This is a genomic window from Hydrogenophaga sp. (genome assembly GCF_036675665.1).
Taxonomy (GTDB): domain Bacteria; phylum Pseudomonadota; class Gammaproteobacteria; order Burkholderiales; family Burkholderiaceae_C; genus Hydrogenophaga.
In genome coordinates this window covers 1-44,863 of sequence record NZ_JAKFEO010000115.1, presented here as the reverse complement: position 1 = coordinate 44,863, position 44,863 = coordinate 1, and the positions used below count along the sequence as shown (strand labels likewise).

General features: G+C 65.7%; 47 protein-coding genes. 22 read left to right on the top strand and 25 right to left on the bottom strand.

All coding sequences use genetic code 11. From position 1 onward, the window contains the following. The 3 genes from V6M63_RS24145 to V6M63_RS24135 form a co-directional block, all read right to left on the bottom strand. A partial coding sequence (locus V6M63_RS24145) for an ESPR-type extended signal peptide-containing protein (RefSeq protein ID WP_332746079.1) occupies positions 1–256 on the bottom strand: 256 nt, incomplete at its 3' end. A gap of 246 nt (positions 257–502) precedes the next feature. Continuing rightward, positions 503–727: an arsenate reductase/protein-tyrosine-phosphatase family protein gene (locus V6M63_RS24140; protein ID WP_332746078.1), complete on the bottom strand. Its 225-nt coding sequence runs from the start codon at positions 725–727 to the stop codon at positions 503–505. Continuing rightward, the gene (locus V6M63_RS24135; protein WP_442909647.1) at positions 727–1,068 is read right to left on the bottom strand and encodes an FAD-binding domain-containing protein; all 342 of its coding nucleotides are present in this window, start codon (positions 1,066–1,068) and stop codon (positions 727–729) included. The genes V6M63_RS24140 and V6M63_RS24135 overlap by 1 nt, the downstream gene beginning before the upstream one ends. A 125-nt stretch (positions 1,069–1,193) precedes the next feature. Between V6M63_RS24135 and V6M63_RS24130 the strand changes: the two genes are divergently transcribed. Next, entirely contained in the window at positions 1,194–1,319 is a 126-nt protein-coding gene (locus V6M63_RS24130) for an allophanate hydrolase-related protein (RefSeq protein WP_332746084.1), read from the top strand. A gap of 92 nt (positions 1,320–1,411) precedes the next feature. On the opposite strand, the gene V6M63_RS24125 is transcribed toward V6M63_RS24130, so the two are convergent. The 3 genes from V6M63_RS24125 to orn form a co-directional block, all read right to left on the bottom strand. Beyond that, the gene (locus V6M63_RS24125; protein ID WP_332746076.1) at positions 1,412–3,370 is read right to left on the bottom strand and encodes a DEAD/DEAH box helicase; all 1,959 of its coding nucleotides are present in this window, start codon (positions 3,368–3,370) and stop codon (positions 1,412–1,414) included. Positions 3,371–3,734: 364 nt separating this feature from the next. Continuing rightward, positions 3,735–5,330, bottom strand: a complete 1,596-nt coding sequence (locus tag V6M63_RS24120) for an inorganic phosphate transporter (RefSeq protein WP_332746074.1) — start codon at positions 5,328–5,330, stop codon at positions 3,735–3,737. A 107-nt stretch (positions 5,331–5,437) separates the two neighbouring features. Further along, a complete protein-coding gene (gene orn / locus V6M63_RS24115) occupies positions 5,438–6,043 on the bottom strand; it encodes an oligoribonuclease (protein WP_332746072.1) in 606 nt (201 codons plus the stop codon). A gap of 101 nt (positions 6,044–6,144) precedes the next feature. On the opposite strand from orn, the gene V6M63_RS24110 reads away from it, so the two are divergent. The 3 genes from V6M63_RS24110 to rsgA are packed head-to-tail and all read left to right on the top strand — an operon-like array spanning position 6,145 to position 8,685. After that, positions 6,145–7,410 carry a M48 family metallopeptidase gene (locus V6M63_RS24110; protein WP_332746070.1) on the top strand — a complete coding sequence of 422 codons (1,266 nt, stop codon included), beginning with the start codon at positions 6,145–6,147 and terminating at the stop codon, positions 7,408–7,410. A gap of 7 nt (positions 7,411–7,417) precedes the next feature. After that, complete coding sequence (locus V6M63_RS24105) at positions 7,418–7,738, top strand: 4a-hydroxytetrahydrobiopterin dehydratase (RefSeq protein ID WP_332746069.1); 321 nt, start codon at positions 7,418–7,420, stop codon at positions 7,736–7,738. Beyond that, complete coding sequence (rsgA, locus tag V6M63_RS24100; RefSeq protein ID WP_332746068.1) at positions 7,738–8,685, top strand: ribosome small subunit-dependent GTPase A; 948 nt, start codon at positions 7,738–7,740, stop codon at positions 8,683–8,685. Before V6M63_RS24105 ends, rsgA begins: the two co-directional genes overlap by 1 nt. A 6-nt stretch (positions 8,686–8,691) precedes the next feature. Here the strand turns inward: rsgA and V6M63_RS24095 are convergent, their stop codons facing one another. From V6M63_RS24095 to rpsP, 6 genes are all read right to left on the bottom strand, one after another. Then, positions 8,692–9,621, bottom strand: a complete 930-nt coding sequence (locus tag V6M63_RS24095; protein ID WP_332746066.1) for a CobD/CbiB family protein — start codon at positions 9,619–9,621, stop codon at positions 8,692–8,694. Between the two features lie 45 nt (positions 9,622–9,666). After that, the gene (locus V6M63_RS24090) at positions 9,667–10,344 is read right to left on the bottom strand and encodes a CoA pyrophosphatase (protein ID WP_332746064.1); all 678 of its coding nucleotides are present in this window, start codon (positions 10,342–10,344) and stop codon (positions 9,667–9,669) included. Between the two features lie 74 nt (positions 10,345–10,418). After that, positions 10,419–10,784, bottom strand: a complete 366-nt coding sequence (gene rplS / locus V6M63_RS24085; protein WP_056276479.1) for a 50S ribosomal protein L19 — start codon at positions 10,782–10,784, stop codon at positions 10,419–10,421. Between the two features lie 145 nt (positions 10,785–10,929). Further along, positions 10,930–11,706: a tRNA (guanosine(37)-N1)-methyltransferase TrmD gene (gene trmD / locus V6M63_RS24080; protein ID WP_332746062.1), complete on the bottom strand. Its 777-nt coding sequence runs from the start codon at positions 11,704–11,706 to the stop codon at positions 10,930–10,932. Positions 11,707–11,918: 212 nt separating this feature from the next. Continuing rightward, positions 11,919–12,518, bottom strand: coding sequence for a ribosome maturation factor RimM (gene rimM / locus V6M63_RS24075; protein WP_332746060.1), 600 nt, complete (start codon positions 12,516–12,518; stop codon positions 11,919–11,921). Between the two features lie 16 nt (positions 12,519–12,534). After that, positions 12,535–12,789 carry a 30S ribosomal protein S16 gene (rpsP, locus tag V6M63_RS24070; RefSeq protein ID WP_291087994.1) on the bottom strand — a complete coding sequence of 85 codons (255 nt, stop codon included), beginning with the start codon at positions 12,787–12,789 and terminating at the stop codon, positions 12,535–12,537. 185 nt (positions 12,790–12,974) lie between these two features. On the opposite strand from rpsP, the gene V6M63_RS24065 reads away from it, so the two are divergent. Next, positions 12,975–13,505: a GNAT family N-acetyltransferase gene (locus V6M63_RS24065; RefSeq protein ID WP_332746056.1), complete on the top strand. Its 531-nt coding sequence runs from the start codon at positions 12,975–12,977 to the stop codon at positions 13,503–13,505. Continuing rightward, positions 13,505–13,960, top strand: coding sequence for an NINE protein (locus V6M63_RS24060; RefSeq protein ID WP_056276482.1), 456 nt, complete (start codon positions 13,505–13,507; stop codon positions 13,958–13,960). Before V6M63_RS24065 ends, V6M63_RS24060 begins: the two co-directional genes overlap by 1 nt. Positions 13,961–14,088: 128 nt before the next feature. Here the strand turns inward: V6M63_RS24060 and V6M63_RS24055 are convergent, their stop codons facing one another. Genes V6M63_RS24055 through V6M63_RS24030 form a run of 6 tightly spaced genes read right to left on the bottom strand, consistent with a single transcriptional unit; the run spans position 14,089 to position 18,259 of the window. After that, the gene (locus tag V6M63_RS24055) at positions 14,089–15,045 is read right to left on the bottom strand and encodes an AEC family transporter (protein WP_332746054.1); all 957 of its coding nucleotides are present in this window, start codon (positions 15,043–15,045) and stop codon (positions 14,089–14,091) included. A gap of 18 nt (positions 15,046–15,063) precedes the next feature. After that, entirely contained in the window at positions 15,064–15,609 is a 546-nt protein-coding gene (locus tag V6M63_RS24050) for a DUF3299 domain-containing protein (protein ID WP_332746052.1), read from the bottom strand. A gap of 32 nt (positions 15,610–15,641) precedes the next feature. After that, positions 15,642–15,914, bottom strand: a complete 273-nt coding sequence (locus tag V6M63_RS24045) for a hypothetical protein (RefSeq protein WP_332746050.1) — start codon at positions 15,912–15,914, stop codon at positions 15,642–15,644. Further along, a complete protein-coding gene (locus V6M63_RS24040; RefSeq protein ID WP_332746048.1) occupies positions 15,886–17,109 on the bottom strand; it encodes an ABC transporter permease in 1,224 nt (407 codons plus the stop codon). The genes V6M63_RS24045 and V6M63_RS24040 overlap by 29 nt, the downstream gene beginning before the upstream one ends. Beyond that, positions 17,106–17,756, bottom strand: coding sequence for an ABC transporter ATP-binding protein (locus tag V6M63_RS24035; RefSeq protein WP_332746046.1), 651 nt, complete (start codon positions 17,754–17,756; stop codon positions 17,106–17,108). Before V6M63_RS24035 ends, V6M63_RS24040 begins: the two co-directional genes overlap by 4 nt. Beyond that, on the bottom strand, positions 17,753–18,259 hold the full coding sequence (locus tag V6M63_RS24030) for a Fur family transcriptional regulator (RefSeq protein WP_332746044.1): 507 nt from the start codon (positions 18,257–18,259) through the stop codon (positions 17,753–17,755). The genes V6M63_RS24035 and V6M63_RS24030 overlap by 4 nt, the downstream gene beginning before the upstream one ends. Before the next feature lie 80 nt (positions 18,260–18,339). Between V6M63_RS24030 and aztA the strand changes: the two genes are divergently transcribed. The 4 genes from aztA (at position 18,340) to V6M63_RS24010 (ending at position 21,935) form a co-directional block, all read left to right on the top strand. Next, positions 18,340–19,131, top strand: a complete 792-nt coding sequence (gene aztA, locus V6M63_RS24025) for a zinc ABC transporter ATP-binding protein AztA (RefSeq protein ID WP_332746042.1) — start codon at positions 18,340–18,342, stop codon at positions 19,129–19,131. Continuing rightward, positions 19,128–20,033, top strand: a complete 906-nt coding sequence (locus V6M63_RS24020) for a metal ABC transporter permease (RefSeq protein ID WP_332746040.1) — start codon at positions 19,128–19,130, stop codon at positions 20,031–20,033. The genes aztA and V6M63_RS24020 overlap by 4 nt, the downstream gene beginning before the upstream one ends. A gap of 14 nt (positions 20,034–20,047) precedes the next feature. Then, positions 20,048–20,971 (top strand): metal ABC transporter substrate-binding protein, encoded by a 924-nt coding sequence (locus V6M63_RS24015; RefSeq protein ID WP_332746038.1) that lies wholly within the window; start codon positions 20,048–20,050, stop codon positions 20,969–20,971. 94 nt (positions 20,972–21,065) lie between these two features. Beyond that, entirely contained in the window at positions 21,066–21,935 is an 870-nt protein-coding gene (locus V6M63_RS24010) for an EamA family transporter (protein WP_332746036.1), read from the top strand. A 188-nt stretch (positions 21,936–22,123) separates the two neighbouring features. On the opposite strand, the gene msrA is transcribed toward V6M63_RS24010, so the two are convergent. Further along, positions 22,124–22,660: a peptide-methionine (S)-S-oxide reductase MsrA gene (msrA, locus tag V6M63_RS24005; protein WP_332746034.1), complete on the bottom strand. Its 537-nt coding sequence runs from the start codon at positions 22,658–22,660 to the stop codon at positions 22,124–22,126. A gap of 63 nt (positions 22,661–22,723) precedes the next feature. Then, positions 22,724–23,614 carry a LysR family transcriptional regulator gene (locus tag V6M63_RS24000; RefSeq protein ID WP_332746032.1) on the bottom strand — a complete coding sequence of 297 codons (891 nt, stop codon included), beginning with the start codon at positions 23,612–23,614 and terminating at the stop codon, positions 22,724–22,726. 104 nt (positions 23,615–23,718) lie between these two features. Between V6M63_RS24000 and V6M63_RS23995 the strand changes: the two genes are divergently transcribed. The 9 genes from V6M63_RS23995 to V6M63_RS23955 all read left to right on the top strand — a co-directional run bounded on the left by V6M63_RS23995 (position 23,719) and on the right by V6M63_RS23955 (position 35,037). Next, positions 23,719–24,912 carry an acyl-CoA dehydrogenase gene (locus tag V6M63_RS23995; RefSeq protein ID WP_332746031.1) on the top strand — a complete coding sequence of 398 codons (1,194 nt, stop codon included), beginning with the start codon at positions 23,719–23,721 and terminating at the stop codon, positions 24,910–24,912. Positions 24,913–25,017: 105 nt separating this feature from the next. After that, entirely contained in the window at positions 25,018–25,704 is a 687-nt protein-coding gene (locus V6M63_RS23990; protein WP_332746029.1) for a TetR/AcrR family transcriptional regulator, read from the top strand. Positions 25,705–25,726: 22 nt separating this feature from the next. Next, complete coding sequence (locus V6M63_RS23985) at positions 25,727–26,887, top strand: efflux RND transporter periplasmic adaptor subunit (RefSeq protein ID WP_332746027.1); 1,161 nt, start codon at positions 25,727–25,729, stop codon at positions 26,885–26,887. Between the two features lie 10 nt (positions 26,888–26,897). After that, complete coding sequence (locus V6M63_RS23980) at positions 26,898–30,077, top strand: efflux RND transporter permease subunit (protein WP_332746025.1); 3,180 nt, start codon at positions 26,898–26,900, stop codon at positions 30,075–30,077. A 47-nt stretch (positions 30,078–30,124) separates the two neighbouring features. Continuing rightward, the gene (locus tag V6M63_RS23975) at positions 30,125–30,832 is read left to right on the top strand and encodes a protein-L-isoaspartate O-methyltransferase family protein (RefSeq protein ID WP_332746023.1); all 708 of its coding nucleotides are present in this window, start codon (positions 30,125–30,127) and stop codon (positions 30,830–30,832) included. 21 nt (positions 30,833–30,853) lie between these two features. Then, complete coding sequence (locus V6M63_RS23970) at positions 30,854–31,204, top strand: rhodanese-like domain-containing protein (RefSeq protein ID WP_332746022.1); 351 nt, start codon at positions 30,854–30,856, stop codon at positions 31,202–31,204. 41 nt (positions 31,205–31,245) lie between these two features. Continuing rightward, entirely contained in the window at positions 31,246–32,604 is a 1,359-nt protein-coding gene (locus tag V6M63_RS23965) for a TolC family outer membrane protein (protein ID WP_442909646.1), read from the top strand. Positions 32,605–32,619: 15 nt separating this feature from the next. Continuing rightward, a complete protein-coding gene (locus V6M63_RS23960) occupies positions 32,620–33,723 on the top strand; it encodes a rhamnan synthesis F family protein (protein WP_332746020.1) in 1,104 nt (367 codons plus the stop codon). Between the two features lie 54 nt (positions 33,724–33,777). Beyond that, positions 33,778–35,037 (top strand): O-antigen ligase family protein, encoded by a 1,260-nt coding sequence (locus V6M63_RS23955; RefSeq protein WP_332746018.1) that lies wholly within the window; start codon positions 33,778–33,780, stop codon positions 35,035–35,037. Positions 35,038–35,316: 279 nt separating this feature from the next. Here V6M63_RS23955 and neuC read toward each other — a convergent pair whose 3' ends face one another. Genes neuC through V6M63_RS23935 form a run of 4 tightly spaced genes read right to left on the bottom strand, consistent with a single transcriptional unit; the run spans position 35,317 to position 39,102 of the window. Further along, positions 35,317–36,438 carry a UDP-N-acetylglucosamine 2-epimerase gene (neuC, locus tag V6M63_RS23950; RefSeq protein ID WP_332746016.1) on the bottom strand — a complete coding sequence of 374 codons (1,122 nt, stop codon included), beginning with the start codon at positions 36,436–36,438 and terminating at the stop codon, positions 35,317–35,319. Further along, complete coding sequence (locus tag V6M63_RS23945) at positions 36,438–37,490, bottom strand: N-acetylneuraminate synthase family protein (RefSeq protein ID WP_332746014.1); 1,053 nt, start codon at positions 37,488–37,490, stop codon at positions 36,438–36,440. Before V6M63_RS23945 ends, neuC begins: the two co-directional genes overlap by 1 nt. Before the next feature lie 27 nt (positions 37,491–37,517). Then, entirely contained in the window at positions 37,518–38,411 is an 894-nt protein-coding gene (locus V6M63_RS23940) for a hypothetical protein (RefSeq protein ID WP_332746012.1), read from the bottom strand. Between the two features lies 1 nt (position 38,412). Continuing rightward, the gene (locus V6M63_RS23935) at positions 38,413–39,102 is read right to left on the bottom strand and encodes an acylneuraminate cytidylyltransferase family protein (RefSeq protein WP_332746011.1); all 690 of its coding nucleotides are present in this window, start codon (positions 39,100–39,102) and stop codon (positions 38,413–38,415) included. A gap of 135 nt (positions 39,103–39,237) precedes the next feature. Between V6M63_RS23935 and V6M63_RS23930 the strand changes: the two genes are divergently transcribed. Both V6M63_RS23930 and V6M63_RS23925 read left to right on the top strand, forming a co-directional pair. Continuing rightward, positions 39,238–40,635: a 3-deoxy-D-manno-octulosonic acid transferase gene (locus V6M63_RS23930; protein WP_332746009.1), complete on the top strand. Its 1,398-nt coding sequence runs from the start codon at positions 39,238–39,240 to the stop codon at positions 40,633–40,635. Beyond that, the gene (locus V6M63_RS23925) at positions 40,632–41,903 is read left to right on the top strand and encodes a 3-deoxy-D-manno-octulosonic acid transferase (RefSeq protein WP_332746007.1); all 1,272 of its coding nucleotides are present in this window, start codon (positions 40,632–40,634) and stop codon (positions 41,901–41,903) included. Before V6M63_RS23930 ends, V6M63_RS23925 begins: the two co-directional genes overlap by 4 nt. A gap of 6 nt (positions 41,904–41,909) precedes the next feature. On the opposite strand, the gene V6M63_RS23920 is transcribed toward V6M63_RS23925, so the two are convergent. Next, a complete protein-coding gene (locus V6M63_RS23920) occupies positions 41,910–43,292 on the bottom strand; it encodes a phosphomannomutase/phosphoglucomutase (RefSeq protein WP_332746005.1) in 1,383 nt (460 codons plus the stop codon). Positions 43,293–43,431: 139 nt separating this feature from the next. Here V6M63_RS23920 and V6M63_RS23915 point away from each other — a divergent pair. Next, positions 43,432–44,863: Ada metal-binding domain-containing protein (locus V6M63_RS23915; RefSeq protein WP_332746003.1), on the top strand; the 1,432-nt coding region annotated here is incomplete at its 3' end.

Here is a 44,863-nt window from a genome sequence, read left to right as displayed (position 1 = left end):
CACCGGCCGCACTCGGGCTCTGGATGTTGACCAGGGGCACGCCGTTGGGCGCGGTGAGCACCGTGGGGCGCAGGTTGCCCGCGGCGCCGGGGTCGGCCGTGATCTGCGATTGGGCGGGCTGGCCGATCAACAGGGACGCTGCCGCAGTCGTTGCCGTACCGGCAGAAGCCTTGCCCAGGGTGCGTGCGCATTCGGCCAAGGCCACCAACACGCCGCGCGCTGCGCTCATCACCACCCGGTGGCGGTTGCGGTTCATTCGGAAACTCCCTGTGCTCTTTGTTGGATCGTTTGCTCACCGTGCAGCGGCGGCAAAGGCGATCACAACAAAGGAGCTGCTCGCTCGAAATACCGCACGGGTACTAAATGCGCGGAATATGAGTGAACTGCGTCACGAATGCATGCGTTGATCAGCGCGCGAGTCTTCGCACCAGGTGGTTGACCACCCAACCTTCGCACGCGTCCTGGATGACCGCGAGGGTGGCGGCGGGGTCGGGGACGTTGGTTATCTTGTCGCGCCGCGCGAAGTGGGCCAGTTGGCCGATCTTGTGGCGCTGCCCGGCCGGGGCCATGACCTCGGCCAACGCGTGGCTGCCGAATCGACCTGCAGGTGGCTCCAACCGGCGGAGTCGAGCTCGGCGTGCAGAAAGCGCTGCGCGAGCGGGCTGCGCATGCGGTTGCCGATGCACACCCGCAGGATGCGGCGCGGGGTGGTCGCGGGCTCGTTCATCAGAAGTCCAGTGTGGCTTGCGCGGGTGATTCCACCGGGCGCGGTTTCGAGAAACTTTCCGCGCTGCGGTTGCGCGAGCCGTGGCGCTTGACGATGCTGGCCTGCACGGCGACCTCAGCGGGGTCGTCGCGCAGGGCATACACGCGCTCCTTGGTGGCGCGCGTGGCCACCTCCACCAGCGGCACCGCACTGTCCACACCCGACTTCACCCTGCATCGCGCCTGCTGCTCCGGCGGCAAGAGCCAAGGCGGGAACAGCCAGGTGTCGGGCATACGCTGCATGGCCGGCAGCCAGCGGCGCACAAAGTGGCGGTGGGGATCGTGCTCCTGCGCCCGCTTGATGAGGTTGTAGACGCGTGGTGTTGAGGTCGGTGGTGCCGCTCTGCATTTGCAGCTGGCTCCAGTGGATGCCGGGCTCGTAGTCGATGACCTGACGCGCCAGGTCGGCGCCGCTGGGCATCGGCAAGGTGAAGCTGGCCGATGGCAGCGAGGTGCCCGGCTTCATCTGCGAAGGCCAAGGCATCGCGGGCGCGACCGACATCACACATTTCGGCGGCTGGCGAGCGTGGTTGGCGGCGGGTGCGCCGCGCTGACGCGAGCGATCAGACATCGAGGCGGCGCGCAGACGAAAAAAAACCAGACTCGAAAGTCTGGTTCTTGTCAGGCCGTTGAGGCCTGAGCTGGCTTAACGCGGGCTGCGGCGTGCCATCGGGCGCGACGGTGCGCCTTCAGGACGGCGCGGTGCGAATTCGCCACCGCGCATGGCACCGCGCTCGGCGTTGCCACGGTCGCTGAAGCCACCACGTTCCGCACCACGATCACCACCCCGGTCACCCATGGGCTTGTCGCTGCGGCCGAAGCTGGAGAAACCGCCGGGCTTGGGGCCGAAGCCGGGGCGCGCGGGCGCGCGGTCGGCGAAGTTGCGGCCGGCAGCGGGGCGCGTGTCGGGGCGGTAGCCACCGGCTTCGCCACGGTTCTCGCCACGGTCGCCGAAGCGGTTCTCGCCGCGGTTGTCGAAGCGGCCTTCAGGACGCTGCGGCTCGGCACGGCCTTCGAAACGCGGGTCAAAGCGCGTGCCGGGACGGCTGTGGTCGACGCGGGGTGCCTCGGCGCGGGCTTCGAAGCGCGGTGCAGGGCCACCACGGCGGTCGTTGCCACCGAAGCGATCGTTGCCGCCAAAGCGGTCGTTCGAACGGCCTGCCGGGCGGCCACGGCCGAAGGTCTCGGCCTGCGGCGCGCGCTGGCGTGGCTCCAGGCCGGTCACGGTTTCAACGTTGATGCGCTGGCGCGTGTAAGCCTCGATGTCGAAGATCTTGCGGCGGTCGCGCACTTCGGCAAAGGTGATGGCCAGGCCATCGCGGCCGGCACGGCCGGTGCGGCCGATGCGGTGCGTGTAGTCCTCGGCCTTCATCGGCAGGCCGAAGTTGAAGACGTGGGTGATGGTGGGCACGTCGATGCCGCGGGCGGCAACGTCGGTGGCGACCAGGATCTGCACCTGGCCGGCGCGCAGCGCCATCAGGCGGCGGTTGCGGATGCCCTGGCTCAGGGCACCGTGCAACGCGACGGCCGAGAAGCCTTCTTGCTGCAGGTCGTTGGCCAGGCCGTCGCACTCGATCTGGGTGCTGGCGAACACGATGGCCTGGTTGATGCCGGTGTCGCGCAGCCAGTGGTCGAGCAGCTTGCGCTTGTGATCGGCGTTGTCAGCCCAGAACAGCACCTGCTTGATGTTGGCGTGTTGCTCTTGTGGGTTGTCGATCTGCACCTTTTGAACGTGCTTGCCGTTCTCGTGCATCACGCGCATGGCGAGCTGCTGGATGCGCGGCGCGAACGTGGCGCTGAACATCATGGTCTGGCGGCGCTGGCTGGTGAGGTCGTTGACTTCGGCCAGGTCGTCGGAGAAGCCCAGGTCGAGCATGCGGTCGGCTTCGTCAACCACCAGGAACTGCACCTGGTCGAGCTTGAGCTGCTGCGAGCGCTGCAGGTCGAGCAGGCGGCCGGGGGTGGCCACCACGAGGTCGGCGTTCTGCAGCTTGGCGATCTGCAACTGGTAAGGCATGCCGCCCACCACGTTGGCCACGCGCAGGCCACGGCAATGGCGCACCAGGTCGATGGCGTCGTTGGCCACCTGCTGGGCGAGTTCGCGCGTGGGGCACAGGATCAGGGCGCCGGGGGTGGCGGCCTTGAAATTGCGCGAGCTGGTGGGGTCCTTGCGCTTGGGCGCCTTGGGCGGCGCTTCACCACGGGCCAGGGCTTCGGCGGTCAGGCGTTCGCGCTCGGCGCGTTCCTTGGCGTCGGCATCGGCACGCTGTTGCAGCAGGGTGTGCAGCACGGGCAGCAGGAAGGCCGCGGTCTTGCCGCTGCCGGTCTGGCTGGAGACCATCAGGTCGGCAAAACGCGCTTCGCCTTCGGCCAGCATGGCCTTGGGGATCACGTTGTTCTGCACCTGGGTGGGCTGCACATAGCCGAGGTCGGCACAGGCCTGCACCAGTTCGGGTGCCAGACCCAGCAGCTGGAAGCCGTTGGGTGCTGCAGGCACTTCAGGCTGGGTGGCCTCAGTGGTGTCGGTGGAAGAAATCTCTGCGTCGATGTCGGCAGAGAGGATTTCAGGCGTGAAGTCGCCCATCGTTTCAAAAGAGTCGCTCATGTTCGTCCATGCGCCAAAAAATGCGCAATTGATCGAATGAAGACGCTGGGAAGGTCAGCCGACCCGCAAGGGGTGGCCGCTCCATGGCGCTAGATCCGTTCGTGGTTACAAAACATCAACCATCAAACGGTCTACGCGCCTGGGGTCACGCTGGAAGAATCCGGTGACGCTGGGGAGCGAATGGTCCCCATCCGTTGGCCAGGCTCTGAAGAGTCTGGCGGGTGTTGCGGTCTTTTGAAGGACTGCGCCACCGTTGCAATCGGGGGGCCTGTGTGTGAGGCAGATGCACAAATCATCGCAGTTGCCCGCGAAGCCGCTGATTATAGCCCGAAGTTCAGGGAAAACCCTGAACTGATTTTCGAACTCAGTTCAGAACGGCTCTGACGATGTAGAAAAGAATGGCCGCCAGCACTGCCGTGGCGGGCACGGTGATGATCCAAGCGGCCACGATGCGCATGACCGCCGAGCGTTTGACGATCTCCTTTTTGATCGCTTTCTTCATCGCCCGCTGTTCTTTTTTGGCCAGCAAGGCACCCTCGGCGGTTTGGGTCGCCTCGCGCTGCTTGGTGCGGCGCTTCATCTCGGCGAGCATGCGCTTCTTCTCCTGCACCTCGGCCGCTTCGAAGCGGTGCAGGTAGGCCTCCACCTCGGCACGGTCGGCGCCCTGGTGGCCGGCAAACACCACCGCTTCCATCTTGGCGTAGTTCACCTTGAGCAGTTCGCGCAGGAACCCCACGCCGAACACCGCGCCGATGGAAATGTGCGTGGTCGACACCGGCATGCCGAGCTGCGAGGCGACGATCACGGTGAGCGTGGCCGACATGGCGATGGAGTAGGCGCGCATGTTGTCCAGTTCGGTGATTTCCTTGCCCACGGTGCGGATCAAACGCGCGCCATACAGCGCCAGACCCACCGACAAGCCCAACGCGCCGAGCACCATGACCCAGAGCGGCGTGCCGGCCTTGGTGGCGATGGCGCCCTCTTTCACCGCTTCGTAGATGGCGGCCAGCGGTCCGATCGCGTTGGCCACGTCGTTGGCGCCGTGCGCAAAACTCAACAGCGCGGCCGAACAGATGAGGGGCCAGGTGAACAGGCGGTTCACGCCGTCCTTGCTGTTGTCCTGGCGGATGGCCATGCGTGCAATCGGCTTGCGGATCAGCCACCACACCACCACGGCCACCACCAGGCCGATGGCCAGGGCGGTCAGGAACCCGATCTTGACCAACTGGCTCACACCCTTGAGCAGCATGTACGTCGTGTAGGCCCAGACCATCAGCGAGATGAGCACCGGCACCACACGACTGGCGGCCTCGGTCTTGTCGCTGCGGTAGGTCACGCTGCGCTTGATCAGGTAAAGAAACGCGGCGGCCAGCGCCCCGCCCATGAGTGGCGAGATCACCCAGCTCAGCACGATGGCCCCGATGGTGTCCCAGTTGACCAGGCCCCAGCCACCAGCGGCAATGCCCGCACCCATGACAGCGCCAATGATGGAATGCGTGGTGGAGACGGGCGCGCCCACCGCCGTGGCCAGGTTGAGCCAGAGCGCACCGGCCAGCAGGGCCGCGAACATCACCCAGGCAAACACGGCGGCGTCGTTGATCTGCGACGGATCGATGATGCCGCCCTTGATCGTGCCAACCACGTCACCACCCGCGACGATGGCGCCCAAGGCCTCGAACACGGCGGCCACCACGATGGCCCAGCCCATGGTCATGGCGCCCGAACCCACGGCAGGACCCATGTTGTTGGCCACGTCGTTGGCACCGATGTTCATGGCCATGTAGGCGCCCACGCTGGCGGCCACGATGAGCAGCCAGACAGCCGACGAGGTCAGGCCGATGGTGGATGCGCCGGTGAGCGAGGCGTACACCCCCACCAGGATGAGGAACAGCACCGCAGCGCCCAGTTGAAGGGCCTCCTGGTGCTTGGAGATGAAGCGGCTACGGGCTTTTTTGGGCATGTGAATCTCGCGTGAATGTCACGATTCTGTCATGTAGATCGGGGGCGCCCATCGGCTCAAGGGCCGATCCGCCTGGGCGCTGCGCTCTCGTCAGAGGGCACCTGCGCTCAGCGCAGAAAGTGTTTGCGGTAGTGCTCCAGCTCGTCGATGGACTCGTGCACATCGGCCAGCGCGGTGTGTTTCTGGTGCTTCTTGAAGGCGTCGTACACCTCGGGCCGCCAACGCTTGGCCAGCTCCTTGAGCGTGCTGACATCAAGACACCGGTAATGCAAGTACGCATCGAGCTTGGGCATGTACTTCACGAGGAATCGGCGGTCCTGGCTGATGGTGTTGCCGCACATGGGCGAGCCGCTGCGGGGCACATACTTGCCAATGAACGCCAGCAGCTCGGCCTGCGCCTGCTCCTCGGTTACCGTGCTGGCCTTGACCTTGTCGATCAGGCCGCTCTTGCCGTGCGTGCCCTTGTTCCAGTTGTCCATGGCGCCCAGCACCGCGTCGCTCTGGTGGATCACGAACACCGGGCCCTCGATGCGCGGCGTGAGCTGCGGGCCGGTGATGATCACCGCGATCTCCAGCAAACGTTCCTTTTCGGGGTCCAGGCCACTCATCTCGCAGTCGATCCAGACCAGGTTCTGGTCACTTTTGGCGAGGGAGGGGGTGTCGGTGGTGGCAGGGGCCAGGGCCGTGTCGGCCGGAGTGGGGGCAGAAGTCATGCCGGGATTTTCACCGATCGGCCGTGACGTCCTGAAACACGGCGGTTCGACCAAGCCCCCAAGGGCATGCGACAGCGGCCGTCTTCGATAGACTCCACCCCATGGACACCGCATCTCTTGCCTTCACCGCCCTCTTCTGCGCCCTGCTGGTGCTGGGGCTGGTCATCCGCGCCGTGCTGGCGAGTCGGCAGATCCGCCACGTGGCCCGCAACCGTGGCACCGTGCCGGTGGCGTTCAGCGACACCATTTCAGTGGCAGCCCACCAGAAGGCGGCCGACTACACCATCACCAAGACGCGCTTCGGCATGATGGAGATCGCCATCGACGCCGCATTGCTGATCGGCTGGACCCTGTTGGGCGGCCTCGACTGGCTCAACCAGGCCCTGCTGGCGGCACTGGGCGGTGGCATGGTGCAACAGCTCGCGCTGCTCGGATCGTTCGCCGTCATCGGCGGCTTGATCACGCTGCCACTGGGCTGGTATGCCACTTTCCGCATCGAAGAACGCTTCGGCTTCAACAAGATGACGCTCTCGCTCTGGCTGGGCGACTTGCTCAAGGGTGTGCTGGTCGGCACGCTGATAGGCCTGCCGATCGCTGCGCTCGTGCTGTGGCTCATGGGCGCGGCCGGGCCGGCGTGGTGGCTGTGGGCCTGGGGCGTGTGGATGGTCTTCAACCTGCTCGCGCTGGTGCTCTACCCCACGGTGATCGCGCCACTCTTCAACAAGTTCGAGCCGCTGACTGACGAAACCCTGAAGGCGCGTGTCAACGCCCTGATGCAGCGTTGCGGCTTCGCGGCCAAGGGCTTGTTCGTGATGGACGGGAGCAAACGCAGCGCCCATGCCAACGCCTACTTCACCGGTTTCGGCGCGGCCAAGCGCGTGGTGTTCTTCGACACTCTGCTCAAGCAGCTCAGCCCGGAAGAGATCGACGCCGTGCTGGCGCACGAACTCGGCCACTACAAGCGCCGCCACATCATCAAGCGGATCGGGTTGATGTTCGCGCTCAGCCTCGCCGGTTTCGCGCTGCTGGGCTGGGTGTCCAGCCAGGCCTGGTTTTTCACCGGTCTGGGCGTCATGCCTGCTCTGGACGCGCCCAACAACGCATTGGCGCTCATCCTCTTCATGATGGTCGTCCCACTGCTCACCTTTTTCCTCTCGCCGTTGATGGCGCAGCTCTCGCGCAAGCACGAGTTCGAGGCCGATGCCTACGCCGTGGCCCAGACCAACGGGGCCGATCTCGCCAGCGCACTGCTCAAGCTCTACAAGGACAATGCCAGCACGCTCACGCCCGACCCGGTGTATGCGCGTTTTTACTACTCCCACCCGCCGGCCAGCGAGCGCCTGACGCGCCTGCAAGCCGCTGCTTGAAGAACCCATGAACCCCATCCACCAGAACCGTCGCGCCCTCTCGGCCACCGAAATCGTGAGCCAGCTCACCCAACTCAACGGCGAATCCGTTCAGGGCTGGAAACTGCTCGATGGCGCGCTGGAGAAAACCTTCACCTTCGCCAACTTCCACGAGACCATGGCCTTCGTGAACGCGGTGGCCTGGATCGCCCACCGCGAGGACCACCACCCCGACCTGGCCTTGGGCTACAGCCGCTGCACAGTGCGCTTCAACACGCACGACGTGGGCGGCATCTCGGTGAGCGACTTCCATTGCGCGGGCGCGGTGGACGCACTGCAGAAGGCCTGATGGCCGATCTCCAGACCGGTCTGGTGGTGGCGGCCCACGGCCGGCACTGCATGGTGGAAAGCACAGACGGCGAACGCCGCATCTGCCATCCCCGAGGCAAGAAGAGCCAGGTGGTGGTCGGCGATCAGGTGCAATGGCAGATCACCGGCGACGAAGGCAGCATCGAGCGTGTGGACGAACGGCGCAACCTGTTCTACCGGCAGGACGAGATGCGCACCAAATCGTTCGCCGCCAACCTCGATCAGGTGCTGGTGCTGGTGGCGGCCGACCCCGAGTTCTCCGAAAGCCAGCTCGCGCGCGCCTTGATCGCCGCGCAGGCCGAACGCATCGAGGTGCTGATCGTGCTCAACAAGAGCGATCTGCAGCCCGCCTTCGACCGCGCCTGGGCGCGCCTGGATCCCTACCGCCGCATGGGTTGCACGGTGATGCCGCTTCGACTCAAGGCGCAAGGCCAGGACGCTGGTGGAGACGACGGCCTCGATGCCCTGCAACAGAGCCTGGCCGGCAAACGTACGCTGGTGCTCGGTCCATCGGGTGTGGGCAAGAGCACGCTGGTAAACCGGCTGGTGCCCATGGCCAAGGCGCTCACTGGCGAGATTTCGCGCGCATTGAACTCGGGCAAACACACGACCACCAGCACCACCTGGTATTGGGTGGACGAAGCCCGCAGCACCGCACTGATCGATTCACCGGGCTTCCAGGAATTCGGCCTGAACCACATCGAGCCGATGCAGCTCGCCCACCTGATGCCCGATCTGAACGCGACGCTGGGCAGTTGCCGCTTCTACAACTGCACCCACCTGCACGAGCCAGGCTGTGCGGTGGTGGCGCATGTGCAGACGGGTGGTGCGGAAGTCACCGGAGGCGATCCGCTGGCGATCAGCGAGAACCGTTACCGGCTCTACCGAGAGTTGTTCGCCGAGCTGTCGGACAAACGCAAGTACTGAGCTGGCTCAGAAGCGCGCGAGCGTGACGAGCGCGAGCAGCAGCATCCACAACACCACCGCGCGCCAGACCAGGCCCACCACGCTGCCCAGGTGGGCCAGCTGCGGCTCGGGTCGGCTGCCGGGATCACTTTCGTCGATCAACAGTGTGGGGTCCGGTTGCGGTGTCAGGCGCACGTTGAGTGCGCCTGACGTGGCCGCCAGGACCACACCGTCGCTGCCCGGCGCAAACCGCTCGGCGTCGCCGCGCCAGCTGGCCACGGCTTCCTCGAAATTGCCCACCACGGCAAAGCCCAGCGCGGTCACGCGGGCGGGCACATGGTCAACAAAGGCCCAGGCGCGCGCTGCCGCTTTTTGCAAGGCCAGACTCGGTGTGCCATCGGGGCGTGCGCGCCAGTTGCGCGACAGGTATTCGGCTGACCGGTAGAACACCGCGCCAGCCGGCCCCAGCCCCAGGGCCCAGAACACCACAAAACACACCAGAACGCCAAACACGTGGCGGTGTGCCGAGAGCACCGAGTGTTCGATCACCTGGCGCAGCAGCTCGCTGCGCGGAAGGCTGGAGGCATCCACCCGAAGCCAGGCAGCGAGCTTCTCGCGCGCCAGCGCATCGTTGCCTTCTTCCAGCGCGTGGCGAATTTCACTGAAGTGGTGGCTGAACTGGCGAAAGCCCAGCGTCACATACAGCACCGCCACCATCCACACGAAGGCCAGCACCGAACTGAACCACCACAAGCCCCAGTGCACCAGCGCGACCAGCAACGCGGGCACCCCCACGGCCAGCCCCCAGGCCACCCAGCCGTGCGAGGACTCGCCCGCATCAAGGTTGCGGCGAACCGCGCGGGACCAACCGCGCAGCGCGGCGTGCACCACGTTGTCGTAGGCCAGTGGACGCGCCTGCTCCAGCAGCAAGGCAATGAGGATGGCGAAGAAACCCATGGGTCGATCATAGTGGCCCGCGCGGCGCGGACCTGCGAAGCAAGATCAGGCGCTGAGCAGTCGGTAGAAGTTGCGCAGCATGCCGGCGGTGGCGCCCCAGATGAATCGCTCCTGATCCCCGTCCTGGTAAGGCATGGAGTACCACTCGCGCACCACGCCTTCGAAGTCGAACGCGTGACGGCGGTGGTGCAGCGGATTCATGAGAAATGACAGCGGCACCTCGAACACGTCGTCCACCTCGTCGGGGTTGGGCAACAGCTCGAAGCCCGGCTGCACCAGTCCCACCACCGGCGTGACGATGAACGAGGTGCCCGTGACGTACACCGGCAACGTACCCAGCACCTCGATGCGTTCAGGAGGCAAACCGATCTCTTCAAACGTTTCGCGCAACGCGGCCGCCGTGGCATCCGCGTCGGTGGCATCGAGCTTGCCGCCGGGCAAGGCAATCTGCCCCGAGTGCGTGGAGAGGTGCGCGGTACGCTGGGTCAGCAGCAAGGTGAGTTCCTCGCGCATCACCAGGGGCAGCAGCACGGCCGCATGGGCGGGCGCGCGGTCGGCAAACTTGATTTCGCGCACCAGCTCGGGTGTCCAGTGCGGCGGGTTGGCGAACAGCTCGCGCAGCCCGCTGGCGGTGAGGCGCTCGGGATGGGCAGGGTGCGTGATTTCGTCGGCGTTGACGATGGGCACGAGTCGCGGATCGAACGCGGGCAGGAGTTGGGTCATGTCGAGACAGCATAGGCCAGACGCAAAAAAGCCGCTCCGGAGAGCGGCTTTCCACTGGGAGAGCAAGCGCAGGCTTATGCCGCCTTGCTGCCCAGCTTTTCCTTGATACGTGCCGATTTGCCGCTGCGATCGCGCAGGTAGTACAGCTTGGCGCGGCGCACATCACCACGGCGCTTGACTTCGATCTTGGCGATCAGCGGGCTGTACAGCGGGAAGGTGCGCTCGACACCTTCACCGTTGGAGATCTTGCGCACGATGAAGCTGGAGTTCAGGCCACGGTTGCGGCGGGCAACCACCACACCTTCGTAGGCCTGCAAACGCTTGCGGGTGCCTTCGATCACGTTCACGCTGACGATGACCGTGTCACCGGGAGAAAACGGCGGAATGACTTTGCCGAGGCGAGCAATTTCTTCTTGCTCTAAGGTCTGGATGAGGTTCATGGTTTCCTGTTCGTCGATCATTCCCGCGCTGCACTAAAGGCCACGAATCCGGCAGGGGCCCTGTCCAACCTCTTGCAGACGTTCTGCTCGAGGATTGCGGGCTGACCCGGTCGCGGCGGCCGGTAGAGGATCGAAAAGCCTTGGATTATAGCAATCCCTGGGCGCGCAGGAAAGTCAGGTCTGCGCCATCGAGCAAACCCTGCTCCCTGGCACGAGCCAGGAGGTCAGGCCGCTGGCGGGCGGTGATCGCCAGGCTCTGTTCGCGGCGATGCCGTGCGATGCGTTCGTGGTGACCACCCAGCAACACCTCAGGCACCGGCATCGGGCCCTTCGGCCCCTGCCAGACCTCGGGGCGTGTGTGATGTGGGCTGTCGAGCAGGCCGTCGAGCGCGGGGTTGAAGCTGTCTTGCTGATGGCTTCCCTCATCGCTCAACACACCGGGCTGCAGACGCGCCACCGCATCGAGCAGCGCCATGGCAGCGATTTCACCACCCGAGAGCACAAAGTCGCCCAGGCTGATCTGCAGATCAACGCAGGCGTCGATGAAACGTTGATCAATGCCTTCGTAGCGGCCACACAGCAGAACGGCACCCTGGCTGGCAGACCAGCCTTCAACCCCGGCGTGGTTGAGGGCTTCGCCGATGGGGGAGAACAACACGACTGGCGCGCATGCCTCGTCTGGCTCCGCGCGTTCGGCGCGCACCGCCTGCAGGCACTGCCACAAGGGCTCGGCCATCATGACCATACCGGGACCGCCACCGAACGGGCGGTCATCCACGCGGCGGTAGTTGCCTTCGGCAAAGTCGCGCGGATTCCAGAGATGAACGTCGACCAGCCCGGATTCAAAAGCGCGGCGGTTGATGCCGTGTTGCAGAAACGGCGCAAACAGTTCAGGAAACAGCGTGATGACGTCGAAGCGCATGAATTGATTGTGCCCCCCTGCGACGCTGACACGTCTTCCCCCCAGGGGGACGATGTCTGTGGCCCGGCAAAGCCGGTTCCACGGCATCTCTTGAATCAGACACGGTCGCCGGAGACAAATGCCTTGTCCAGAGGTGCCGCGGGACTGGCTTTGCCAGACCGCAGGCGCCGTCCCCTTGGGGGGAAGACGCGTCAGCGTCGCAGGGGGGCCTTCTAATAGTCTGTTTGCCAGTCGGCGGTGATGCGGCGTGATGCCTTGTCCACGCTGTCGATGTAGGCCGCGACAAACGGGATCATGCGTTCGGCCACCTGCTCTACCCCGTCGACAGTGTCGGTGTACTCCAGCACCAGCACCGAATTGGGTCCGGTGGCCATGAGGTCGCGCACCACGCCCAGATGCACGCCCTCGCGGTTGACCACGTCCAGACCAATCAGATCGACCCAGTAGTACTCGCCCTCGGGCGTTGCGGGAAAGGCGCTGCGTGGCAAATAGAGGCGAACGCCCTTGAGTGCTTCGGCCGAATTGCGGTCGTTCACACCTTCGATCTGTGCGACCAGTCCGTCGGTGTGGGGTTTGACTTCAACAAGCCCAACGCTCACGCAGCCAGAAAACGCCGAAAAGCCGCGCGCGAAGCGGGCTTCGGGCGGCTCAAGGAACCATTGTTGGGAACCGATCAGGGCCGAAGTGTCGGCGCTGTAGGGCAGGATTCGAACCCAACCCTTGATGCCCCACGCGTCCTGTATGCGCCCCAACTCGACCGCATCGGTCGGGAGGGACGACGCCGTGAAGGCGCCAGACGCGGGGCTGCTCACCGTGCGGTCAGCAGGATCAGGCCGCGACCTTGGCGGCGTTCTGCTTGACCAGACGCTCCACCGTGTCGGACGGGGTGGCACCCACGCCGGTCCAGTAGGTCAGGCGATCCAGGGCGATGCGAAGAGGCTCTTCGCCGCCGCGTGCCAGGGGATTGTAGAAACCGATGCGCTCGATGAAGCGGCCATCGCGGCGGTTGCGCTTGTCTGCAACGACGATGTTGTAGAAAGGACGGGCTTTGGAGCCGCCGCGGGAAAGTCGAATGACGACCATGATTTATCCTTCGGGTGGAGAGGTGCCGAAATTGGCACATCACTGGATCTTGCGATCCGCTATCTGCAGCGCTTGAGACACACGACTGACCACCCGGTCAGCGAAACGCCACGAAACCCGCGATTATAGCCCGTCTGGTGGCCTCCCAAGTCACCGACTCCACCCTGTTCGTTCTGAAACGCTCCATGCCCACGATTCGCCCCAGCCGAGACGACGATCTCGACGCCATCACCCGCATCTATGGCCACCACGTGCTGCACGGCACCGGCACCTTCGAAACCACACCGCCCAGCCTGACCGACATGACCACGCGCCGCGCCGACGTGCTGTCCAAGGGTCTGCCCTGGCTGGTGGCCGAAGACGGCGGCCAGGTGCTGGGCTTTGCCTACGGCAACTGGTTCAAGCCGAGGCCGGCCTACCGCTTCTCGGTGGAAGACTCGATCTACATGGACCCGGCAGCACACCGCAAGGGCCTGGGCCGCGCGCTGCTGGCCGAGCTGATGGCCGCGCTGGAGCGCGGCGGCGTGCGCAAGGTCATGGCCGTGATCGGCGACTCCGCCAACGCGGGTTCCATCGGTGTGCACAAGGCGCTGGGGTTCGAAACCGTGGGTGTGGTTCAGTCGTGTGGCTGGAAGTTCGACCGCTGGCTCGACATCGTGCTGATGCAGAAAACATTGGGTGCCGGCGACACCACGCCCCCCGAGAGCGCTGCGTGATCGGCCGCGGCAAGAACAAGACGCTGGCCGCGGTGCTGGCGGTGCTCGGAGGCACGCTCGGGCTGCACCGCTTCTACCTGCGCGGCCTGGGCGACTGGATTGGCTGGCTGCACCCGATCCCCGCGGCCCTGGGCTGGTGGGGTGTGGACCGCGTGCTCACCTACGGGCAGGACGACAAGCTCTCGTGGGTGCTGATCCCGCTGCTGGGCATGACCATTGCCGCGAGCTGCCTCACCGGCATCGTCTACGCGCTGACGGATCGCGAAAAGTGGAACCGCTGGTTCAACCCGACGCTGCCAGTGGATGCCAACGCTGGCGCCACCCACTGGCTCACCATCGGAACGCTGGTGCTCGCGCTGCTCATGGGCACCGTGGCCTTCATGGGCAGCCTGGCTTTCGGCATCCAGCGCTACTTCGAGTACCAGATCGAAGAGGCCCGCAAGATCAGCCAATAGATTGGCTCCCCCCCGCGCCGCGCCTTTGGCGCGTCACCCCCTTGCAGGGGGCAACACCTGCGGCCCGGCGGAGCCGGTTCCGCGGTGTTCTGGTCTGGCGCAGCAGCCGCCGGCAAGACAGTTGCGTTTCAGTTGATCCACGACATGGCCAGCATGAAGAAACTCAACGTGAAGAGCGACACCAGCGTGGTCATGCCCATGCTCGCGGTCGTGAGTTCCTGGGCCACGTCGTAGCGCTGCGCAAACAGAAACACGTTGGCCCCAATGGGCAGCGCACCGGCCACCACGATCACGGTCAGTGGCAGGCCGGTGATGCCCAGGGCCCAGGCGCTCAGCCCCACCATCACGGGCAGCAGCAGGTTTTTGGAGCAGGTGATCCACAGCGCATCGCGCAGGTGGCCTCTCAAGGGCGTGCTGGCCAGCGTCACCCCCATCAGCACCAATGACAGCGGGCCAAACGCATTGCCCAGCAACAGCAGGGGTTTGTCGATCACCGCGGGCAGGCTCCAGCCGGTCTGCGAGAACAGCAGGCCGCTGATGATGGGCAGGGGAATGGGATGGATCAGCGCGCCCTTGATGGCCGAGGTCGCTGTCTGCAGCAGGTGCGGCGCACGCTCCCCGCCCGCGCGCGCCTCGCGCGCCACGGCCAGTTCCAGCACCACCGAGCCGGTGGTCAGCAGGATCAGCGCATGCACCGACACCAGCGTCAGGAGCGTGACCAGGCCGGCCTTGCCGTAGGCCAGCTCGACCAGCGTGATGCCGATCATCACCATGTTGGAGAACACCCCGGCCATGGCCATGACCACGCTGGCGCGGTTGAAACCGCGCCAGGCGATGGACACCGCCAGCAGCAACAGCGCGGCGGGGAAATAGGCCAATACCGGCCGCAGGTCCAGTTCTTCGAACTGCACCGCACTCATGGTGCGAAACAGCAGCGCCGGGATCAGCACGAGGAACACGAGGTTGGAGAGGTCCTTCACCGAGGCGTCGCGGATCCATTGCAGCCGCCCGGCGAGGAAGCCGATGGCCATCAGGAGAAAGACGGGGGTCAGCGACGCAACGGCGGGGTGGGCGGCAAGGTTCACCCACCGATGGTATCCGCGCTAGGGAATGCCCACGGCGTTGGTGATGCGGTAATACAGGCCGTAGGGATCGTTGTGCAGCACGTGAAAGGTGCCCTCGACCACCACCGCTTCGAGCTTGTATTTCACCGGCGTCTTCGTGCGCACCTCGACCATGCTCTCGGGCCCGCCGGGCGTGCAGAAGCCGCAGGTGAGCGGCACCGAGGCGAGCAGGAAGTGGCGCTGGTTCTCACCGGGCTCCAGCGGCATCATGAAGCCCTGCAGGCGCAGCGTCTTCTGGTTGAGCGCGGCCACCGGCGCGGGATACACGGGAACGATGCGCTTTTTCTCCACCTTGGTCGTGATGTCGGTCAGCGTGGACCAGGCCACCACGTCGGTGCGCTTGGGCAGTGGCGCAAACGGGCTCAGCGGGCTGTGCACGCCGGCGCCCTGCCCGTGCGGCAGGGCCGCGCCATCCGCGTTGGCAGGTGGCGGGGTGCCCGGTGGCAGCGGTGAGCTCAGCGTTTGCGCGGACACACCCGCCACCAGGAAACTACTCAGCCACAGGCCATTGAAGAAAGTTCGCATCGGCTCGGGCTCCTGGGTGGTTGCACGGGGTCTCAGTGGGCGTGGCGCATGCCGCAGTATTTGCCCAAGGCCAGACCCTTGCAGGCCACCTGAAGTTCCGCCATGCAGACTTTTTCGCCTTTGCCGGCCTCCAGGCATTTGGCTGCACCTTCGTGCGCAGCGGCCATGCCGCGGTGGCGCTGAATGTCTTCCTTCACCTCTTTGTCGGAGTGTTGGGCCAACGCAGCGCCAGACAGGAGAACGGCGGACAGGAACAGAACGGCTTTTTTCACGGGATCACCTGAAGTTGAGAAGTTGAGAAACATCGACACGGTAGGCACTGACAACGGGCATCAGCGCCGCCACCACCGCCACACCCAAAGCCAGCACAGGCACCCAGGCTTCGCCCGGCGCCCATTGCCAGCCGTTGATGGCCAGCGACTGGCTGTCCATCAGCATGGCGCCGAGCAGCGCCGCCAGACCGTGCGCCGCCAGCAGGCCCAGCCCACAGGCCAGCACCGCCAGCCACAGGGCTTCGCACAACAGCAAGGCGGCCACACGCGCCGGCGGTGCGCCCAGCATGCGCAGCATGGCGAGGTCACCCCGACGCTCGCGCACCGCACTCCACAGCGCAATGAACACCGACAGCCCTGCGACCACCAGCAACACCGCCGCCATGGCGCGCAGCACCTGCGTGCCCACGCCCACCATGGAAAGCAGACGCGTGATTTCCAGTGCCGGCGCAGCAGCCTGCATGGACGTGGTGCTGTTGATGAAGCGCGGGAAACTCACCGCGGCCATCGGGCTCTTGTAGGTGATCAGCGCCAACGTCACCTCGCGTTCGTCGGCCAACGCCTCGGCGAGTTCCAGGCGCTCGGCCTCGTCCATGTGGTCGCCCGCATGCATGTCGTCGTGCACCTGCCACACCGATTCGGTGGCGGTGAGCACCAGCCGGTCGAGCACGCAACCGCAGGGTGCGAGCACGCCACTCACGGTGTAGGGCGTTTCGCCGTGCATGGCGCCGCCCGCGCCCAGGCCGTGCGCGCCCTCGAAGGGCTGCCCCGTTTGCAAACCGGTGATGCTGGCCACCTGGGCACCCAGCACCGCCTGCATGGGCCTGGACCACAAGGCCCCCTGAGCCACCTGCACGCCATAGTGGGCTGCGTAGTCGGGCGTGGTGCCCACGATGCGAAAACCCCGCAGGTTGTCGCCCAGGCTCAACGGGATGAGCCTGGCCACCTGTGGGTGCTGCGCGAGCCGCTGCACCTCGGCCAGCGGGATGTTGCCCGGCGGCACGTCGATGTGGAACACGCCTGCGAGGATCAACTGCATGGGGCTGCCCTTGGCCCCCACCACCACGTCGATGCCAGCCAGGTCACGCTCGAAGGCGCGGTCGATCTGGTCGCTCGCGATCAGCACGAAGGCCATGGACGCCAGGCCGAGCGCGAGCAAGAGCAGGTTGAGCGCGGTGGCGAGCGGGCGCGACCACAGGTACCGCCACGACAGGCCGAACATGTTCATGCGGCCACCCCGGCGTCGAACGCGAGCACCCGGGATTGCGGCAGCGCCTGCAACACCCGCGCGTCGTGGGTGGCGATCACCAGCGTGGCGTTCAGTCCGCTCGCGCACGTGTTCAACAGGTTCAGCGAAGCCGCGCAGGCCTCGTCGTCAAGACTGGCGGTGGGCTCGTCGGCCAGGATCACGCTCGGGCGCAGCAACAGCGCGCGGGCCAGCGCGACGCGCTGGGCCTGGCCGCCCGAGAGCTGCGAAGGTTTGCGCGCAGCCAGGGCCGCGATGTCCAGGGCTTGCAGGGTCCGGGCAACAGCGGCCTTGTCCAGCGGTAGACCAGCCGCAAAGAACACCAGCCCCAGGTTGTCCAGCACCGACAGGGCTTCGCTCAGATGAAGTTTCTGCGGCAGGAAACCGATGTGTCGCGCTCGCCAGCGGTCGCGTGCGGCGGCAGGCAACGCCCCCACCGACTGCCCGCTCACCAGCACCTCGCCCGCCGTGGGCGTGAGCAGACCACTGGCCAGCGCCAGCCAGGTCGACTTGCCGCTGCCCGAGGGCCCGCGCAAGAGCAGCGTGCCTCCCTGCGCCACCGACACATCACCAAACCGCAGCGGCTCGCTGTGCGGGTAGGTGTATTGCAGACCGCTGCAGTCGATCACGCAACAGGCTCCGCGCAGCCCGCACAGGTGCCGTGGATCGAAACCTCCACCCGCTCGCCGTGGTGGCCCAGCCGTGCCAGCGCCGCAAAGAGATCGTGCGTCACGGCGCGGGTGGGCTCACTCGCATCCGTCAGCCGGAACTGCTGGTGGCAGGCATCGCATTCAAAGCGCGGCAGTGCGCCCTCTTCCACCGCAACGGGCTCCGGCGGGGCCAGACTGAAACGCCAGGTGCGCGCGTCGTCGGCATGGCGCTGCAGCACCCCGCAGCCGGCCAGCCGATCGAGCAGGCGATAGAGCGTGACGCGGTTGATGTCCAGGCCGCGCGTGGTGAGGGAGGCCAATGCCTGCGCATGGGTCAGACCACCTGCGGGACGGGCCAGGAACAGGCCGAGCACGGCGCGGGTGGCCAGCGTGCGTCGCAGCCCGGCCTTCTCCAGCCTCGACTGGATCTCGGGCGGAACGCCCAGGAGTTCTTTGGGTTTGCTGGTAGTCAATGAACGCATCTCCGCATTATCGCAACTATGTTGCGTTATGATGCCTGCTATCGCAAGTCAGTTGCATTATCGTCGCCACAAGGAACCCCGTGCAAGCCAATCCCCACGCCTTGGGCAGCCCGCCGGCCATTGCACTGCGCAACCTCACGCTGGGCTATGAGCAGCACCCGGCCGTGCACCACCTCGCCATCACCATCGATTCCGGGTCACTGGTGGCCGTGATCGGACCCAATGGGGCGGGCAAGTCCACCCTGATCAAGGCCCTGGCAGGCCAGCTGCGGCCGATCGAGGGCTGGATCGAAGGCCTTGAACACCAGCACGTGGCCTGGCTGCCGCAGCACAGCGGCATCGACCGCAGCTTTCCCGTTTCGGTGCAGGAACTCGTGATGCTCGGCTTGTGGCGCCAGGTGGGCGCGCTGGGGCGATTCACCCGGACTCACCGCACGGCCTGCCACGAGGCCCTGGATGCCGTGGGACTTCTGGGCTTCGAGCAGCGCGGCATCGACACGCTCTCGGGTGGCCAGATGCAGAGGGCCCTGTTCGCCCGCCTGATCCTGCAGGACGCACCCGTGGTGCTGCTCGACGAGCCCTTCGCCGCGATCGACCAGCGCACCACCGACGACCTGCTGGACCTGCTGCACCGCTGGCACGCGCACGGCAAGACGGTGGTGGCGGTGCTGCACGATCTGGCGCAGGTGCGCGCGCACTTTCCGCTCACCTTGCTGCTGGCGCGCGAGCCCGTGGCCTGGGGCGCCACAGCCGAGGTGCTGACCGAATCGCACTGGCAGCGCGCGCTGCGCATGCAGGAACCGTTTGACGAGAACGCGCCCCTGTGCGCGCCGGCGACCGGTCACGCAAACCTCCAGGGAGCATCGGCATGAACTCGCTGGACGGCGCTGCGACCACGCACCTGCTCTGGACCCATCTGTGGCTCGGGCCTTTCATGGAATTCGGCTTCATGCGCAGCGCCCTGCTCGGCTGCGTGGCCCTGGCGGTGAGCGCAGCGCCCGTGGGCGTGTTCCTGATGCTGCGGCGCATGAGCCTCACCGGCGACGCCATGGCGCACGCCATCCTGCCGGGTGCGGCCATCGGCTACCTGGTGGCGGGCCTGTCGCTGGGCGCCATGACGGTGGGCGGCATCGTGGCGGGCCTGGCGGTGGCGGTGGGCTCGGGCCTGGTCGCACGAAACACCGTGCTGCGCGAAGACACCAGTCTGGCCGCGTTCTATCTGCTGTCGCTGGCGCTGGGCGTGCTCATCGTCTCCATCCGTGGCAACAGCGTCGATCTGCTGCATGTGTTGTTCGGCACCGTGCTGGCGCTGGACAACGCGACGCTCACCCTGCTGGGCGGCATTGCTGCGGTCACCCTGGTGTCGCTGCGGGTGCTCTACCGCCCCCTGGTGCTGGACTGCCTGGATCCCGGCTTCCTGCGCGGCAACAGCCGCTGGAGCGCGGTGGCGCACTACGGTTTTCTGGCACTGCTGGTGATCAACCTGGTGGCCAGCTTTCACGCCCTGGGCACGCTGATGGCGGTCGGGATGATGGTTTTGCCCGCGGCCACGGCACGCTTCTGGGTGCGCCGCCTCGGCCCGCTGCTGGGCTTGGCCGTGCTGCTCGCCCTGCTGGCCTGCGCGGCCGGCCTGCTGCTCTCGTACCACGCCGACTGGCCCACCGGGCCGGTGATCGTGCTCAGCTTGGGCATGGGCTACCTGTTCTCGCTGGTGCTCGGGCCGCACGGCCTGTTGCGCCACCAGCGGCCCGCTTCCCTCCACCTCAAAGCCTGAATCGAAAGATCCCCATGACCTTGTCCACACGCACGTTCGTTCAACGCCGCAGCCTCCTCGCCGTGGTGGCCCTGACCATCGCAACCCTGTCGACACCGGCACAGGCGCAGGCACCCATGCCGGTCGTGGCGAGCTTCAGCATCCTGGGCGATCTGGTGCGCCAGGTCGGTGGCGAACGCGTCAAGGTCGACGTGCTGGTCGGCCCGGGCAGTGACGCCCATGTGTTCCAGCCCACGCCCGCGCAGGCTCGCCTGGTGGGCCAGGCGAAAGTGGTGTTCTCCAACGGCCTGGGTTTCGAGGGCTGGATGAGCCGCCTGCTCAAGTCCGCCGGCTACAAGGGTCAGCAAGTGGTGGTGAGTCAGGGCATCCTGCCGGTCAGGGAAGCCGGGCACGCCCACGACCACGGCGAGACCGACCCGCACGCCTGGCAGAGCGTGGGCAACGCCAGGCTGTTCGCGAAGAACATTGCCCAGGGCCTGTGCCGTGCCGATGCGGCGGGCTGCAATGTCTATGACCGCAACGCCATCGCCTACCTGGCCCGACTCGACGCGCTGGACACCGAGATCCGCGCGGCCTGGGCACCGATCCCGGCCGCGCAGCGCAAGGTGATCACCTCGCACGATGCCTTTGGCTACTACGCGCGGGACTTCGGTGTGACGTTCCTCGCGCCGCAGGGTGTGAGCACGGAAAGCGCGGCATCGGCCAAGGGCGTGGCACGGCTGGTGCGCCAGATCAGGCAGGAGCAGATCAAGGCCTTGTTCGTCGAGAGCATTTCCGATCCGCGGCTGATCGCGCAGATCGGACGCGAGACCGGTGTGAAACCATCGGGCGAACTGTTCTCCGATTCGCTGTCGGCTGCGGACGGCGCGGCGCCCACCTACATCGACATGATGCGGTTCAACACCCGCGCGCTGACCACGGCCGTGCGCGGCGAGTGACGGGTCAACACTGTCGCCGTGCGGACCCAGCGACCGATGGTGGGCAGGGTGGGCGTGGCTACACTTGGCGCCCCACCCTCGCCTCAGGACCACCTTGCCCACCACCCATCTCCTGCTCGCTCTTTCGGTGGTGTTCGTCTGGGGCACCAATTTCGTGGTGATCCGCTGGGGGCTCGACGGGCTGCCGCCCTTCCTGTTCGCCACGCTGCGTTTTGCGCTTTCCGCCCTGCCGTGGCTGCTGTTCATTCCCCGCCCCACGGCGCCCTGGCGCAAGCTCGCGGCCTTCGGCGTGCTGCTGGGTGTGGGACAGTTCGGCCTGCTGTTCCTGGCCATGCGCAGCAGCATCTCGCCCGGTCTGGCTTCGCTGGTGGTGCAGTTGCAGGTGTTCTTCACCATCGGTCTGTCGCTGTGGCTCATGGGCGAGCGCGTGCGAGGTTTCCAGATCGTCGGACTGCTGCTCGCACTCTGCGGCCTGGGCGTGATCGCGGCCAATCTCGACGCCACCGTGACGATGGCGGGCATCGGCATGGTGCTGGGCGCGGCGTTCTTCTGGTCGCTGGCCAACCTGGTGGTGAAGTCGCTCGGGCCGGTGAACATGCTGCACTTCATGGTCTGGAGCAGTCTGTTCGCGGTACCGCCGCTGTTCGCCTTGTCGTGGTTCATTGAAGGGCCACAGCTCATGCGCTCTGCCGTTGAAGATGCTGATGGTCTGGTGTGGGCCAGCGTGCTGTGGCAGGCGGTGGGCAACACCTTGTTTGGCTACGGCGTGTGGAACTGGCTGCTCGCGCGCCACCCAGCTGCCACGGTGACGCCTCTCGCCTTGCTGATCCCGGTGTTCGGCATGGGTGCGTCGGCTCTGTCCCTGGGTGAATCACTTCCCGGCTGGAAGCTCGGTGCTGCGGCGCTTGTGCTTCTGGGTCTGGCGGTGATCGTTTTGTGGCCTCGGTGGCGGCCTGGGCGGTGACGGTCTCTCTGTTCTTCTCCGGCTGCGCGCCAGCATCGCTTCTGGCTCGCGGACGCATGGCGCTCTGCGCAGCGAAATAAAGGGGGAGGCGGCACCAGCCGCCGGAGGATATTCGCGGAGCAGAGCGCCGTGCGTCCGCGAGCCCGCGAGGTGCAGGCAAAAAATGCCCGAAGGAAGCCGGGAAGAAACTACTTCGCCAGCCGAGCAAAGGTCTTGCGAAACTTCGCCACCTTGGGCGCCGCCACCATCATGCAGTAGCCCTGGTTGGGATTGCGTTCAAAGAAATCCTGGTGGTATTCCTCGGCAGCGGAGTAGTTGTCCAGCGGTTTCACCTCGGTCACGATCGGTTTTCCAAACGCCTGGTCCCGCGTGAGTTCGTCGATCAAACCCTGCGCCACTGCCTGCTGCTCCGGCGTGGTGAAGTAGATGCCGCTGCGGTACTGCGTCCCCACGTCGTTGCCCTGGCGGTTCAGCGTGGTCGGGTCGTGAATCACGAAGAAGATCTCCAGGATCTCGCGCGTGCTGATCTGCGAAGGGTCGTACTCCAGCCGCACCACCTCGTTGTGCCCGGTCGTGCCGGTGCACACGGCCTCGTAGCTCGGCTGCTTCACGTGGCCGTTGCTGTAGCCCGACTCCACGTCGGTCACACCCTTGACCCCCACGTACACCGACTCGGTGCACCAGAAGCAGCCGCCGCCCAAAACCAGAACCTGTCTGTCGCTCATCGTGTTCTCCATGTGTGTTCGTTCCTGCGTTGGTCGTTCCAGACACAGACTTCTTTCAGTGCCTCACTTTAGTGGCTGGGCAAATGCGCGCACCGCACCCAGAAATGCCCCCAGCGCCGCCTGGTCTCTGTCGGTCTTCCACAGGCAGTGGGTCTCGTAGGGTGGCGTGTCCACATCCAACGGGACGAACGCCGCGCCGGGCAGGCCGGCCTGCTGCAGCGTCGCCGGCACCAGCGCCGCACCCAGGCCCTGCGACACGATGGACACCACGCTGAGCCAATGGCGCAATTCAAAGCGGATCTCGGGCGAAAACCCGGCATCGGCACACAGGCCGAGGATGCGCTCGTGGTAGTCGGGCGACACGGCGCGCGACACCACGGCGAACGGCTCACCCTGCAGGCGCGCCAATGACAACTTCTTGCGTCGCGCCAGCGCGTGGCCTGCCGGCAGGCAGGCCACGAACGGCTGGCTGGAGACCAGAATCTGCGAGAAGCCGGCCGGCACGCGCGTGGTGTGCACGAAGCCGATGTCCAGACGCTCGTGCATCAGGTCGATCAACTGGTCGCTGGAACTCAGCTCGCGCAACACCAGGCGCAACCTGGGGTGTCCCTGCGCAAAGCCCTTCAGGATCTGTGGCAGCCCGCGGTAGAGCACGGTGCCCGCAAAACCGATCTGCAAGCTGCCCAGCATGCCCTGCGACACCTCGCGCGCCTCGCGCGCGGCCAGACCGGCCTGATCGAGCAGCGAGCGCGCGGCCGGCACGAAGGCCTGCCCCGCCGCGGTGAGCTGCACGCCACGGCTGTTGCGCGTGAACAGCTGTGCACCCACCGAAGCTTCGAGCTGCTGGATGTTGAGCGAGAGCGGCGGCTGCGTCATGGCCAGACGCTGCGCAGCGCGACCAAAATGCAACTCTTCGGCCAGCACCAGGAAATAGCGCAGGTGGCGGAATTCCATGAATAGCTTCCCTGTATTGACGGATACCTATTCGATATTAGACAGGTATTCATGGCCAGCGGACAATGCGCGCATTGCCACCCCAACCCCCGGAGACACCGACCATGCTTTCCCCCACCAAAGCCAAAGCCAGCTTCAGCTGGGAAGACCCGTTCCACCTCGACCAGCAGCTCACCGACGACGAACGCGCGGTGCGCGACGCCGCCCACGCCTATTGCCAGGAAAAGCTGCTGCCGCGCGTGACCGAGGCGTTCCGCCATGAGAAGACCGACCCGGCGATCTTTCGCGAGATGGGTGCACTTGGCCTGCTCGGCCCCACCATCCCCGAGGCCTACGGCGGCTCCGGCCTGAACTACGTGTGTTACGGCCTGGTGGCGCGCGAAGTGGAACGCGTGGACTCGGGCTACCGTTCCATGATGAGCGTGCAGAGCTCGCTGGTGATGGTGCCGATCAACGAGTTCGGCACCGAAGAACAAAAGCAGAAGTACCTGCCCAAGCTCGCCACGGGCGAGTGGATCGGCTGCTTCGGCCTGACCGAACCCAACCATGGCTCCGACCCCGGCAGCATGGTCACGCGGGCCAAAAAAGTGCCTGGTGGCTACAGCCTCTCGGGCGCCAAGATGTGGATCACCAATTCGCCGATCGCCGACGTGTTCGTGGTCTGGGCCAAAGACGACGAAGGCTCGATCCGTGGCTTCATCCTGGACAAGGGCATGAAGGGCCTCTCGGCCCCGGCCATCCACAGCAAGGTCGGTCTGCGCGCGTCCATCACCGGCGAGATCGTGATGGACGGCGTGTTCTGCCCGGAAGAAAACGCCTTCCCCGAGGTGCGCGGCTTGAAAGGCCCGTTCACCTGCCTGAACAGTGCGCGCTACGGCATTGCCTGGGGTGCGCTCGGCGCGGCCGAAGACTGCTTCTTCCGCGCCCGCCAGTACGTGCTGGACCGCCATCAATTCGGCCGCCCGCTGGCCGCCAACCAGCTGATCCAGAAAAAGCTGGCCGACATGCTGACCGAGATCAGCCTGGGCCTGCAGGGCTGCCTGCGCCTGGGCCGCATGAAGGACGAAGGCACGGCCGCGGTGGAGATCACCTCCATCCTCAAGCGCAACAGCTGCGGCAAATCGCTGGACATCGCCCGCATGGCGCGCGACATGATGGGTGGCAACGGCATCAGCGACGAGTTCGGCGTGGCGCGCCACCTGGTGAACCTGGAGGTGGTCAACACCTACGAAGGCACGCACGACGTGCACGCGCTCATCCTGGGCCGTGCGATCACGGGCATCGCGGCGTTTTCCTGAAGGGGCGGGGCACGGCCCCGTTTGCCGCGGCTTTACCCCGGCAACACAGAGGGTGCGAGGGGTGTGGGGTATATTAATAACCGACCGGTCATTAAATCCCAGCGCATGCCTTTGCCCCCAGACACCCGTTCTCCCGCCGAGCCAGACGTTCCGCAACGGCGTTCGCGGCGCAAGGAAGCGCGTCCGGGTGAGTTGCTGGACGCCGCGCTCGCCCTGTTTGTGGAAAAGGGCTTTGCCGCGACCCGGGTGGAAGAAGTGGCGGCCCTGGCGGGTGTGTCCAAGGGCACCCTCTTCCTGTATTTCCCGAGCAAGGAAGAGCTGTTCAAGGCCGTCGTGCGCGAGAACATCGCCGGGCGTTTCACCGAGTGGAACGAAGAGTTCGAGCGCTTCAGCGGCGACAGTGCCGAGCTGGTGCGCCACTGCATGCACTCATGGTGGGAGCGCATCGGCATGACGCCCGCCTCGGGCATCACCAAGCTGGTGATGAGCGAGGCCGGCATGTTTCCGGAGATCGCGGCCTTCTACCAGAAGGAAGTGATCGAACCCGGTCACAACCTGATCCGGCGCATCCTGCAACGCGGCGTCGACCGCGGCGATTTCCGACCGCTGTCCATGGAATACGCGGTCTACAGTCTGATCGCGCCGATGATCTTCCTGCTGATGTGGAAACACTCCATGGCACCGTGCTGCCCACCGACCGCGCGGATCGACCCCATCGGCTTCATCGATGCGCAGGTCGACCTGCTGTTGACCGGCATGCTGGCATCCAAAACCCCACGAACGTCCGTCTGACCGCCCGCCCGCCACTTTCACCATGACCTCACGCCGTCCGCTGTCTTTCTGGATCAAGTGGTTGCTGCTCATCGCGCTGGTGCTGGGTATTGCGCTGGGCGTCACGCGTGCGCTGGGCAAACGCAAGGCCACCAGCGAAGCGGCTCGCAACGCGGCTGAATCACTGCAGAAAACCCCGACCTACACGCTCTCACCCACCGATGTGGTGAGCGTGCAAACCATCGAACTCACCCAGACTGTGGCCTTGTCGGGCTCGGTGGACGCGCTGCAGACCGCCGCCATCAAGGCCCGAACGGCTGGGGAGATCCAGGGCCTGACCAAACGCGAAGGTGACCCGGTGAAAGCCGGTGAAGTGGTGGCCCGCATCGACAGCACCGAAGCCCAGGCGCGCGTGCGCCAGGCCGCGCGACAGGCCGAGTCGGCCCAGGCGCAGGTGGCGATCGCCAAGCGCACTTTCGACAACAACCAGGCCTTGGTGCGCCAGGGCTTCATCTCCAGCACCGCGCTGGAGACCGCCACCGCCAACCTCTCCAGCGCAGAAGCCACCCACCAGGCCGCGCTGGCCGCGCTGGACATCGCGCGCAAGTCGCTGGCCGACACCACGCTGCGCTCGCCGCTGACGGGCCAGGTCTCGGCGCGGCTGGTGCAGAACGGTGAACGCGTGGGCATCGACACGCGCGTGCTTGACGTGGTGGATCTCTCGGGTTTCGAGATGGAAGCCGCGATTGCGCCCGCTGAAGCCGCAGCAGTGAAGGTGGGTCAGACAGCCCGCCTGACCGTGGAAGGCCTGGCCGAGCCGGTGCAGGCCACCGTGGCGCGCATCAACCCCAGCGTGCAAGCGGCCAGCCGCAGCGTGCTGGTGTACCTGCGCGTGCCCGCGCTGCCCGGCATGCGCCAAGGCCTGTTTGCGCAGGGCCACATCGTGATCGGTTCGGTCACGGCGCTGGCCGTGCCTGCCTCCACCGTGCGCAACGACAAGCCGCAGCCCTATGTGCAGGTGGTGCGCGAAGGCGCCGTGGTGCATGTGCCGCTGCAAGCCGGCGCCACCGGCCTGCAGGGCACCGAGCCCATGCGTGCGGTGGAAGGTCTGCCGGCGGGCACACAGCTGCTGCGCGCCCAGGCCGGTTTGATTCGCGAAGGCACCGCCGTGCGCCTGAACGTGCCCGCCACCGCCAGCAACTGAGCAGCCCGCCATGTGGTTCACCCAGGTCTCCCTGCGCAACCCGGTGTTCGCCACCATGGTGATGGTCGCCTTCGTGGTGCTGGGCATCTTCTCGTTCCAGCGCCTGCAGGTGGACCAGTTCCCCAACATCGACTTTCCGGTGGTCGTGGTCACCACCGCCTACCCCGGTGCCTCGCCCGAGATCGTGGAATCGGAAGTCACCAAGAAGGTGGAAGAGGCGGTCAATGCGGTCGCTGGTGTCAACACCTTGACCTCGCGCAGCTACGAAGGCTCGTCGGTCGTCATCATCGAATTCCAGCTCACGGTGGACGGGCGCAAGGCGGCCGAAGACGTGCGCGAGAAGATCGGCATCCTGCGCCCGCTGCTGCGCGACGAGGTGGAAGAGCCGCGCGTGCTGCGCTTCGATCCGGCAGCGCGCTCCATCTGGTCGGTGGCCGTGATTCCGGAAACCGTGAACGGCAAGGCGCCCAGCGCGGTGGAGCTGACCACCTGGGCCGAACAGACCCTCAAGAAGCGGCTGGAGAACGTGCGTGGCGTGGGCTCGGTCACGCTCGTGGGCGGCACACAACGCGCCATCAACATCGAGCTCAATCCCTCGGCCATGGAGGCCCTGGGCGTGACCACCGAGCAGGTGACCACCGCCGTGCGCAGCGAAAACCAGGACCTGCCGGTGGGCACGCTCAAGACCGGCGAGGCCGAGCGCGTGGTGCAGGTGCTCTCGCGGCTGCAAAACCCGCAGGACTTTGGCGACATCATCGTTGCGCGTCGCGCCGGCCAGGCGGTGCGCCTGTCGCAGGTGGCCACGGTGAACGACGGCACCGAGGAAGTGCAGAGCCTGGCGCTTTACAACGGCGAGCGCACACTGTTGCTGCAGGTGCAGAAGTCGCAAGACGAGAACACCATCGCGGTGACCGATGGCCTGAAAGCGGCAGTCGAAACCTTGCGGGCCGAGCTGCCACCGGGCACCCGGCTGGAGCAGATCGCCGACGGTTCGCGGCCCATCCGCGTGTCGGTGGACAACGTGCGCCGCACGCTGATCGAAGGGGCGCTGCTCACCGTGTTGATCGTCTTCCTGTTCCTGAACTCCTGGCGCTCCACCGTCATCACCGGCCTCACGCTGCCCATCGCGCTGATCGGCACCTTCTTCTTCATGAACCTCTTCGGGTTCACCATCAACATGATCACGCTGATGGCGCTCACGCTGTCGGTGGGCCTGCTGATCGACGACGCCATCGTGGTGCGCGAGAACATCGTGCGCCACGTGCAGATGGGCAAGACGCCGTTCGACGCGGCCATGGACGGCACGCAGGAGATCGGCCTGGCGGTGCTGGCCACCACGCTGTCCATCGTCGCGGTGTTCCTGCCCATCGGTTTCATGGGCGGCATCATCGGCAAGTTCTTCCACGAGTTCGGCATCACCATGGTGGCGGCGGTGCTCATCTCCATGTTCGTGAGCTTCACGCTCGACCCCATGTTGTCGTCGGTGTGGCACGACCCGGAAATCGAGAAACACGGCAAGGGCGGCGCCCCGCGGTCGTTCTACGACAAGACCATCGGCCGCGTCACCGGCTGGTTCGACCGTTTCCAGGACGACCTGGCCGACACCTACCAGACCACCCTGCGCTGGTCGCTCAAGCACAAGCTGGCCACGCTGGGTGTGGCGCTGGCCACCTTCATCGGCAGCCTGTTCGTGCTGCCGCTGCTGGGCACCGAATTCGTGCCCAAGGCCGACTTCTCGGAAACCTCGCTGAGCTTCCACACGCCGGTGGGCTCCTCGCTGCAGGCCACCGAGGCCAAGACGCGCGAGGTGGAGGCCATCCTGCGCCAGTTCCCGGAAGTGAAGTACACGCTGTCCACACTCAACACCGGCAACGCCCAGGGCACCATGTACACCAGCGTCTATGTGCGCCTGGTCGACCGCAAGGACCGCAGCCTGAGTGCGGACGCGATGTCGGCCCAGTTGCGCGAGCGCCTGCGCAGCGTGCCGGGCATCACCGTCACGCACGTGGGCCTGCTCGACGCGGTGGGCGGCAACAAGCAGGTGGAGTTTTCCCTGCAGGGCGACGACCTGGCCGAACTGGAGCGCTTGACCGCAACCGTGACGGAGCGCATCCGCCCCATCGTCGGCCTGGTCGACCTCGACGCGAGCGTGAAACCCAACAAACCCACGGTCGACGTGAAGATGCGACGCGAGCTGGCGTCGGACGCCGGCATGAACGTGGCCGCCGTGGGTGGAGCGCTGCGCACACTGGTGGCCGGCACCACGGTGGGCAACTGGCGCGCACAGAACGGCGAAAGCTACGACGTGAACGTGCAACTCGCAGCCACCGGGCGCGAGCGCGCGAGCGACCTGGAGCAACTGCCCTTCATGGTCGGCACCGAAGCCGACGGCACGGCCCGCGTGGTGCGCCTGGGCCAGGTGGCCGAGGTGGTGGCCAGCACCGGCCCCAACCAGATCAACCGGCGTAACCTCAACCGCGAGGTCTCGATCAACGCCAACGTGTTCGGCCGCTCGGCGGGCGAGGTCTCGGCCGAGATCAAACAGGTGCTCGACAGCACGCCGTTCCCGCCCGGCTACCGCTACGAGTTCGGTGGCTCCACCAAGAACATGCAGGAATCGTTCGGCTACGCCATCTCGGCACTCGCCCTGGCCATCATCTTCATCTACATGATCCTGGCCAGCCAGTTCCAGAGCTTCCTGCAACCGCTGGCGCTCATGACGGCGCTGCCGCTCACGCTGATCGGCGTGGCGCTGGCCCTGCTCATGTTCGGCTCGACCATGAGCATGTTCTCGGTCATCGGCATCGTGCTGCTGATGGGCCTGGTGACAAAAAACGCCATCCTGCTGGTGGACTTCGCGATCCGCGCGCGCAACGGTCTGGCTGGCGAGGCGCCGATGGACCGTGAATCGGCCCTGTTGCTGGCCGCACGCGTGCGGCTGCGCCCCATCCTCATGACCACGCTGGCCATGGTCTTCGGCATGGTGCCGCTGGCGTTTGCGCTCACCGAAGGTTCGGAACAGCGCGCGCCCATGGGCCAGGCGGTCATCGGGGGGGTGATCACCTCCTCGCTGCTGACCCTGGTGGTGGTGCCCGTCGTGTACTGCTACATGGACGATCTGGCGCAGTGGTTCCGACGCAAGCTCGGCATGGCATCGCCCGTGGCCGAGCCGCTGGGCTCCATTCCTTAAAATTCGTGCATTTCCCCGACTCTTCAGACGCTCCCAGGAGCCCCGCCATGACCACCACACTTGCCCCCGCCATCCACACCGGCTTTGACCACGCCCGCTTCAACATGATCGAACAGCAGATCCGCCCCTGGGAGGTGCTCGACCCCCAGGTGCTCAAGCTGCTCGCGCGCATGCACCGCGAGGCCTTCGTGCCCCCCGCCCACCGTTCGCTGGCCTTCGCCGACATGGAACTGCCCCTGAAACACCCCGCGGTGGAGGGCCAATGCATGCTGGCGCCCAAGGTCGAAGCGCGCCTGCTGCAGGACCTGGACCTCAAGCCCACCGACAAGGTGCTGGAGATCGGCAGCGGCAGCGGCTACATGGCCGCCCTGTTGGCCAGCCTCGCGCAACGCGTGGTGTCGATCGAGATCGACCCTGTGCTGGCCGGCACCGCGCGCGAGAACCTGCGCAACGCCGGTATCGCCAACGTCGAGATCAAGCAGGCCGATGCCGCAGCGCAGGGCTTTGCCGCCTGCAGCGTGAATGGCCCGTTCGACGCCATTCTGCTGAGTGGCTCGGTGGCCGAGATTCCACCGGCGCTGCTCGCCTTGCTGGCGCCCGGTGGAAGGCTGGCGGCCATCGTCGGCTTCGAGCCGGTGATGCGCGCCACCATCGTCACCCGCATCGGCGACGCCTCGTTCCAGACCCTGCAGCCCTGGGACACGGTGGCCCCCCGCCTGTTGAATTTCCCGGAGCCATCGCGCTTCCGTTTCTGAAGTCTTCCCTCAAGGTTGTCCATGAAAGCGATTCACCCCGCACAGCTCGACGCCTGGCTCGCGCAGGCGGCCAGCGAAACACCGGCGGGCAGCATGCCGGTCGTGCTCGACGTGCGCGAGCCCTGGGAACTGCAGACCGCCTCCGTCAAGGCCGAGGGTTTCGAGTTGCGACACATTCCCATGCGCAGCGTGCCCGAGCGGCTCTCCGAACTCGACCGCGATCAACCGATTGCCTGCCTGTGTCACCACGGCATGCGCAGCGCGCAGGTGGCGAACTTTCTGATGAACCAGGGATTCACACAGATCGTGAACATCCATGGCGGCATCCACGCCTGGTCGCAGGAACGCGACCCGGGTGTCCCGGTCTATTGAACGACCACCCCATGTCCCGCCATTCGTTTCAAAGGAACTCCATGACCGACCCCCACGCACCCGCCCCGACACGGGGTCGACCCTTCGCCGTGAGCCGTCTGGCCATGGCCACCTGGTTGGCCCTGGGCGCTGTCACGGGAGCGCAGGCCCAGAGCCTGGTGGAGCTCTACGAAGCAGCGCGCGGCTTTGATGCCACCTATCTGTCGGCCCGATCGCAGTACGAAGCCAACCTCTTCCGCGCAGACCAGGCCAAGGCCGGCCTGTTGCCCGAAGTGGGCCTGGGCGCGGCAGCCAGTTGGGCCCGACGCGAGATCAACGGTGGCGCGGACACCAGCAGCAACAGCCAGAGCACCACGCTCTCCGCCAGCCAGCCGCTGTACCGCCCAGTCAACAAACTCATCAACGACCAGGCCCTGCTCTCGGTGGACGTGGCCAAGGCCACGCTCACACTGGCCGAACAGGACCTGATCGTTCGCACCACGCAGGCCTACTTCGACGTGCTCGCAGCCACCGACACACTGGCCTTCGTGCGTGCCCAGAAAACCGCGGTGGCCGAACAGCTCGCCGCAGCGAAGCGCAACTTCGAGGTGGGCACCACCACCGTGACCGACTCGCGCGAAGCGCAAGCCAGCTTCGACCTCGTGGTGGCGCAGGAGATCGCCGCCGAGAACGACCTGCGCGTCAAGCAACTGACGCTGGATCAGCTTGTCGGCAGGGTGGCGGTGACGCCGAAGCCACTGGTGGCGCCGGTGGTGCTGCCGCCGCTGCTGCCCGCTGACCCGCAAACCTGGGTGGCGCTCAACGACGAGACGCACCCCACCATCCTGCAAGCCACGCGAGGGCTGGAGATCGCGCAACTGGAGACGCGCAAGGCCGAAGCCGGCCACAAGCCCACGGTGGATCTGGTCGCCCAGTACCAGGTGGCCCGCGCGCCATCCACCCTGACCCTGGCGCAGAACACGGTGCGCAGCAACAACGCCAGCATCGGCGTGCAGTTCAACATGCCGCTGTTCGCCGGTTACGCCATCCAGAACCGGGTGAAGGAAACCATGTCGCTCGAAGACAAGGCCCGCACCGACCTGGAAGCCGCCAGGCGCGGTATTGATCTGGCCACGCGCAGCGCGTTCCTGGGCGTGCTCTCGGGCCAGAGCCAGGTGAAGGCCCTGGAAGCCGCAGAAGCCTCCAGCCAGAGCGCCCTGGACGCCAACCGTCTGGGCTACCAGGTGGGTGTGCGCATCAACATCGACGTGCTCAATGCACAAAGCCAACTGTTCCAGACCAAGCGCGATCTGGCCCAGGCCCGCTACAACGTGTTGCTCGGCGGGCTGCGCCTCAAGCAAGCCAGCGGCAAGCTGGTGCCCGAGGATCTGCTGCCGATCAATTCGCTGCTGGCGAAGTAACGTTAGCCCAAGTCGATGAGCCTGCTGACCTGGAAGCTGGAGCGCGAGTTCAACCGCATTCGCCAACAACTCAAGGGCATCCCGGAGTTCTTCACCGAGCCCCTTCGGAGGCGGCGCCACGATGCACAACGTGGCGCCATGCTGCAGGCGGATCACGGAGCGATTGCCCTGGGCCCCAAGGTCGCGCTGTTGCTCGTATACCAGCCCGCAGGCATTTCGGATGCAACGGTCTGGACGTGCCAGCACTTGGTCCACAAGGGCTACGCCCCGCTGATCATCAGCAATGCACCCCTGAGCAGCGAAGACAGGACTCGCCTGTCCCCATGGATCTGGCGAATGGCCGAACGACCCAACTTCGGCTATGACTTCGGTGGGTACCGTGATGGGATCTGGCTGCTGAAACAGTGGAAGACCGACCCCGATGTGTTGATCATCCTGAACGACAGCATCTGGTTCCCACTGCACGGCAACGAGACCCTGATCGACCGCATGGAGAACAGCGCCTCCGATTTCGTTGGCGCACTGCAACTCGACCCGTTGCGGCAAACCGAAAACCTGCCGCCCAAGAAGCGGCCGTTCTTTGGCTCCTTCTTTCTGATGGTCAAGCGTGACGCCCTGCGACACGAGGCCTTCATTCGTTTTTGGGATCGCTATCGCATCACCAGCAACAAATACAAAACCATCCGTCGCGGAGAACGAGGCTTCTCGCATGCGCTGATGGATGCGGGCATCCGGTGCGAAGCGATGTACACACGAAGTGCACTGGATCGGCACATCGGTTCGCTGTCGAACTTGAAGCTGAAAGAACTGCTGGAAGATCTCGTCACGATCGATGAACGCATCGAGGCAGGCATTGCCCAAAGCATCACCAGCTTTGCCGACAACGACGATTGGCGTGGAAGTGCCCTGGCGTTGGCCTTGGAGGCCACCGAGAAACAAAACGTCCTCGCCACCGCACCCATCACCTCGCTGAAGGTTTTCGAAGTCCCCTATCTGAAAAAGTCGCGAGACTGGAACAACCTCAAGGCACTGACCTTGATACGTGATCGCATGCGGTCTAATCGCATGGCAGGCGCTCACCCGGACATCCTTAGGGACATTGACGACATTCTGCGTTGAACCCCCGTGCCTAGACACATTCGATTCGGGGCCGCGGCGCCCTACTCCCTTTTCATGAACGATTCCATCCAGCCTACACCTCGCTGGCAGCAAGCTCTCGACCATCTGTGTGGCTGGAGCGCTGTTGCGCTCGTATTCGCAGCCCCTGTATCGAGATCCCTGTTTCTCGTCGCAGCGCTCACCTTCGTCGTTGCATGGGTCGGCGCGGGTCAGTACCGCTCAAAGCTGGCCTTCATTCGGGCTCTACCGGTGGCAGCGCCACTGGTTCTGCTGGCAAGCATCGTCGCATTGTGGGCACCGTTCAGCCCCGCACCCGTTGGCGACGTCGTCAACAGCCTGAAGGTGTACAGCAAGCTGTTGCTGGTCTTGATGCTCGCCGTCACATTTGCCGACGCCCGCTGGCGATCGCGCGCCTGGTCAGCATTCACGCTGTCAATGATCATCGTCTTGGCGTCCACATACGCCAACGTCTTCGTGAACCTGCCGTGGTCTCGCACCCAGAACCTGGGCATTGGCGCAGACCACAGTGTTTTCGTGGAGTACGTTTCTCAAAGTGTCATGACAGCGATCTTCCTTGCAATGGCACTAAACAAGACCCTTTGCGTTACGAACCGAAAATTGCGCCTGGCATGGGCCATTGGCGCGGTGGTCGCCATTGGCAGCGTTCTCTTTCTATTGCAGGGTCGATCCGGCTTGGTGGCCGTGGTCGTGGTCGTGGCTACCTTCCTGGCATTCCACACGCGCAAATCCAGACGATGGCCGGTCGCCTTGGGTGTGACGCTGCTTGGCATCGCACTGGTGACATCGAGTCCATTGATGAAAAGTCGGCTGACAACGGCGTATGAAGACATTGCGTCGTACCAGGCGGTCGATCGCACATCACTCGGCCTTCGAATCAACATGTGGAAACTGGCGCTCGACCAGATGGTGGATCATCCCATTGCAGGCACGGGTTCGGGCACATACCACCAGATCGCCGCCCAGCATTTTGGCCACTGTGAATACACATGCACACATCCCCACAACCAGTATCTGTTCTTCGGGATGGAGTACGGTCTGATCGGCTTGCTCGCGTTCTTGTGGCTGCTGTGGCGACTGCTGGGCATGGCACGACATTCCACGACGTCAGAACGCGCCGTACTGTACGCGCTGGTTGCCGTTCTGGCAGTGGACAGCTTGTTCAACGTGCCGCTGTGGTATCGCGCAATAAGCTATTTCTTCTACACAATGCTGGGCCTGATCGTGGCCAGCAACCTGCCTTCAGGCAGCCAGATAACGGCAACAAAGTTCAGATCTTGCAAGCCAGAAGCCTGATGAAATCCTGACCTACTGGTAGCAAGCGTGCAGCAGATGGTAGGGGCGCGCCCGATGACTTCTGGCATTGGGCTTGAACTCAGGTACGCGACTGGCAGACAGCGCATTTCTTCAGCGTCCCGGAGCACGCCGAAACGCCCAGTCCTCCACAGCTTCGTGTACCAAGGCAGACTCCGAGGAGCGGCAGACCGGGCAGGTGCCGACCTCCTCCAAATCTGCAACATGCCAGCTTGATCCCGGTGCGAATGGCTGTTGATCGGAATCACCTCTGCGGGAACATCACTCATCCGCAAACGCCTTCTGCATGGGCCGCTCCCAGAAATCGGGTGACTGCAGAACCGCGACAAAATGCTCCGCCGCATTGCCCACGCCGAACGTGGTGTCCGCCGAGAGGCGATGACCCCATGTGTCGGACAGGAAAAGACTCAAGGTTTCGGTATCAAACGCCGAGCATGTGGTGATTGAAGGCCCACTGGCGCGCCTGTTCTGGCGCGTGCCCACATCCAGGCTGGGCACACCCAGAAATGGCGCCTCGCGCACACCCGCACTGCTGTTGCCCACCATGGCCGAAGCATTCTTCATGAGCTCGGAGAAATAGTTGAACCGCATCGACGGTATCTGGCGAAACCGCTCCTTGGGCAAGGTCTCCAGCACCGCAAAGATGTCTTCTGTGCCGGGGTCGTTGTTGGGGGCGATCACCACGAAATGCCGGCCACTGGCTTCCAGCCGCGCAAACAGCGACTGCGCCTGGGCGCCGATGGTGTCGGCCTCCGAGGTCACGGGGTGGAAGATCGCGATCCCGTAGTCGTCGAACGGAATCGCGTAGCGTTCCTTCACCTGCGCCAGCGTCACGCCTGACGGCCGCGCGTGGGTGTCGAGTTCGGGTGAGCCAATGTTGTAGACGCTTTCGGGTGACTCGCCGAGCGCCAGCACGCGCTGGCGGGCATTTTCGGAGCTCACGAAATGTGCGGCACACAGTTTCGTGTTGCAGTGGCGAATGCTCTCGTCAATGGTGCCTGAAACTTCCCCGCCTTCGATGTGCGCCGAGGGGATGTACTTCATGGCGCAGACGATGGACGCGGCCAGCGCCTCCACCCGGTCACCATGGATCACCACCAGATCGGGCCGGTGTTCGTGCACGAAATCGGAGAAACCCAGGATGGTCTTGGAGAGGATGAAATCCTGCGCGTCGCCTTCGCGCTGGTTCACGAACTCGAAGAACTCGGCGCCCGGGAAACGCTTCACCTCAAGCCTGGTTTCACCATAGCGCCGCATCATGTGCATGCCGGTGATGAAGAAGCTCACCGCAAACCCGGCCTGCTGCGCGGCCAGCGCCAGCGGCTCGAGCTTGCCGAAATCGGCCCGGGTGCCGGTGACGAAGAGCAGACGCCGGTCGGTCATCACGCGTTCACTTGTGGCTTCACACCGTCGAGGTCGCTCCACAGCAGTTGCTGGTTGCGCTTGACTGCACGGGTGAGCTTCGCGCCCACCAGGCGGTCGAAATGCTGCACCGAAATTTCACCCGAACCGGGGCGACGCGCCCAGATATCGCTGGGCGTGACCACGTGGCCAGCGGGCAGATCGCGGTCGGCCACCATGGAGCCGCGGGCGAAGCGGTACACGTCTTCTTCGGGCGCGGTGCGCACCTTGGGGTTGTGCAGCGCAGTGTGGATCTCGCGCGAGCGGTCGATCAGAAATTTGAGCTCGGCCGGGTCCATGGAGCAGGAAATGTCCGGACCTTTGCGGTAACGCGTGTCGGTGAAGTGGCGCTCCAGGATGCAGGCACCCAGCGCCACGGCGGAAATGGCCATCTCGGGGCCGATGCTGTGGTCGGAGAAGCCAATGACGGCGCGCGGGAAGGCGTTGCGCAATTCGGTGATGCCTTGCAGGCTCACGATCTCGGGTGGAGAGGGGTAGAGGTTGGTGCACTCCAGCAGCGCGTATTCCACACCGGCGTCGTCGAGCGCCTTGACCGACGGCCGCATGCCGTCAATGGTCTGCATGCCGGTGCTCATGATGATGGGCTTGCCGAAGCTGGCGATGTGGCGGATCAGCGGCACGTGGTTGCACTCGCCCGATCCGATCTTGAACGCGGACACGCCGATGTCATTGAGGAAATCGGCCGCTGCGCGCGAGAACGGCGTGGAGATGTAGATCATGCCCAGCGACTCGGCGTAGGTCTTGAGCGAGATCTCGTCGTCCTTGGACAGCGCGCATTCTTCCATCACGTCCCAGATGGATTTGTCGGCGTTGGGCGGGAAGATCTGTTTGGCCTCGTCGGTCATCTCGTCATCGACGAAGTGCGTCTGGTGCTTGACCATTTCGCAGCCGGCGCGGTGCGCAGCCAGCACCATGCCTTTGGCCACGTCCAGGCTACCGCCGTGGTTGATGCCGATTTCGGCCACGACCAGTGGGGGCTGTGCAGGGGAGATGTCGCGGTGGGCGATTTTCATGGGTGTCTCGATGAATGGATTGAACGCTTACCGGAGCGAACCGGCGCAAAACGCCTTGATTTCAGATTGCATGTGCCCGAGCGTCTTGGGGCTCCAGATCATTTTGCGAGCCTTCTCGTCGACGATCACATCTCCATCCTTGAGCGACATCAGCTTCTCAGGCTTGATCATCAGCCCGTTCAGCGTCACGGCCACGAGTTTGCGACGGCGGCTGCGCACCCAGGGCAACCAAGCTTTGACGTAGAGCCAGAAGCTCCAATAGAACATGAACTCGCCAGGAAATTTGACTGCGAACGATGCGGGAATGCTCACCATGTGCTCCTGCGCCGACCAACTGATGAATCGTTCGTCGGCCACCATGGGCCGGAACTCCATGTTCGGATACTTCGCATACACCGACCGGAACCGCTCCGCAATGTAGTGGCATTCGCCGGGGTGGTAGATCACGAACGACGAATTGCCACGCGCGTACTTGCGACCATTGGTCCAGCGATGCAATGTCCTTCCAACCCAACCAAACGGAATGATCGCACTCGGCAGAATGGCCACGGTCTGGCGGTTCTTCATCAAGGCCAGGCCGGTACTGAGGTCACCCAGCACAATGGTGTCCAGATCGACGTACATCGCCGGCAGGTCCGTCGGGACGATACCGCGCTCAAACATGGCCAGTTTCGCGTGACACCCCGCCGTTCTCAGAGGTGGCGCCAACCAATACTCGGGAAACCGCACCAGCTCGATTCGATCGGCCAGATCGGGGCGTTCCCGGTCGGAGATGAGGATGAAACGCGGTTGCGACGAGGCCTTGTCGGCGATGCTGCGGGCCAGGTTGTTGATGAGCGAAGTCGAATACTTCGTTCCCCAGCAGATCATCACGCACTGCCAGGTGGGCGCGGCGTAGAGGTCCACGTAGTCGGTGTTCATTTCATTGACCATGCGCGGCCTCCAGCGCGGCTTCGCAACGCACAAAGTCCTCCAGCGAGTCGATGTCCTGGCTGCGCTCGGCCGGCATCTCCACCACGCCAATGCGTTCAGAGACGAAACTGCCGCTGGCGACGAAACGTTCGGCGTTCAGCACATACAGCGCGCCGTTGGGGCGCACCACCGGCGGCAGGCTCTGGCGGTTGGCAAAGCAATGGGCCGGGTCCGACAGCGGCTGAAAACGGTTGCCGCGCAGCGTGCCCCACTTGAGCACGCCCCGGTCGGCCGACGTGACCGACATGACGAGTTCGAAATAGCCGCCGACGAACACGGCCAGTGCGGCTTCGATGTCGGAGCGCTGGCGCAGTGGCGAGGTGGCCTGCAACAACACCACCGTCCCGTGGCAGTCGGCGGTCTGCAGGGCATGCTGAAGCACCGGGGCCATGGGCACGGTGTCACCCGCCAGCTCGGCCGGGCGCTCCACCAGCGTCACCTGGGTGGGCAGTTCGGCCCAGAGCACCTCGGGAATGTCGGTCGTGATCACGACGCGCTGGGCGCCGGCTTGCAGCGCCTGGTCCACCGCGTGGCGGTACAGCGGTTTGCCCGCCAGCGGGCGGATGTTCTTGGAGGGCAGGCCCTTGGATCCGGCGCGCAGTGGGATGACTGCGGTCCAGGCCGGCGTGGGAAGGGGCATCGGTGGTGTTCCTGTGTGGGAGGCGGGCCGCTCGGTGAGGGCCTGCCCAAGGGCGTAACTATACTGAATGGCCTTCGCCCGGAGCCCTCGGTGGGACGTGCAGGCACCCCCGCCCGTACCGTACCGTTCCCACCGATGGCATCCCCCTCTTCCACGCCCACCGCCTCCCGTCCGTTTCCGCCCAGTTGGCGGCTGTCCGTGCTCATCGGTGTGTACGAAATGCTGTGGCACCTGTTGCTGCCGGTGTTCCTGCTCTTTCTGTGGCGGCGCGGCCAGCGTGAGCCGTTGTACAGAGCGCACTGGGACGAGCGTTTCGGTGCCGTTCGGACCGGCTTGGACCGCCCGGTGTGGGTGCACTCGGCGTCCATGGGTGAGATGCGCGGTGCCGCACCGCTGGTGCGTGCCCTGCTGGCGGCGGGGTATCCCGTCTTCATCACCACCCTCACCCCGGCGGGCCGCACCGCCGCCCACACCCTGTTTGAAGAAGCGATTGCGCAGCGCCGCCTGCAGGTGAGCTATGTGCCACTGGAGCTGGGCTGGGCGGTGCGCGGCCTGATCCAACGCGTGCGCCCGCGCGCGGCGCTCATGACCGAGATCGACACCTGGCCGGTGTTGCTGGCCACCATCCGCCGCCAGGGTGTGCCGCTGGCCATGGCCAACGCGCAGTACCCGAAAAAGAGCATCGTGCGCGACCGCAAATGGGGTGGTTTTCGCGCCGGCATCTTCCAGGCCTACGAGCTGGTGCTGTGCAAGTCGGAAACGCATGCCCAACGCTTTCGCGACGTGGGCTGCGAGCGCGTGGTGATCGCGGGCGAGACCCGCTTCGACCTGCCTGTGTCCCCGCAACAGTTGGCTGCGGCCCACGCCTTGCTCGCGCCCTGGCAACTTGCCACGGCTTCGCCGGGACACCGGCCCGTGGTGTGTTTCGCCAGCGCCATCGTGGGCGAGGACGAGCAGTTCATCGAGGCGATCCGCCTGGTTCAGGCGGGCCTTCAGGCCGCTGGGCTACCGCCCCCGCTGGTGGTGTATGTGCCACGCAGCCCGCAGCGCTTCGACACCGTGGTGAAACTGATGGAGGGCGCGGGTCTGCGCGTGGCCCGGCGCAGCCGCGTGCTGGATGCCGCGCTGCAGCCCACGCCAGACGCGCCCGACATGGGCGGTATCGACGTGCTGGTGGGCGACTCGCTGGGGGAGATGTACTTCTACCTCGCGTTGTCGCAGGTGGTGGTGGTCGGTGCATCGTTCGTGCCGCTGGGCGCGCACAACGTGATCGAACCGCTCGCGTTGAGGAAGCCGGTGATGGTCGGGCCCAGCATCTGGGGCATCGAGTACCCCGGCGTGGAGGCGCTGGCCGCAGGGGTGCTGCAGCAGCACATGACGATCGCCAGCCTGTCGAAAGCGCTGGTGCAACTGCTCACCTCGCCCACCGACTACGCTCGCGCCATTGACGGTGCCGAGGCCTTTTACGCCGAACACGGCGGCGCCACCGCCAGGCACATGGCCACCCTCGTGCCCTGGCTGGAAGCCCGATGACACCAGCGCGCCAGCCCTGGGCGCTGCGAGCCTACCTGGTCCTGGCCCGGGTGCTCGCGCCGGTGTGGCGCCAGGGTTTGCAGCGGCGTTTGCTGCGCGGCAAGGAAACGCCGCGCAGCGTGCGGCAGAAGCTGGGCAGCGAATACGCCGATCGGCCCGAAGGCACGCTGGTCTGGGGCCACGCGGTGGGTGTGGGCGAGTCGATGGCGCTGGCGGGCCTGTTCGCCCGACTGGCCGAGCGGCGACCCGACTGCAGTTTCCTCATCACCACCACCGCGCGCACCTCGGGTGACGCGTTGCGCCGCACCGGCCTGCCGCCACGCTGCCAGCACCAGTTCGCGCCGGTCGACACGCCCGACGCCGTCGCGCGCTTTCTCGATCATTGGCGGCCATCGCTCGCGCTGTGGTGCGAGATGGACCTGTGGCCTGCGCTGATCGCCGAGACCGACGCACGATCCATTCCCCGCGCCCTGGTCAATGCCCGCATGTCCCCTGAGTCGCTGTCCAAGCGGCGCTGGGGCCGCTGGCTCTACCAGGCCTTGCTGCCCGGTTTTCACGACCTGTTTGCACAGAACGAGACCACCGCCGACGCGCTCGTGGCGCTGGGCGCGCCACGCGAACGCATCACCGTCAGCGGCACGATCAAGGCGCTGGTGCCGCCACTGGCATGCGATGCGGACGACCTTGATGCCTGGCAGCAGGCGCTGTCAGAGCGGCCGGTGTGGCTATTGGCGTCGAGCCACCCGGGTGAGGAAGACCTGGCGCTCGCCGCACATGTCCGGCTGTGTGAACAGCATCCCGATGCCTTGCTGGTGATCGCGCCACGGGCACCGGCGCGCGGTCTTGAGGTGGCGGCGCTTGCGTCAACCTCGGTGTCAAAAGATGTCCCCCTGCGCAGCGCTGGCGCGCACATCGCCACCGAAGCCCCTGTCTACATCGCCGACACCATTGGCGAAATGGGCCTGTGGTACCGGCTCGCGCCGGTGGCGCTGGTGGGCGGGTCGTTCGCCAGCGTGGGAGGCCACAACCCGCACGAGCCGCTGGCGCTGGGCTGTGCCGTGCTGCATGGGCCGAACGTCTGGAATTTTGCCGAGAGCTACGAACGGCTCGACAGCCTGCAGCAGGCCCGACCGGTGAACAGCGAAGCCGAGGTGGCCCGCGAAGTGGCCGCGGTATGGGGCGCCAACCGCCCGGTGGACACCACCGCCCTGCTGGATGAACAGGCCGAAGCGGTGATCGAGCGCGTGCAGGCGTTGCTGCCGCGCTGAGTTGCTTCAGTGGGCGCTGGCGCCCACCACGGCGTCGGGCTTGGCTCTGATGAGCAGCGCAAGCATCGTCTCTTCAATGCGGTGCAAAGCTTCCGTGGTCTGGCCCTCAAAGCGCAGCACCAGCACCGGCGTGGTGTTGGACGCGCGGATCAAGCCAAAACCATCCGGCCAGTCGACCCGCACGCCGTCGATGGTGGACAGCTTGGCCGGTGCGTCGAACTTCGCCAAGGCCACCAGCTTCTCCACCACCGTGTGCGGTTCGCCTTCGGCACAGGCCACATTGAGTTCGGGCGTGCTGAAGCTGGTGGGCAATGCATTGAGCACGTCGCTGGCGTTCGGGCTGCGGCTCACGATTTCGAGCAGGCGCGCGCCAGCATAGGTGCCGTCGTCAAAGCCGTACCAGCGCTCCTTGAAGAAGATGTGGCCACTCATCTCGCCACCCAGCGGGCTGTCGAGCTCCTTCATGCGCGCCTTGATCAGCGAGTGGCCGGTCTTGTAGATGTGGGCCACGCCGCCAGCCGCTTCAATGGCCGGCGCGAGCCGTTGCGAGCACTTCACGTCGAACACGATGTCGCCACCGGGCACGCGCGAGAGCACGTCCTGCGAGAACAGGATCATCTGGCGGTCGGGGTAGATGTTGGTGCCATCCTTGGTGACGATGCCCAGACGGTCGCCGTCGCCGTCAAAGGCCAGGCCCAGTTCGGCGTCGGTCTCGCGCAGCGCGCGCATCAGGTCTTGCAGGTTTTCTGGTTTGCTGGGGTCGGGGTGGTGGTTGGGGAAATTGCCGTCCACCTCGCTGAAGAGTTCGATCACCTCGCAGCCCAGCGCGCGAAAGATGGCGGGGGCCGAAGCGCCGGCCACACCGTTGCCGCAGTCCACCACCAGCTTCATGGGACGCGAGAGCTTGATATCGCCGACGATGCGGGCCTGGTAAGCCGCCTGCACATTGATCAGGCGCACGCGCCCGCCCTCCGTGCGCTGGTGCGTCTCGGCTTCCATGGTCTTGCGCAGCGCCTGGATGTCGTCGCCGTAGATGGCGCGCCCGGCCAGCACCATCTTGAAACCGTTGTAGTCACGTGGGTTGTGGCTGCCCGTGACCTGGATGCCGCTGTTGCACAGCGTGGCGGCGGCGAAGTACAACATGGGCGTGGTCGCCAGGCCGATGTCGATCACGTCGACCCCGGCGGCCACCAGGCCACGGATGAGCGCGGCCGAGAGCGCCGGGCCGCTCAGGCGGCCGTCGCGGCCCACCGCCACCGTCTTTTCACCCAGCTGCAGGGCCCGCGTGCCGAACGCCAGGCCCAGCGCCTCGGCCACGCCCTCGTTGAGCGCGGTGGGCGTGACGCCCCGGATGTCGTAGGCCTTGAAGATGGACGCGGCAACTTGCATGAGGGGTTTCCTTGGTGGCAGGCAAAAATTCGATTGTAGGAGGGGGGTTCAGCAGGTCGGGAGGCACATGTAACAGGGCGAAAGGCACATGTCCGGAAACGGCCAGCGAGACGCCGCCGGACGGCCTACGATGGCAGCCATGAACCACCCCGACCGCATCGACCAGGACGCCTGCTACCGCGCGCTGTGCTCGCACGACGCGCGCTTCGACGGCCAGTTTTTCACCGCCGTCACGTCCACCGGCATCTACTGCCGGCCGGTCTGCCGCGTGCGCACGCCGCGGCGCGAGAACTGCCGTTTTTTCGAGCATGCTGCCCAGGCCGAGCACGCCGGGTTCCGCCCCTGCCTGCGCTGCCGGCCCGAACTGGCGCCGCTGGACCGCCACTGGTCTTTGGAAGACGCCTCCACCATCCTCGCCCAGCAGGCCACGCTCTGGCTCGACGATCCGCAGCACTGGCTGGATGCCGACGGCAACATGGGCGAGCGGTTGGCCGCGCGCCTGGGCGTGAGCGACCGCCACCTGCGCCGTGTGTTCGAGGAGCGGCTGGGCGTCTCGCCGCTGCAGTACCTGCTCACGCGCAAATTGCTCACCGCCAAACAACTGCTGGCCGACACCGACCTGCCGGTGACCCAGATTGCGCTGGCCAGCGGCTTTGGCAGCGTGCGCCGCTTCAATGCGGCCTTCCTCGAACACTACCGGCTGAACCCGACCCAGCTGCGGCGCGAAAGCAGCATCAGAAGCCGGGACAAGGATCCGGGCACGACCGTGCGCCTGGGTTACCGGCCGCCGTACGACGTGGCGGCCACGCTGGGCTTCTTCCGCCAGCGGCTGATCGAGGGCGTGGCCTTTGTGGACGACAAACTGCGCCTGGGACAGACCCTGCGCATGGACATCGGTGGCCGCAGCCACCGCGGCTGGTTGCTGGCCGAGTTCGACCAGGAACGCAGTCAGCTCGTGCTGCGCGTCAGCGACGAACTGCGCGAGGTGCTGCCGCAGGTGATCCACCGCCTGCGTGCGGCGCTCGATCTGGACGCCGACCCGGCATCGATCAATGCCGTGCTGCACGGAGCGTTTCCGGCCGGCGACGGCCTGCGCGTGCCGGGCGCGCTCGACGGCTTCGAACTCGCCGTGCGGGCCGTGCTCGGCCAGCAGATCACGGTGGCCGCCGCACGCACGCTCGCGCAACGGCTGGTGAACCGGTTCGGCGAGCCGATGGCGACACCCTTCGCGCAGCTCACGCGGTTGTTTCCTGCCCCCGCCGTGCTGGCGCAGGCCGAAGGCGATGCGCTCGGGGAACTGGGCATCGTCAAACAGCGTCAGGCCGCCATCGTGGCCCTGGCCCGGGGCGTGGCCGAGCGCGGCCTGGTGCTCAATGGCAGCGCCGACGTGCCCGCCACCATCACCGCCCTCAAGGCCTTGCCCGGCATCGGCGACTGGACCGCGCAATACATCGCCATGCGCGCCCTGCGCTGGCCCGATGCCTTTCCCGCCGGCGACGTCGCGCTGCACAAGGCGATGGGCGTGCAGGCACTCAAGCACCCGGCCCGCGAGGCCGAAGCCGCCTCGCTCG

Coding starts and splice junctions, on each gene's coding strand:
- V6M63_RS24095 (WP_332746066.1), bottom strand. CDS start 9,621: ATGGGTTTCTTCGCCATCCTCATTGCCTTGCTGCTGGAGCAGGCGCGT.
- V6M63_RS23995 (WP_332746031.1), top strand. CDS start 23,719: ATGCTTTCCCCCACCAAAGCCAAAGCCAGCTTCAGCTGGGAAGACCCG.
- V6M63_RS24020 (WP_332746040.1), top strand. CDS start 19,128: ATGAACTCGCTGGACGGCGCTGCGACCACGCACCTGCTCTGGACCCAT.
- V6M63_RS23930 (WP_332746009.1), top strand. CDS start 39,238: ATGGCATCCCCCTCTTCCACGCCCACCGCCTCCCGTCCGTTTCCGCCC.
- V6M63_RS24090 (WP_332746064.1), bottom strand. CDS start 10,344: ATGACCCAACTCCTGCCCGCGTTCGATCCGCGACTCGTGCCCATCGTC.
- V6M63_RS23975 (WP_332746023.1), top strand. CDS start 30,125: ATGACCACCACACTTGCCCCCGCCATCCACACCGGCTTTGACCACGCC.
- V6M63_RS24065 (WP_332746056.1), top strand. CDS start 12,975: ATGCCCACGATTCGCCCCAGCCGAGACGACGATCTCGACGCCATCACC.
- V6M63_RS23940 (WP_332746012.1), bottom strand. CDS start 38,411: ATGAACACCGACTACGTGGACCTCTACGCCGCGCCCACCTGGCAGTGC.
- V6M63_RS23960 (WP_332746020.1), top strand. CDS start 32,620: ATGAGCCTGCTGACCTGGAAGCTGGAGCGCGAGTTCAACCGCATTCGC.
- V6M63_RS23965 (WP_442909646.1), top strand. CDS start 31,246: ATGACCGACCCCCACGCACCCGCCCCGACACGGGGTCGACCCTTCGCC.
- V6M63_RS24000 (WP_332746032.1), bottom strand. CDS start 23,614: ATGGAATTCCGCCACCTGCGCTATTTCCTGGTGCTGGCCGAAGAGTTG.
- V6M63_RS23990 (WP_332746029.1), top strand. CDS start 25,018: ATGCCTTTGCCCCCAGACACCCGTTCTCCCGCCGAGCCAGACGTTCCG.
- V6M63_RS23920 (WP_332746005.1), bottom strand. CDS start 43,292: ATGCAAGTTGCCGCGTCCATCTTCAAGGCCTACGACATCCGGGGCGTC.
- V6M63_RS24105 (WP_332746069.1), top strand. CDS start 7,418: ATGAACCCCATCCACCAGAACCGTCGCGCCCTCTCGGCCACCGAAATC.
- V6M63_RS24050 (WP_332746052.1), bottom strand. CDS start 15,609: ATGCGAACTTTCTTCAATGGCCTGTGGCTGAGTAGTTTCCTGGTGGCG.
- rsgA (WP_332746068.1), top strand. CDS start 7,738: ATGGCCGATCTCCAGACCGGTCTGGTGGTGGCGGCCCACGGCCGGCAC.
- V6M63_RS23955 (WP_332746018.1), top strand. CDS start 33,778: ATGAACGATTCCATCCAGCCTACACCTCGCTGGCAGCAAGCTCTCGAC.
- V6M63_RS23925 (WP_332746007.1), top strand. CDS start 40,632: ATGACACCAGCGCGCCAGCCCTGGGCGCTGCGAGCCTACCTGGTCCTG.
- rpsP (WP_291087994.1), bottom strand. CDS start 12,789: ATGGTCGTCATTCGACTTTCCCGCGGCGGCTCCAAAGCCCGTCCTTTC.
- neuC (WP_332746016.1), bottom strand. CDS start 36,438: ATGACCGACCGGCGTCTGCTCTTCGTCACCGGCACCCGGGCCGATTTC.
- trmD (WP_332746062.1), bottom strand. CDS start 11,706: ATGCGCTTCGACGTCATCACGCTGTTTCCTGAACTGTTTGCGCCGTTT.
- V6M63_RS24140 (WP_332746078.1), bottom strand. CDS start 727: ATGAACGAGCCCGCGACCACCCCGCGCCGCATCCTGCGGGTGTGCATC.
- V6M63_RS24040 (WP_332746048.1), bottom strand. CDS start 17,109: ATGAACATGTTCGGCCTGTCGTGGCGGTACCTGTGGTCGCGCCCGCTC.
- msrA (WP_332746034.1), bottom strand. CDS start 22,660: ATGAGCGACAGACAGGTTCTGGTTTTGGGCGGCGGCTGCTTCTGGTGC.
- V6M63_RS23985 (WP_332746027.1), top strand. CDS start 25,727: ATGACCTCACGCCGTCCGCTGTCTTTCTGGATCAAGTGGTTGCTGCTC.
- V6M63_RS24030 (WP_332746044.1), bottom strand. CDS start 18,259: ATGCGTTCATTGACTACCAGCAAACCCAAAGAACTCCTGGGCGTTCCG.
- V6M63_RS24125 (WP_332746076.1), bottom strand. CDS start 3,370: ATGAGCGACTCTTTTGAAACGATGGGCGACTTCACGCCTGAAATCCTC.
- V6M63_RS23980 (WP_332746025.1), top strand. CDS start 26,898: ATGTGGTTCACCCAGGTCTCCCTGCGCAACCCGGTGTTCGCCACCATG.
- V6M63_RS23945 (WP_332746014.1), bottom strand. CDS start 37,490: ATGAAAATCGCCCACCGCGACATCTCCCCTGCACAGCCCCCACTGGTC.
- V6M63_RS24045 (WP_332746050.1), bottom strand. CDS start 15,914: ATGTTTCTCAACTTCTCAACTTCAGGTGATCCCGTGAAAAAAGCCGTT.
- orn (WP_332746072.1), bottom strand. CDS start 6,043: ATGACTTCTGCCCCCACTCCGGCCGACACGGCCCTGGCCCCTGCCACC.
- V6M63_RS24110 (WP_332746070.1), top strand. CDS start 6,145: ATGGACACCGCATCTCTTGCCTTCACCGCCCTCTTCTGCGCCCTGCTG.
- rplS (WP_056276479.1), bottom strand. CDS start 10,784: ATGAACCTCATCCAGACCTTAGAGCAAGAAGAAATTGCTCGCCTCGGC.
- V6M63_RS24120 (WP_332746074.1), bottom strand. CDS start 5,330: ATGCCCAAAAAAGCCCGTAGCCGCTTCATCTCCAAGCACCAGGAGGCC.
- V6M63_RS23935 (WP_332746011.1), bottom strand. CDS start 39,102: ATGCCCCTTCCCACGCCGGCCTGGACCGCAGTCATCCCACTGCGCGCC.
- V6M63_RS23970 (WP_332746022.1), top strand. CDS start 30,854: ATGAAAGCGATTCACCCCGCACAGCTCGACGCCTGGCTCGCGCAGGCG.
- V6M63_RS24015 (WP_332746038.1), top strand. CDS start 20,048: ATGACCTTGTCCACACGCACGTTCGTTCAACGCCGCAGCCTCCTCGCC.